54 protein-coding genes and 1 tRNA gene (1 of these 55 running past the window's edge) are annotated in these 56219 nt (G+C 63.3%); 25 read left to right on the top strand and 30 right to left on the bottom strand.

Annotated features, from left to right (window positions below; all coding sequences use genetic code 11):
• Window positions 1–338 carry the beginning of a GGDEF domain-containing protein gene (locus BMY84_RS17315; RefSeq protein WP_093085034.1) on the bottom strand. The gene continues 613 nt to the left of window position 1, outside the view, so the window shows 338 of its 951 coding nt (coding positions 1–338); it begins with the start codon at window positions 336–338; its stop codon lies off the left edge, out of view.
• 217 nt (window positions 339–555) lie between these two features.
• Window positions 556–1857 carry a dicarboxylate/amino acid:cation symporter gene (locus BMY84_RS17310; protein WP_093085033.1) on the bottom strand — a complete coding sequence of 434 codons (1302 nt, stop codon included), beginning with the start codon at window positions 1855–1857 and terminating at the stop codon, window positions 556–558.
• A 290-nt stretch (window positions 1858–2147) separates the two neighbouring features.
• On the opposite strand from BMY84_RS17310, the gene BMY84_RS17305 reads away from it, so the two are divergent.
• Window positions 2148–3515, top strand: coding sequence for a M20/M25/M40 family metallo-hydrolase (locus tag BMY84_RS17305; protein WP_093085031.1), 1368 nt, complete (start codon window positions 2148–2150; stop codon window positions 3513–3515).
• A 129-nt stretch (window positions 3516–3644) separates the two neighbouring features.
• On the opposite strand, the gene leuA is transcribed toward BMY84_RS17305, so the two are convergent.
• The 3 genes from leuA to BMY84_RS17290 all read right to left on the bottom strand — a co-directional run bounded on the left by leuA (window position 3645) and on the right by BMY84_RS17290 (window position 6821).
• Window positions 3645–5318 (bottom strand): 2-isopropylmalate synthase, encoded by a 1674-nt coding sequence (leuA, locus tag BMY84_RS17300; RefSeq protein ID WP_093085029.1) that lies wholly within the window; start codon window positions 5316–5318, stop codon window positions 3645–3647.
• 232 nt (window positions 5319–5550) lie between these two features.
• Entirely contained in the window at window positions 5551–6198 is a 648-nt protein-coding gene (locus tag BMY84_RS17295) for a YceI family protein (protein WP_256215268.1), read from the bottom strand.
• A 5-nt stretch (window positions 6199–6203) separates the two neighbouring features.
• A complete protein-coding gene (locus tag BMY84_RS17290; protein ID WP_093085026.1) occupies window positions 6204–6821 on the bottom strand; it encodes a YceI family protein in 618 nt (205 codons plus the stop codon).
• A 211-nt stretch (window positions 6822–7032) separates the two neighbouring features.
• On the opposite strand from BMY84_RS17290, the gene BMY84_RS17285 reads away from it, so the two are divergent.
• Window positions 7033–7746 carry a CDP-alcohol phosphatidyltransferase family protein gene (locus BMY84_RS17285; RefSeq protein WP_093085025.1) on the top strand — a complete coding sequence of 238 codons (714 nt, stop codon included), beginning with the start codon at window positions 7033–7035 and terminating at the stop codon, window positions 7744–7746.
• Window positions 7747–7968: 222 nt separating this feature from the next.
• Here the strand turns inward: BMY84_RS17285 and ilvC are convergent, their stop codons facing one another.
• The 5 genes from ilvC to miaA form a co-directional block, all read right to left on the bottom strand.
• A complete protein-coding gene (gene ilvC, locus BMY84_RS17280) occupies window positions 7969–8988 on the bottom strand; it encodes a ketol-acid reductoisomerase (protein ID WP_093085023.1) in 1020 nt (339 codons plus the stop codon).
• A 186-nt stretch (window positions 8989–9174) separates the two neighbouring features.
• The gene (ilvN, locus tag BMY84_RS17275) at window positions 9175–9690 is read right to left on the bottom strand and encodes an acetolactate synthase small subunit (protein ID WP_093085022.1); all 516 of its coding nucleotides are present in this window, start codon (window positions 9688–9690) and stop codon (window positions 9175–9177) included.
• Complete coding sequence (locus BMY84_RS17270) at window positions 9690–10043, bottom strand: hypothetical protein (protein ID WP_093085020.1); 354 nt, start codon at window positions 10041–10043, stop codon at window positions 9690–9692. Before BMY84_RS17270 ends, ilvN begins: the two co-directional genes overlap by 1 nt.
• The gene (locus tag BMY84_RS17265; protein ID WP_093085019.1) at window positions 10040–11791 is read right to left on the bottom strand and encodes an acetolactate synthase 3 large subunit; all 1752 of its coding nucleotides are present in this window, start codon (window positions 11789–11791) and stop codon (window positions 10040–10042) included. Before BMY84_RS17265 ends, BMY84_RS17270 begins: the two co-directional genes overlap by 4 nt.
• A gap of 112 nt (window positions 11792–11903) precedes the next feature.
• The gene (gene miaA, locus BMY84_RS17260) at window positions 11904–12848 is read right to left on the bottom strand and encodes a tRNA (adenosine(37)-N6)-dimethylallyltransferase MiaA (protein ID WP_093085017.1); all 945 of its coding nucleotides are present in this window, start codon (window positions 12846–12848) and stop codon (window positions 11904–11906) included.
• Here miaA and serB point away from each other — a divergent pair.
• The 3 genes from serB (at window position 12847) to BMY84_RS17245 (ending at window position 15678) form a co-directional block, all read left to right on the top strand.
• On the top strand, window positions 12847–13725 hold the full coding sequence (serB, locus tag BMY84_RS17255; protein WP_093085016.1) for a phosphoserine phosphatase SerB: 879 nt from the start codon (window positions 12847–12849) through the stop codon (window positions 13723–13725). The two genes, miaA and serB, sit on opposite strands and share 2 nt — an antisense overlap.
• A 154-nt stretch (window positions 13726–13879) precedes the next feature.
• Window positions 13880–14134 (top strand): hypothetical protein, encoded by a 255-nt coding sequence (locus tag BMY84_RS17250; RefSeq protein WP_093085014.1) that lies wholly within the window; start codon window positions 13880–13882, stop codon window positions 14132–14134.
• A gap of 107 nt (window positions 14135–14241) precedes the next feature.
• On the top strand, window positions 14242–15678 hold the full coding sequence (locus BMY84_RS17245; protein ID WP_093085013.1) for a L,D-transpeptidase family protein: 1437 nt from the start codon (window positions 14242–14244) through the stop codon (window positions 15676–15678).
• A 65-nt stretch (window positions 15679–15743) separates the two neighbouring features.
• Here the strand turns inward: BMY84_RS17245 and BMY84_RS17240 are convergent, their stop codons facing one another.
• Entirely contained in the window at window positions 15744–16493 is a 750-nt protein-coding gene (locus tag BMY84_RS17240) for a MauE/DoxX family redox-associated membrane protein (RefSeq protein ID WP_093085011.1), read from the bottom strand.
• Between the two features lie 67 nt (window positions 16494–16560).
• Between BMY84_RS17240 and BMY84_RS17235 the strand changes: the two genes are divergently transcribed.
• Both BMY84_RS17235 and BMY84_RS17230 read left to right on the top strand, forming a co-directional pair.
• Window positions 16561–16944, top strand: coding sequence for a MerR family transcriptional regulator (locus tag BMY84_RS17235; protein WP_093085010.1), 384 nt, complete (start codon window positions 16561–16563; stop codon window positions 16942–16944).
• Between the two features lie 228 nt (window positions 16945–17172).
• On the top strand, window positions 17173–17676 hold the full coding sequence (locus BMY84_RS17230) for a hypothetical protein (RefSeq protein WP_143075056.1): 504 nt from the start codon (window positions 17173–17175) through the stop codon (window positions 17674–17676).
• A 105-nt stretch (window positions 17677–17781) separates the two neighbouring features.
• Here BMY84_RS17230 and BMY84_RS17225 read toward each other — a convergent pair whose 3' ends face one another.
• The 3 genes from BMY84_RS17225 to BMY84_RS17215 all read right to left on the bottom strand — a co-directional run bounded on the left by BMY84_RS17225 (window position 17782) and on the right by BMY84_RS17215 (window position 19924).
• Entirely contained in the window at window positions 17782–18186 is a 405-nt protein-coding gene (locus BMY84_RS17225; RefSeq protein ID WP_093085007.1) for a Rap1a/Tai family immunity protein, read from the bottom strand.
• 101 nt (window positions 18187–18287) lie between these two features.
• Complete coding sequence (ruvX, locus tag BMY84_RS17220) at window positions 18288–18761, bottom strand: Holliday junction resolvase RuvX (protein ID WP_093085207.1); 474 nt, start codon at window positions 18759–18761, stop codon at window positions 18288–18290.
• A gap of 44 nt (window positions 18762–18805) precedes the next feature.
• Window positions 18806–19924, bottom strand: a complete 1119-nt coding sequence (locus BMY84_RS17215; protein WP_093085005.1) for a DUF3089 domain-containing protein — start codon at window positions 19922–19924, stop codon at window positions 18806–18808.
• Window positions 19925–20043: 119 nt separating this feature from the next.
• Here BMY84_RS17215 and gatC point away from each other — a divergent pair, with 119 nt between their 5' ends.
• From gatC to BMY84_RS17185, 6 genes are all read left to right on the top strand, one after another.
• Window positions 20044–20331, top strand: a complete 288-nt coding sequence (gene gatC, locus BMY84_RS17210; protein ID WP_093085004.1) for an Asp-tRNA(Asn)/Glu-tRNA(Gln) amidotransferase subunit GatC — start codon at window positions 20044–20046, stop codon at window positions 20329–20331.
• A complete protein-coding gene (gatA, locus tag BMY84_RS17205) occupies window positions 20331–21815 on the top strand; it encodes an Asp-tRNA(Asn)/Glu-tRNA(Gln) amidotransferase subunit GatA (protein ID WP_093085002.1) in 1485 nt (494 codons plus the stop codon). Before gatC ends, gatA begins: the two co-directional genes overlap by 1 nt.
• Before the next feature lie 216 nt (window positions 21816–22031).
• Window positions 22032–22343, top strand: coding sequence for an AbrB/MazE/SpoVT family DNA-binding domain-containing protein (locus BMY84_RS17200; RefSeq protein ID WP_256213330.1), 312 nt, complete (start codon window positions 22032–22034; stop codon window positions 22341–22343).
• Entirely contained in the window at window positions 22340–22759 is a 420-nt protein-coding gene (locus BMY84_RS17195) for a type II toxin-antitoxin system VapC family toxin (RefSeq protein ID WP_093085001.1), read from the top strand. The genes BMY84_RS17200 and BMY84_RS17195 overlap by 4 nt, the downstream gene beginning before the upstream one ends.
• Entirely contained in the window at window positions 22756–24261 is a 1506-nt protein-coding gene (gatB, locus tag BMY84_RS17190) for an Asp-tRNA(Asn)/Glu-tRNA(Gln) amidotransferase subunit GatB (RefSeq protein ID WP_093084999.1), read from the top strand. Before BMY84_RS17195 ends, gatB begins: the two co-directional genes overlap by 4 nt.
• A gap of 102 nt (window positions 24262–24363) precedes the next feature.
• Window positions 24364–24927 (top strand): hypothetical protein, encoded by a 564-nt coding sequence (locus BMY84_RS17185; RefSeq protein ID WP_143075055.1) that lies wholly within the window; start codon window positions 24364–24366, stop codon window positions 24925–24927.
• Window positions 24928–25069: 142 nt separating this feature from the next.
• On the opposite strand, the gene BMY84_RS17180 is transcribed toward BMY84_RS17185, so the two are convergent.
• The 4 genes from BMY84_RS17180 to BMY84_RS17165 all read right to left on the bottom strand — a co-directional run bounded on the left by BMY84_RS17180 (window position 25070) and on the right by BMY84_RS17165 (window position 32291).
• Window positions 25070–28270, bottom strand: coding sequence for an autotransporter outer membrane beta-barrel domain-containing protein (locus BMY84_RS17180; RefSeq protein WP_093084996.1), 3201 nt, complete (start codon window positions 28268–28270; stop codon window positions 25070–25072).
• A gap of 99 nt (window positions 28271–28369) precedes the next feature.
• Window positions 28370–30802, bottom strand: a complete 2433-nt coding sequence (locus BMY84_RS17175) for a TonB-dependent receptor domain-containing protein (RefSeq protein ID WP_093084995.1) — start codon at window positions 30800–30802, stop codon at window positions 28370–28372.
• Window positions 30786–31724, bottom strand: a complete 939-nt coding sequence (locus BMY84_RS17170) for a FecR family protein (RefSeq protein ID WP_093084993.1) — start codon at window positions 31722–31724, stop codon at window positions 30786–30788. Before BMY84_RS17170 ends, BMY84_RS17175 begins: the two co-directional genes overlap by 17 nt.
• 54 nt (window positions 31725–31778) lie before the next feature.
• On the bottom strand, window positions 31779–32291 hold the full coding sequence (locus tag BMY84_RS17165; RefSeq protein ID WP_093084992.1) for a sigma-70 family RNA polymerase sigma factor: 513 nt from the start codon (window positions 32289–32291) through the stop codon (window positions 31779–31781).
• 141 nt (window positions 32292–32432) lie between these two features.
• On the opposite strand from BMY84_RS17165, the gene BMY84_RS17160 reads away from it, so the two are divergent.
• The 6 genes from BMY84_RS17160 (at window position 32433) to glgX (ending at window position 43068) form a co-directional block, all read left to right on the top strand.
• Window positions 32433–33641, top strand: coding sequence for a serine hydrolase domain-containing protein (locus BMY84_RS17160; protein WP_093084990.1), 1209 nt, complete (start codon window positions 32433–32435; stop codon window positions 33639–33641).
• 123 nt (window positions 33642–33764) lie between these two features.
• On the top strand, window positions 33765–36233 hold the full coding sequence (locus BMY84_RS17155) for a glycogen/starch/alpha-glucan phosphorylase (protein WP_093084989.1): 2469 nt from the start codon (window positions 33765–33767) through the stop codon (window positions 36231–36233).
• Window positions 36234–36262: 29 nt separating this feature from the next.
• Window positions 36263–38425: a 1,4-alpha-glucan branching protein GlgB gene (gene glgB / locus BMY84_RS17150; protein WP_093084987.1), complete on the top strand. Its 2163-nt coding sequence runs from the start codon at window positions 36263–36265 to the stop codon at window positions 38423–38425.
• A 55-nt stretch (window positions 38426–38480) separates the two neighbouring features.
• A complete protein-coding gene (gene glgC, locus BMY84_RS17145) occupies window positions 38481–39740 on the top strand; it encodes a glucose-1-phosphate adenylyltransferase (protein ID WP_093084986.1) in 1260 nt (419 codons plus the stop codon).
• An 8-nt stretch (window positions 39741–39748) separates the two neighbouring features.
• Window positions 39749–41197 carry a glycogen synthase GlgA gene (glgA, locus tag BMY84_RS17140; RefSeq protein WP_093084984.1) on the top strand — a complete coding sequence of 483 codons (1449 nt, stop codon included), beginning with the start codon at window positions 39749–39751 and terminating at the stop codon, window positions 41195–41197.
• Complete coding sequence (gene glgX, locus BMY84_RS17135) at window positions 41194–43068, top strand: glycogen debranching protein GlgX (protein WP_093084983.1); 1875 nt, start codon at window positions 41194–41196, stop codon at window positions 43066–43068. The genes glgA and glgX overlap by 4 nt, the downstream gene beginning before the upstream one ends.
• Here glgX and BMY84_RS17130 read toward each other — a convergent pair.
• The 8 genes from BMY84_RS17130 to BMY84_RS17095 form a co-directional block, all read right to left on the bottom strand.
• The gene (locus tag BMY84_RS17130; protein WP_093084981.1) at window positions 43049–43618 is read right to left on the bottom strand and encodes an NUDIX domain-containing protein; all 570 of its coding nucleotides are present in this window, start codon (window positions 43616–43618) and stop codon (window positions 43049–43051) included. The two genes, glgX and BMY84_RS17130, sit on opposite strands and share 20 nt — an antisense overlap.
• Window positions 43619–43679: 61 nt before the next feature.
• Window positions 43680–43755 (bottom strand) — tRNA-Lys (locus tag BMY84_RS17125).
• A gap of 43 nt (window positions 43756–43798) precedes the next feature.
• Window positions 43799–44302: a 2-amino-4-hydroxy-6-hydroxymethyldihydropteridine diphosphokinase gene (gene folK, locus BMY84_RS17120; RefSeq protein WP_256215267.1), complete on the bottom strand. Its 504-nt coding sequence runs from the start codon at window positions 44300–44302 to the stop codon at window positions 43799–43801.
• A gap of 108 nt (window positions 44303–44410) precedes the next feature.
• Window positions 44411–44686 (bottom strand): hypothetical protein, encoded by a 276-nt coding sequence (locus BMY84_RS17115; protein WP_093084978.1) that lies wholly within the window; start codon window positions 44684–44686, stop codon window positions 44411–44413.
• Window positions 44683–45069 (bottom strand): DUF1801 domain-containing protein, encoded by a 387-nt coding sequence (locus BMY84_RS17110; RefSeq protein ID WP_093084976.1) that lies wholly within the window; start codon window positions 45067–45069, stop codon window positions 44683–44685. Before BMY84_RS17110 ends, BMY84_RS17115 begins: the two co-directional genes overlap by 4 nt.
• Window positions 45070–45071: 2 nt before the next feature.
• The gene (gene aguB / locus BMY84_RS17105) at window positions 45072–45920 is read right to left on the bottom strand and encodes an N-carbamoylputrescine amidase (protein ID WP_093084975.1); all 849 of its coding nucleotides are present in this window, start codon (window positions 45918–45920) and stop codon (window positions 45072–45074) included.
• 97 nt (window positions 45921–46017) lie between these two features.
• Complete coding sequence (locus BMY84_RS17100; protein WP_256215266.1) at window positions 46018–46503, bottom strand: DUF2501 domain-containing protein; 486 nt, start codon at window positions 46501–46503, stop codon at window positions 46018–46020.
• Window positions 46470–47459, bottom strand: coding sequence for an agmatine deiminase family protein (locus BMY84_RS17095; RefSeq protein WP_093084973.1), 990 nt, complete (start codon window positions 47457–47459; stop codon window positions 46470–46472). Before BMY84_RS17095 ends, BMY84_RS17100 begins: the two co-directional genes overlap by 34 nt.
• A 185-nt stretch (window positions 47460–47644) precedes the next feature.
• Here BMY84_RS17095 and BMY84_RS17090 point away from each other — a divergent pair, with 185 nt between their 5' ends.
• Entirely contained in the window at window positions 47645–48106 is a 462-nt protein-coding gene (locus BMY84_RS17090; RefSeq protein WP_093084972.1) for a DUF6265 family protein, read from the top strand.
• Between the two features lie 4 nt (window positions 48107–48110).
• Here the strand turns inward: BMY84_RS17090 and BMY84_RS17085 are convergent, their stop codons facing one another.
• A complete protein-coding gene (locus tag BMY84_RS17085; RefSeq protein WP_093084970.1) occupies window positions 48111–48482 on the bottom strand; it encodes a hypothetical protein in 372 nt (123 codons plus the stop codon).
• Between the two features lie 92 nt (window positions 48483–48574).
• Window positions 48575–50242, bottom strand: coding sequence for a M28 family metallopeptidase (locus BMY84_RS17080; protein WP_093084969.1), 1668 nt, complete (start codon window positions 50240–50242; stop codon window positions 48575–48577).
• Between BMY84_RS17080 and BMY84_RS29815 the strand changes: the two genes are divergently transcribed.
• Window positions 50220–50381, top strand: coding sequence for a hypothetical protein (locus BMY84_RS29815; protein ID WP_177204036.1), 162 nt, complete (start codon window positions 50220–50222; stop codon window positions 50379–50381). The two genes, BMY84_RS17080 and BMY84_RS29815, sit on opposite strands and share 23 nt — an antisense overlap.
• Window positions 50382–50413: 32 nt before the next feature.
• The gene (locus BMY84_RS17075) at window positions 50414–52354 is read left to right on the top strand and encodes a S9 family peptidase (RefSeq protein ID WP_256215264.1); all 1941 of its coding nucleotides are present in this window, start codon (window positions 50414–50416) and stop codon (window positions 52352–52354) included.
• Between the two features lie 63 nt (window positions 52355–52417).
• On the opposite strand, the gene rpsD is transcribed toward BMY84_RS17075, so the two are convergent.
• Window positions 52418–53032: a 30S ribosomal protein S4 gene (gene rpsD / locus BMY84_RS17070; RefSeq protein WP_093084966.1), complete on the bottom strand. Its 615-nt coding sequence runs from the start codon at window positions 53030–53032 to the stop codon at window positions 52418–52420.
• Between the two features lie 244 nt (window positions 53033–53276).
• Between rpsD and BMY84_RS17065 the strand changes: the two genes are divergently transcribed.
• On the top strand, window positions 53277–53573 hold the full coding sequence (locus BMY84_RS17065) for a chorismate mutase (protein WP_093084964.1): 297 nt from the start codon (window positions 53277–53279) through the stop codon (window positions 53571–53573).
• 190 nt (window positions 53574–53763) lie between these two features.
• On the opposite strand, the gene BMY84_RS29810 is transcribed toward BMY84_RS17065, so the two are convergent.
• Entirely contained in the window at window positions 53764–53997 is a 234-nt protein-coding gene (locus BMY84_RS29810; protein WP_256215278.1) for an IS110 family transposase, read from the bottom strand.
• 220 nt (window positions 53998–54217) lie between these two features.
• Between BMY84_RS29810 and BMY84_RS17055 the strand changes: the two genes are divergently transcribed.
• Entirely contained in the window at window positions 54218–54844 is a 627-nt protein-coding gene (locus BMY84_RS17055) for a glutathione S-transferase family protein (protein WP_093084962.1), read from the top strand.
• On the top strand, window positions 54831–56090 hold the full coding sequence (locus BMY84_RS17050) for a M24 family metallopeptidase (protein ID WP_093084961.1): 1260 nt from the start codon (window positions 54831–54833) through the stop codon (window positions 56088–56090). The genes BMY84_RS17055 and BMY84_RS17050 overlap by 14 nt, the downstream gene beginning before the upstream one ends.
• Window positions 56091–56219: the final 129 nt, after the last annotated feature.

The raw sequence follows: 56219 nt of genomic DNA, 5'->3' as shown, positions 1-56219 counted from the left end.
TTCACGATCTCGCCGACATCGCGACCAAGCGCTTCGGTAAGATCATGCGCGTCGGACGTCAATGTCCCCAGTTCCTGGGCCTGGCGTGCGACGGTGCGTTCCCGATGGTCGATCGCAAAGCTGGCATCTTCCGTGCCATGACGCTGCATCAGCATCATCATGGCATTCACCGTCAATCGCAGCCCACCGGATGTCAGGTCATCAATGTCGCGCGCCAATTTGGATGCGGGGGCCATCACATAGCGAAGCGCAACATCGTAATTTTTGACGGATGGATCGAGCCGATGATGTTCCAGAAAATCCAGAGCGCTTCGCGCTTCTTGGTAATAAGACGTCATAATGCCCTTTGCCGATCCCTCTTCTCGTCAAACATGCACATAACGCAGTAGAAAGTAACGGCGTTCCGGGTCAACGTCGTTAGGCATGAATGTGGATCGGGCGACGGTCGGAACCTTATGGTTTCGATCGCCGCCCGAAAGTGGCAGGGTATTTCAAGGGCTTGTGGACGCTGCGCCTATTTTCGGCGGGGATAGGTTCCGGGGGAGCGAAGCGCTTCTAAGCCGTCGCCAACGTCCCCTCGCCATAATAAGCGCTCTCGTCCAATATCCCTTCGCGCTTGGCGACGATCACGCCGACCAGCACTTGTCCCGCGACGTTGACCGCCGTGCGGCCCATGTCGAGGATGGGGTCTATGGCGAGCAGCAGTCCGGCGCCTTCCAGTGGCAGGCCGAGGGTCGAGAGGGTCAGCGTCAGCATCACGATCGCGCCGGTCAGGCCGGCGGTGGCGGCCGATCCGATGACCGAGACGAAGACGATCAGCGCATAGTCGATGAAATGGAGCGGGATGCCGTAGAAGCCCGCGACGAAGATCGCCGCCAGCGCGGGATAGATGGAGGCGCAGCCGTCCATCTTGGTGGTGGAGGCCAGCGGGATGGCGAAGGCGGCATAACCCTTGTCGACGCCAAGGCGCTCGGTCACGGCTTCGGTGACCGGCAGGGTGCCGACCGACGAGCGCGAGACGAAGGCGAGCTGGATGGCAGGCCACGCCTTGGCGAAGAAGGGGCCGGGCTTGAGGCCATTGGCGATCAGCAATGTCGGGTAGACGACCAGCAGCACCAGCGCGAGGCCGAGATAGATGGCGGCGGTGAAGGTGCCGAGTTGCGCCAGCGCGCTCCAGCCATAGGTGGCGACGGCGGTGCCGATCAGCGCGGCCGAACCGATAGGCGTCAGGCGGATGACCCAGCCTAAAATGGCGCGCACGACCGCGAGCAGCGAGCGGACGAAGGCGAGAAAGGCATCAGCCTTTTCCCCGACCTTGAGTGTGGCGAGGCCGACGGCGATCGAAATGACCAGCAATTGCAGTATGTTGAAGGACAGGGTGGTGGTGGCCGATCCGTCCGTGATCTTCGTGCCGGCCGACAGAGCCAGGCTGTTGCCGGGGACCAGGCCTTTGAGGAAATCAAGCCAGCCGCCGACCGAATCCGGCTGGGTGGGGGCCAGTGCCGCGCTACTGAGGCCGATGCCCGGCTGGACGATGACGCCGATGGAGATGCCGATGGCGACCGCGATCAGGGCGGTGATGGCGAACCAGAGGAGGGTTTGCCCGGCGAGGCGCGCGGCATTGTCCAGCGCGCGCAGATTGGCGATCGACGCGACGATGGCGGCGAAGACGAGCGGCGGCACGATCGCCTTCAGCAGGGAGACGAAGATCGACCCCGTGGTCTTGAGCGCGGTCGCCAGCCAGTTGAGATCGCCATCCGGACCCGTGCCGATCTGACGTGCGACGAGGCCGAGCACCAGCCCCACGGCCATGCCGACCAGAACCTGAAATCCGAAACTGCGATAATGGAGGGCCATCTGTCTTTCCTCTGGGCGAATGGCTGCCATATCGGATGTCTGCGGTCCGATTGCGCGCAAGCAATTCTTTAATGGACGAAGGGATCGCCTTTGATCGTCATTGCGAGCGCAGCGAAGCAATCCAGTGATGCGCCGTGGATTGCTTCGCTGCGCTCGCAATGACGAATGACGGGTCACGCTTTTCGCGCGGATAAGGTGGCCCTCTTTCCGCGGGACAGGGCCAAACGCATTGGCCCGGTCGATCCGCTATGCCACAGATACGGTATCGGTCCATCAAGGAGTGCAAATATATGGTGATGCGGGGCGTGTTTCTGGGGGCTGTTTTGCTGGCCGTGCCGCAGGGGGCTTTTGCGGCGGCCGATGCGGGCGCGGCCAAGGATATATTGATGCGCTCCATCGCGGTGAAGACGGTGCAGGGTGAAGGCAATGTGCCCAAATTGGCGGCCTATTATGCGTCGGTGCTGAAGGCGGCCGGCTTTGCCGACGCGGATATCGTGATCACGCCGATGGGCGAGACGGCGACGCTGGCGGCGACAATCCGGGGGAGCGACCCGAAGCTCAAGCCCATGGCGCTGATCGGCCATATGGATGTGGTGGCGGCAAACCGGGCGGACTGGACCCGCGATCCCTTCGTGCCGGTGGAAGAAAATGGCTATATTTTCGGGCGCGGGTCGGAGGATAATAAATATGACGTCGCGATGATGGTCGCGACCATGGCGCAGTTGAAGAAGGAAGGGTGGAAGCCGCGCCGCACCACCATATTGCTGCTGTCGGGCGATGAGGAAACCGACATGGTGACGACCAAGGCGCTGTCGCAGCAATATAAGGATCTGGAATTGCTTCTGAATGGCGATGGCGGCGGCGGGTTGCTGAATGATGAGGGCAAGCCGGTGCTGTATCAGTTGCAGGCGGGCGAGAAGAGCTATGCCGATTATGAATTCGCCTTCACCGATGCGGGTGGCCATTCGAGCGCACCGACGCCGGGCAATCCGATCTATCGCATGGCGAAGGCGATCGACGCGATTGCGGCGTATCAGTTTCCGCCGATGCGCAATGAACTGACGAAGGCGTCGCTGGCGCTGTCGGCCGACCGGATCGGCGGCGAGGTGGGGCAGGCGATGCGGCGCTATGCGGAGACAGGCGATGCGGATGCGGCGGAACTGCTGTCGAGCCGGCCGGAATTTATCGGGCAGGTGCGCACCACCTGCGTCGCGACGATGGTGCAGGCGGGGCATGCGCTGAATGCTTTGCCGCAAAGTGCTAAGGTGGACGTCAATTGCCGCATCTTCCCTGGCGTGACGATCGATCAGGTGAAGGCGCAACTGGTGAAGGTGGTGAATGATCCCAGCGCCACGGTGAAGACGCTGGGCGATCCGCTGGCCAGCGATGCATCGCCGTTGCGGGCAGACGTGATGAAGGCGGTGAAGGACGCCGTCACCGCGCGCGCGCCGGGGGTGACGGTGATGCCGGGCATGTCGGCCGGCGCGACCGACAGCCTCTATTTCCGGGCTTTGGGCGTGCCGAGCTATGGCGTGTCCAGCCTGTTCATGAAGGCGGAGGACGGCTTTGCCCATGGCTTGAACGAGCGGGTGCCGGTGGCGGGCATCGCGGAATCGCTGGAGCAGTGGGACCGGGTGGTCCGGGCGCTGGCGAAGTAGATCTTATCTTCAAAATCTCGTCATCCCCGCGAAAGCGGGGACCCATCTCCCGAAAGTCGATCTTGACGGGAAGGTCAGGAGATGGGTTCCCGCTTTCGCGGGAATGACGGTAGTTTTTGGGGCCGGGATTTAACCCCGCACCGCGATCCCGTTGGCGGCCGACAGCACGGCCTTGACCGATGCGGTCGCGACGTCGCTGTCGGTGCCGACGCCGAAGACAGTGCGGCCGTCGGGCGTGCGGCATTCGACATAGGCGGCGGCATTCACGTCGCTGCCTGCGCCGATCGCATGTTCGCTATAGTCGGCGATTTCCAGCGCCACGCCCAGTTCGTCGCGCAGGGCGGCCAGCACCGAGGAGAGCAGGCCGTTGCCGCGCCCGGAAATGCTCCGTTCGCCGCCTTCATAGCCGATCTTGCCAGTGAAGATGCGGTCGCCCGCCGCGCCGCTTTCATGATAGTCGATCAGCGCATAGGGCTGCTCACCGGTCTGGTGATAATGGTCGTCGAAGGCGGCCGAAATGTCGGCGGCGTTGAGTTCGCGGCTGGAGCCGTCGGCCAGTGCCTGCACCACCTTCGAGAAGTCGGCCTGCATCTTCTTGGGCAGCTTATAGCCCTTGTCCTGTTGCAGCACCCAGGCGACGCCGCCCTTGCCCGATTGCGAATTGACGCGGATCACCGCTTCATAGTCGCGGCCCAGATCCTTGGGATCGATCGGCAGATAGGGGACGTTCCAGATCAGGTCGTTGCGCGCTTCCTGCGCGGCAAAGCCCTTCTTGATCGCGTCCTGATGACTGCCGGAGAAGGCGGTGAACACCAGTTCGCCGGCATAGGGATGGCGCGGATGGACCGGCAACTGGTTGCAATATTCGACCGTCTGGATGACTTCGTCGATATCGCTGAAGTCCAGGCCGGGATTGATGCCCTGCGTGTACATATTCAGCGCGACCGTCACCAGATCGCAATTGCCGGTGCGTTCGCCATTGCCGAACAGGCAGCCTTCGACGCGGTCGGCGCCGGCCATGATGCCCAGTTCGGCAGCGGCGACGCCGGTGCCACGGTCATTATGGGTGTGCAGCGAGATCACCACGCTGTCGCGCTTGCTGATATTGCGGCAAATCCATTCGATCTGGTCGGCATAGATATTGGCCGTCGCGCACTCGACGGTGGCGGGCAGGTTCAGGATCAGCGGACGTTCGGGCGTCGGCTGGAGAATGTCGATCACTGCCTCACAGCATTCCAGACTGAAATCCAGCTCGGCGGTCGAGAAGGTTTCGGGCGAATATTCGAAATGCCAGTCGGTGTCGGGCTGGGCCGCAGCATGATCGCGTAGCAGCTTGGCGGCGTTGACGGCGATCTGCTTGATCTCCGGCCGTTCCATCTGGAACACGATATTGCGCCATGCGGGCGAAATGGCGTTGTAGACATGGACGATCGCCTGTTTCGCGCCGCGCAGGCTTTCGAAGGTGGTGGCGATCAGGTCGGCGCGGGCCTGCGTCAGCACCTGCGGCATGACGTCGTCTGGGATCGCGCCGGTCTTGACCAGACCGGAGATGAAGTCGAATTCGGTCGCGCCGGCGCTGGGGAAGCCGACTTCGATTTCCTTGACGCCGACCTTGAGCAGCAGGTCGAAGAAGCGGCGCTTCTTTTCCGCGTTCATCGGGTCGATCAGCGACTGGTTGCCGTCGCGCATGTCGGTCGACAGCCAGCGAGGGGCCTTCGTGATGACGTTGGAGGGCCATTGGCGATTGGGCAGATCGATCTGCGGGAAAGCGCGATATTTCTGCGAGGGATCGGTCAGCATCATGGGATCAAACTACTTCCTGCAACGGGGCGCTATTGCGCGCTCCCGGTGTACGACTTGACTGTTCTGGATGCCCTTAGGCGGATCAACGCTGCCCTTAGCCGGAAGGCAGCACAAAAGCCACGCCTAAGGGCGTGTAAGTCGTAGCAGGGTAAGAAGGCTGACGCGCTGCATGATGTTGCCCCCATAAACGCGCGGAGGGGTGGCCGTAAAGCCGTTTCTTTCGTAGCGTCGATCAGGAGCGATGGAAAATTGCGTCGATGCTGAGGTCGACCTTGTCGGAAACGAAGGGACGGCCAAAGCCCATGCCGAACTGGCTGCGCTCGATCGACAGCGTGCCGGTGAAATGCAGGACCGACAGGCCGGGTGCTTCGTCCGGGGTAACGCCGGCCAGACGGACGGACAGGGTGACGGGGCGGGTCTGCCCATGCATGGTGAGTTCGCCGGCAATGGCTGTGGGCGTATCGGGCGTCGCCAGTGGCGCGTCCTGCGCGGAAAAGCGGATGGTCGGGAATTTCGTGCCGTCGAAGAAGCTGTCGCCTTTCAGCATGGCGTCGGTCGAAGCGTCGCCGGTGGTCAGTTTGTCGACCGGGAACTGAATGTCGATGCTGGCGCGGTCAGGATGTTCTGGGGTGATCACCACCGCACCTTCCGGCGCGACGAAATCGCCGTCATAGCTGCCGACCAGCGCCTTCACATGAAAATGGACCCGCGTCGCGGCACTATCGACCAGATAATGGCCGGGGGCATAGAGCGACGCAGGCGCCTGCGCAGGCCGCTGTTCAGGCCCCGATACCGGCCTGTGTTCAGGCCCTTGGGCCGATGCCGCCGGCACAAGCATCCCCACGCTCAAAAGCAGGAGAAGCCGTGCCGGACGGCGCATGATGCTTACTTCTGGAAGCCGGCGATGATCTTCAGTTCGACGGTGTCGCCCACGACGGGGACATAGCCGCCCATGCCGAATTCGCTGCGCTTGATCGAACCGGTCGCGACGAAGCCGACATTTTCCTTCTTGTTCATCGGATTGGCGCCAGCGCCGTAAAATTCGGCGTCCAGCGTTACCGGCTTGGTCACGCCCTTGATCGTCAGATTGCCGGTGATGGTGGCGCTGGTGCCTTCAGCCTTGACGGCGGTCGACACGAAGGTTGCGGTCGGGAATTTGGCGCCATCGAAGAAGTCGGGCTTCAACAGATGTTCGTCGAGCGCGGGGATGCCGGTCTTGAGGCCCGCGATCGGCAGTTCGATGCTGACCTTCGACGCGGAAAGATTGGCCTTGTCCAGCGTCAGCGTGCCGGTCGGCTGGGCGAAGATGCCCATATTGTTGGTGAAGCCCATATGGTCATAGGCGAACAACACCTGCGTATGGCCGCCGTCGACGGTGTAGGTGCCGCCCGTGACCTTGGCGACATCCTTGGTGCCCGGCGCAGAGGCGGGGGCCTGTGCGATGACGACGGTGCCGCCGGCGATAGCGATCAGGGCGGCGGCGGGGATCAGAAACTTACGCATGAAAAAAGGACTCCACAAACGCTCAAGGGATGCGGTGAGAATAAGCCGCGCGCTCGACAAGCGCCATAGCCGTAACCGGAAACGGATCGTTCCCCGTAACGAACCGGTTTTATGGGATTTCCGTCTGGAAATCGATGCGTCCGGACGGTCTGGCGGGCGTGCTGCCACTGGTATCGCTTGCCCGATGGCGCACATTTCTCCATGGGACATTATGACAATTCAAAGACCCTCCCCAAATCAGGCGGCCACGAACCAGCCAGCGACGGGCAAGCTGGACCGCATCCAGCAGAACTGGCTGGCGGCCAGCGAACGACGCCTGCTCAACTGGCTGTGCGCCCGCATGCCGGCCTGGGTCACGCCCGATGTGCTGACCAGCACCGGCATGGTCGGCGCGCTGATGATCTTTGTGGGCTATGTCGCCAGCAATATCGGGCCGGCCTGGCTGCTGCTGTCGATCATGGGCTATGTGGTGCAGTGGTTCGGGGACTCGATGGACGGCAGTCTGGCGCGCTTCCGCCATGTCGAGCGGCCATCCTATGGCTATTTCATCGATCATAGCTGCGATGGGCTGGCCACTCTGCTGATTTTGGCAGGCATCGGCCTCAGCCCGTTCGTGACGATGGACGTCGCGCTGATCACGCTGGCGGGCTATCTGCTGCTGTCGATCCACGCCTATCTGTCGGCGCGGGTCATCGGCGAGTTCAAGCTGTCTTATCTGTCAGCGGGGCCGACCGAATTGCGGCTGGTGCTGATCGCGCTGACGGTGATGATGATGGTGCTGGGTACGGGGCCGGGGTTGTTCGGCCTATGGTCAGGCTTCGACATTTTTGTGGGCGGCGTGGGCGCGATCCTGATCGTGCTGTTCGTGTTGCAGACGCTGGTGACGGGGCAGCGGCTGGCGCGGAAGGATAGCGGGCGGTCCTGACTAACGCCCCCCCGTTCGTCCTGAGTAGCTATTGAGTGAAGTCGAAATGGCGTATCGAAGGACAGGCGCTTCGATGCGGGTCTTCGACAAGCTCAGCCCCTACTCAGCACGAACGGATATTTTCAAGGACGCTATGCCCAAATAAAAAGGGGCGCCCCGCGGTTGCGGGCGCCCCTTTTTTCTGTCCTGTCCCCTTCCCTTTGCAGGGAAGGGGAGGCCGGATCAGTTCTTGTCCTTGTCCACCAGCGCGTTGGCGCTGATCCAGGGCATCATGGCGCGCAGCTTGGAACCGGTCTCCTCGATCGGGTGACGCTGAGCGGCGATGCGGCTGGCCTTCAGCTCCGGCTGGCCGGCGCGGTTGTCGAGCACGAAGTCCTTGACGAAGCGGCCCGACTGGATGTCGGCCAGAACGCGCTTCATTTCCTTCTTGGTTTCTTCGGTGATGATGCGCGGGCCGGTCTTGATATCGCCATATTCGGCGGTGTTCGAGATCGAGTAGCGCATGTTGGCGATGCCGCCTTCATACATCAGGTCGACGATCAGCTTCAGTTCGTGGAGGCATTCGAAATAGGCCATTTCCGGCGCGTAGCCGGCTTCGACCAGGGTTTCGAAACCGGCCTGCACCAGCGCGGTGGCGCCGCCGCACAGAACGGCCTGCTCACCGAACAGGTCGGTTTCGCATTCTTCACGGAAGTTGGTTTCGATAATGCCGCTGCGGCCGCCGCCAACGCCCGAAGCATAGGACAGGGCGATGTCGTGGGCGTTGCCGGTGGCGTCCTGATGGATCGCGATCAGGCAGGGCACGCCGCCGCCGCGCTGATATTCGCCGCGCACGGTGTGACCGGGGCCCTTGGGCGCGATCATGATGACGTCCACGTCCTTGCGCGGTTCGATCAGGCCGAAATGGACGTTCAGGCCATGGGCGAAGGCGAGCGCGGCGCCGGGGCGCAGATTTTCGTGCACGTCGGAAGCGTAGATGGCAGCCTGATGCTCATCGGGTGCCAGGATCATGAACACGTCGGCCCAGGCGGCGGCTTCGGCGTTGGGCAGAACCTTGAAGCCAGCGCCTTCGGCCTTCTTGGCGGAGGGCGAACCGGCGCGCAGGGCGATGCACACTTCGGCGACGCCGGAATCACGCAGGTTCTGCGCATGGGCATGACCCTGCGAGCCATAGCCCAATATGGCGACCTTCTTGCCCTTGATCAGGCCGATGTCCGCGTCGCGATCGTAATAAACCTTCATTGTCTGTCTTCCCTTTTCATATCCTGACCCTCTCCCTTGAGGGAGAGGATACGAAGACTTGGGCCGACAGGCCCTCGTCGAAGTTGGTGAGGGGGAACCACCGGGCGTTGGCGCTTGCGTCGCCCTCACCCTCCCACCGCTGCGCGGCGGGCCCCTCCCTCTCCCGGTGGGAGAGGGGTCAAATCCTCAGTTCGCTTCCTTGCCCCGGATCAGGCCGACGACGCCGGTGCGGCCGACTTCGACCAGGCCGATCTGACGCATCAGGCCGACGAAATTGTCGACCTTTTCCGTCGTGCCGGTGATTTCGAAGATGAAGCTTTCGATCGTGGTGTCGACCACCTTGGCACGGAACACGTCGGCCAGACGCAGCGCCTCGATCCGGTCTTCACCCACGCCCGCAACCTTGACCAGCGCCAGTTCGCGCTCGACGAAGGGGCCGTTTTCGGTGAGGTCCGTCACCTTGTGCACGGGCACCAGCCGGTCGAGCTGGGCGATGATCTGGTCGATCACCTTGGGCGGGCCGTTGGTGACGATGGTGATGCGGCTGACGCCATGATCGGCCGTGATGTCCGCCACGGTCAGGCTGTCGATATTATAGCCGCGCGCGGTGAACAGGCCCGCGATGCGCGCCAATATGCCCGCTTCGTTGGAAACGGTCAGCGACAGGACGTGTCGCTGGCTCAATTCTTCCTGGATATGCATCAGATTGCCCCATTATCCTGGTCTTCGTGTCCCTCATCCGAAGGACGCTGCGAAATCATTGCGGCGAAGGCATATTGCCAGCCATCATCCTGTCGGTGGGCGAGGCGGACCGGAAAGCCCGCCACGGCATCGAACATGCGGGTCAGATGTTCGCCCACATAACGGGGGCCGACCAGCATGGTGCCGATATGCCGATCGTTAAAGTCGAACCCCTCGTCCAGATGCACTTCCCATTCCTCATTGTCCGGGTCGGCATGATCGGTGGTCCAGCCGGTAAGTTCGGCCGTGCCCGCGATCCTTTCGAAATCCCAGGGCTCCGTCACATGGATGCGGAGCATCAGATGCTGCGTCACACCAGCGCCTTCGCCTCGTCGGTCATGCTGCCCTTTACCTGGCTGGGATCGAGCAGCATTTCGGTGTGCGCCGCGCCCGACGGGATCATCGGGAAGCAGTTGGACAGCTTCGCCACGCGGCAGTCCACGATCACCGGGCCGTCGGTTTCCAGCATCTGGCGGATGCCAGCCTCCAGTTCCTGCGGCCCTTCGATGCGGATGCCGGTCCAGCCATAAGCTTCGCCCAGCTTCACGAAGTCGGGCAGGCTGTCCGAATAGCTGTTGGAGTAACGGCTTTCATAGGTCAGTTCCTGCCACTGGCGGACCATGCCCATATATTCATTGTTCAGGATGAAGATCTTGACCGGCAGGCGATATTGGCTGGCGGTGCCCAGTTCCTGAATGTTCATCTGGATCGAGGCGTCGCCCGCGATGCAGATGGTGATGCTGTCGGGATTGCCCATCTGCGCGCCGATGGCGGCCGGAAAGCCATAGCCCATCGTGCCAAGGCCGCCGGAGGTCAGCCATTTGTTGGGCGCATCGAAACCGAAATGCTGGGCCGCCCACATCTGATGCTGGCCGACTTCGGTGGTGATGATGACATCCTTGCCGGTCGCCTTGGTCGCGGCATAGAGGTCCGCGATCGCGCGCTGGGGCATGATCTCCGTGCCACCTTCGGCATAGTCGAGCGACTTTTTCGCGCGCCAGCCGGCGATGCGCGCCCACCATTCGGTCAGGTCGACCTTTTGATGGTTACGCTGTTTCCACAGGGCGATCATGTCGTCCAGCGCGCTGGCGATGTCGGCGACCACGGGAACGTCGACATCGACGATCTTGTTGATCGAGCTGCGGTCGATGTCGATATGGATCTTCTTGCTGTTAGGCGCGAAGGCATCGAGGCGACCGGTGACGCGATCGTCGAAACGGGCGCCGATGCACAGGATCAGGTCCGCCTGATTCATCGCCCAATTGGCTTCATAGGTGCCATGCATGCCCAGCATGCCGACCCACTGGTCGGACGATGCCGGGAAAGCGCCCAGACCCATCAGGGTCGAGGTGACGGGCGCGCCGGTCAGCGCGGCCAGTTCACGCAACAGTGCCGACGCCTGCGGGCCGGAGTTGATGACGCCGCCGCCAGTGTAGAGGATCGGGCGTTCGGCCGCGGCCAGCATCTCGACCGCCGCGTCGATCGCCGACGCATCGGCCTTCGTCTGCGGGTGATAGCTGGCGTGAACCTTCAGTTCCGGCTTCGCATAGGGCGCGGTTGCGATCTGGACATTTTTGGGAATGTCGACGACGACCGGGCCGGGGCGGCCGGTGGTGGCGATATGGAAAGCCTCATGCACGACCTCGGCCAGCTTGCCGGGCGTCTTCACCAGATAATTATGCTTGGTGCAGTGGCGCGTGATGCCGACCGTGTCCGCTTCCTGGAAGGCGTCGGTGCCGATCAGTTGGGTGGGAACCTGACCGGTGATGACGACCATGGGGATCGAATCGAGCAGCGCGTCGGTGATGCCGGTGACGGCATTGGTCGCGCCGGGGCCGGACGTGACCAGAACGACGCCGGGCTTGCCGGTCGAACGGGCATAGCCCTCCGCCATGTGGGTCGCGCCCTGTTCGTGGCGGACTAGCACATGCTTGATCGTGGGATGGTTATAGAGGGCGTCATAAATGGGTAGCACCGCGCCACCCGGATAACCGAACACGACTTCGACGCCCAGATCGACCAGGCATTGAACCAAAATGTCCGCGCCGCTCTTTTCGGCCACGATATGCTCCTTCGTTGATGCAAGTCCGCTGATGTGGGGGCGTGCTTTGCGCCCAACCGCTATCATTGGCAAGGCGACTGCCTCTAGTGGACAGAAAATGACCGGTCAACCCCTAGTGTTGTAATTTAATTACCAATTCAGAGATAATTTTATCATCTATTTCGCGATCTTCGCGCGGCCAGCCCGGTGGGGGCTGGTTGGTGAACCAGGTATATTGCCTTTTGGCATATTGGCGGGTGGCGAGACTCCCTTTCGCGATGCAACTGTCCATGTCGCTGTCACCTTTCAGATAGGCCGCGATTTCGGGCACGCCGATCGCCCGCATCACCGGCAGGTCGGGATTGAGATGGCGGGGGAGGAGGGCGGCGACTTCCTCAATCGCGCCGCCTTCCATCATCTGGACGAAGCGCCGGTCGCACCGCTCGATCAGCCAGTCGCGCGGCGGGCGCAGGATCATCGGGGCAAGGCTGATCTGACCGCCGATGCCGCCTTTCTTATGGGCCTGCCATGCCTTGAGTGGTTTGCCGGTCGAGCGAACTACCTCCAGCGCGCGGGCGACGCGGGTGGTGTCGGCCGGGGCGAGGCGGGCGGCGGCTTCCGGGTCTTCGCGGGACAGGGCTTCATGCGCTTCCGACACGGGCATGGCGCGCACGGTTGCGCGGATATTGGCGTCGATTTCCGGCACCGGGGCGATGCCGTCCAGCAGGGTGCGGATATAGAGGCCGGTACCGCCGACCAGAACGGGCAGCTTTCCCGACGCATGGGCGGCGGCGATTTCCGCTTTTGCCTCTGCCGCCCAGCGGGGGGCGGTGCAGGCTTCCGCGCCGTCGATATGGCCGAACAGGCGGTGGGGGACGTCGCCCATTTCCTCCGCCGAAGGGCGGGCGGACAGGATCGCCAAGTCGGCATAGACCTGGCTGGCGTCGGCATTGATGACGATGCCGTCGGTGGCTTTGGCGAGGGCAATGGCCAGCGCGCTCTTGCCGCTGGCGGTCGGCCCGGCAATAAGCGCGACCCGTGGGCGGGATTCGCCTGTTTCTGGTTCGGAGTTTGACATGTTCGTCGCGACCTTAGTGGCAAGTGGCTCGATCGGGCAGGGGGATATTGTGCAGGGAGTCGATCGGCTGCGCGATGCCGGATGCCAGCCGGGCGATGTCCTATGGCTGGACGAGGGCAAGGCGGCGGATATTTTCTTCGCGGTCGATCCTGTCGCTGCCCGCGCGGCGCTGACTGGCATCGGTGACAAGGTGGACGTGATCGTCCAGTCGGTCGCGGGGCGCGAGAAGAAGCTGCTGATCGCGGACATGGATTCGACCATGATCACCGTCGAGTGCATCGATGAACTGGCCGACTATGCCGGGATCAAGCCGCAGATCGCCGAGATTACCGAGCGGGCGATGCGCGGGGAACTGGATTTCGAGGGTGCGCTGCATGGGCGTGTGGCTTTGCTGAAGGGCTTGCCCGACAGCGCGATCGACCAGTGCCGGCAGGAGCGGGTTGTCATCATGGGCGGGGCCAAGGCGCTGGTGCAAACGATGAAGGCGCGGGGCGCGACGACATTGCTGGTGTCGGGTGGCTTCACCCGCTTCACCGGGCCGGTGGCCGAAGAAATCGGCTTCGACGCCAATGTCGCCAATGTGCTGGAGATTGCCGACGGCGCGCTGCTGGGTACCGTCACCACGCCGATCGTGGATGCGGCGCGCAAGCGGACCGAACTGGAAGCGGCGATCGCGGGCGGCATCGACCGGGCGCTGACCATGGCGGTGGGCGATGGCGCCAATGATATTCCGATGATCCAGGGCGCGGGGCTGGGCGTCGCCTATCATGCCAAGCCCAAGACCCGTGAGGCCGCCGCCGCCGAGATCGTGCATGGCGATCTGTCGGTGCTGCTCTATGCGCAGGGTATTCCATCGGCGCAGTGGGTGAGCGAATAACGGGCTGGCGCTGATCGGCAACGCTTCATCGTCATTTCGATCGGGTAATGGATTTTATTGCGCCCCTGAACGTTAGCGTCGAGCCGCAAGGGTCGCGGTGAAAGGTCTAACGGCGCAGGGCGGCTTCGGCTGCCCCAGCGTACAGGGAGTATTTATGCACTTCAAATATCTGGCTTTGGCCGCTGGCGGGCTATTGGCGCTGAGCGCCTGCTCCAAGAATGAAGCCCCGGTCACGACCGCGCCGCCGGTCGGCCCCGGCGCCATCGCCGGCACCGTCGCCGCCGACCGGGATGGCGATGGCTATGTCGACGGCTATTATACCGCCGATGGCATTTATCATGCGGTTCAGGGTCCGCCCTGCCCGCCGCCTCCGCCGCCGGCCGCGCCGCGCCGGGGAGAACGCGGCTGATCCACACAGCATTTCGGGCGCGGTACTATCGCCGCGCCCTTTCGCTTCTGCCCTGCCTGCTGATCGCTTCGGCGCTACCTTCCCCTGTGCTGGCGCAGCCCGCTGCCATGCAGGCCGCGAAATCCAGTGTGGCCGGGGAAATCCGGTCGCAGGTGGGGGGCAAATATAAGGATTTCTATGCCCCGCGCGGCTATTGGCCGCTGTGGGTTGATAAGGACCGGATCGGTCCGCAGGCCGATGCGCTGCTGGCGATCATCGAGGATAGCGATGCTGATGGGCTGAACCCGCGCAGCTATAATGCGCGCGACTTGCGGCAGATGATCGAGGCGGCGGATGCCAGCGGCGATCCCAAGCTGCTGGCACGGGCCGATCTGGCGCTGTCGCGCAGTTTCGCCACGCTGGTTTCGGACATGCGCCGCCCTGCGAAGGGCCTGAAGATGCGCTTCCTCGACAAGGAGGTGGAGCCGGGGGATGCCAGTCCGTCCGAGATATTGCGGGCGGCGGCGATCACGCCATCGCTGACGGACTATATCCAGACGGCAGGGTGGATGAGCCCGCTCTATATGCGGCTGCGCAGCGCGCGGGCGACCTATTTCAGGACATGGGGCGATCTGCCCGCCGTGCCGGTGCCCGAAGGCGTGAAGATGCGGCCGGGTGGCAAGAGCGATGCCATCGGCGCGCTGCGCCACCGGTTGGGGCTGTCGGCCGGGGCGAGCTATGACAAGGCGCTGGTCGCCAAGGTGAAGGCATTCCAGACCGACCATGGGCTGAAGCCCGATGGCGTGGCGGGCGCGATGACGATCGCGGCGATCAATGAAGGGCCACGGCGCTATGACCGGCTGCTGTCGCTCAATCTGGAGCGGGCGCGGTTGCTGCCCGGTCCGTGGACCCGGCATGTGGTGGTGGATGCGGCGTCGGCGCGGCTCTTCTACTATAGCAAGGGTGCGATGGACGGCACGATGAAGGTCGTGGCCGGGACGAAGGAGACGCAGACGCCGCTGATGGCGGGCATGATCCGCTATGCGACGCTGAACCCCTATTGGAATATTCCGCCCGATCTGGTCGAGAATAAGGTGGCGCCGAAAATCCTGAACGGCGGGACGCTGAAGGGGCTGCGCTATGAGGCGCTGGCCGACTGGAGCGCGAACCCCGCGCCGCTGGCGCAAAGCGCGGTCGACTGGAATGCGGTCGCGGCGGGCCGGCAGGAGGTGCGGGTGCGCCAGTTGCCGGGCGGCAATAATGCGATGGGGAAGGTGAAGTTCATGTTCCCCAACGATCTTGGCATCTATCTGCACGATACGCCGCAGCGGGATCTGTTCGCCAAGGCGGACCGGCATTTCAGCAATGGCTGCGTACGGCTGGAGGACGCGCAGCGGCTGGGGCGCTGGTTCTTTGGCGAAGCGATCGGCGCGGACGGGGACAAGCCTGAGCAGCACAGGCCCTTGCCGCAGCCGGTGCCAGTATATCTGACCTATCTGACCGCGGTCCCGACCGCGCAGGGGGTGCAGTTTTTGCCGGATGTTTATGGGCGGGATGGGGAGTGAATGGCCCAATTCCTCATACGTCATGCTAAACAAGTTCAGGGTGACGTTGCTTGTTCTTCGGGAGCTCAGTGGACCCCCGCCAGCATCCACAGGGCCATCGCCACCATCATCAGATTTTCGGTGAGGGACACGAAGCCCAGCGGGACATTGCTGTTGCCGCCGACGCAGGCGCATTTGAGGTCGCGTTTTTCCAGATAGACCGCTTTGAACACCGACACCGCGCCGATGCCGCCGATGAACAGCGCGACCGGGATCGACAGCCAGTCGAGCGCTCGCGTTAGCATCAGCAGGCCCGCGCCCAGTTCCAGAAAGGGATAGGCCTGACCATAAGGCGGCAGGCGGCGGGCGAGCAGGTCGTAATTGAGGAACATCGTCGCGAACCGGTCGACATCCTGCAATTTCAGCATGGCGAGCAGCATCATGGCGATCGCGACGAAGCGCTCCAGCGTGACGAAGCTGATGAGCGGCAGGAAGGTCAGCCAGTTGACCGCCAGCGCCAGCAGCGCCGCCACCGCGAACACCGCCAGCACCGGGACATAGCTGGTTGCCTTCGGGTCTTTCACCTTCAGGCCCAGATAGCGGCGCAGATCGTCATGGCCGCCGATCCGCTGGTCATTGATGAAGATTTGCGGCGTGGTCTTCACATCATGCTGCGCCTTGAAAGCGTCGGTTTCCGCGCGGGTGGTGAGCCAGTGATCGTCGATGCTATAGCCGCGGCGCTTGAGCAGCCAGCGGGCCTTGACCCCATAAGGACAAATGTGGCCGGGCATTACCATGCGGTAGAGGCTGGCGCTTTTATGGGCGGGGCTGGTCATCGCTTGTCCTTGGTCATCGGTCGGATGACGACTATATAGGGTCCGTACCATGGTACGGAGTCAAGGCATGAGCATGACGATTTCCGCGCTGGCCCGCACGGCTGGCGTGAATGTGGAGACGGTGCGCTATTATCAGCGGCGCGGATTGCTGGACATGCCGGAGCGCGGCGAGGGGATACGCCGCTATGCCGATGGGGATGTGCGGCGGCTGGGCTTCATCCGATCGGCGCAGGGTGCTGGCTTCACGCTGGAGCAGATTGGCGAGCTGTTGCAACTGGACGCCGGGCAGGACCGGGCGCGGGCGCGCGAACTGGCAGCGGAGCGGATCGCGGCGCTGGACCTGAAGATCGCGGAATTGCAGGCGGCGCGCGGGGCGCTGGAACGGCTGGCGCGGCAATGTCATGCGCGCGAGGAAGGGCCATGCCCGATCATCGCGGCGTTCGAGAGATAGGATTTGCGGCGCTTAACTTCGCATATTTCCCGTGGATTTCGACATTTTGTTGCGCAGGGGCGATCCTATCGGAAAGTCGAGGTATCGGACGGTGGAAAGAGCCGGGCGGGATTTTAGCGGGGGGATGGGGGTGTAGGATAGGGCGGAGGATGACCTGCGACCCATCAGAAATCAGGTTCGACATGGCCTTGCGCAGCAATATAGTGTTGCCGCCTTAGGGAGGATGGGATGCGCAGGATTATAGGAAAATCTGTCGTTCTGGCTGTTCTTCTTTCTGCTGCGACAGCCAGCGCCAATCCCCCACCTGGGGTCATGGCCTTTGTGCGAGACAAGAAATTGACGCGCTATCGCATAGCGCTGCCAGACCTTAATCGGGATGGTCATCCAGAGGCTTTGGTCTATGCCGTCGCAAGTGCGGATGGTGGCGGGCAGGCGAATTTCTGCGGCAGTGGAGGCTGCCTTTTGTACGTGCTCTCCCTGACTGCGAACGGCTATCGCAAGGTGACGGCTATCACGATCACCCGTCCGCCCATTCGCGTGCTGCCGTCCATGTCGCATGGCTGGCAGGATATTTCCGTGCGGGTTGCCGGCGGGGGGATTAATCCCGGATATGAGGCGCGCCTGCGTTTCAACGGCCGTAGCTATCCGTCCAATCCGAGCATGCCGCCGGCAACGCGGAAAGGCGAGTCGGGCGGTGAGGAGGTTATCAGTGTTGGGCAGGGAGATTGGTGACAATCGGGCAGGAGGCTATCGTTGCTCCGGCCCACCCCGCTGCGACTAACGCACTTCGCGCGTAAGTCTCGCTACCCCTCCCGTTTACGGGAGGGGATTGGTACTTTACCGCTTCTTCTTGGTCGCCTTCTTTTTTGTTGCGGGCTTGGCTGTGGGGCAGGGCCATGCTTTTCGGGTGGCGGCGAAAACCTGGGAGGAGGCGGATTTGGCGCGGTCCCTGGGGTTCTTGCTCATATAGGTGACGGTAGTGCCGCGTAGCTGGCTGATGGTCACGTCGCCGGGGATGCAGCTTTTGAGGCCGACGGCTTCACGCGTCGTGTTGAACGCATCCACCGCGCCGCTGATATAGCCCAGGCACTCATAGGATTTTTCGAAAAATTCCTTGTCGTCCTTCTCCGTGGTGCAGACGGCGTAGAGATCATTGCCGCTGTAGAAGCCGGCATGGGCCGCGGCGGGGAGGAGCAGGGCGGCGGCGAGTGACGCTGCGCGCAGGATGGGGCGGGAGGGCATTTTTGAAGTCTCCATCTTTGTGCGGCCTGCTGCGGCGGGGCTTGGCTCGCCTTCGCGTGAGACCCCAGCGTTCGCTGGGGTGACGGGTGAGTTAAGGGCGCTTATTCCATGCCTGCGACCAACCCGTCGATCGCGCCCTGCAATATGTAGCTGGCGGCGAGTTTGTCGACCAGTTCGTCGCGGCGGGCGCGGCTGGCGTCCGCTTCCAGCAGGGTGCGGGTGACAGCCTGGGTCGACCAGCGTTCGTCCCAGAGCAGCACGGGGCATCCCAGATCGGCGACATTATGGGCGAAGGCGCGGCTCGACTGGCTGCGCGGGCTGTTGGTGCCGTCGAGGTTCAAGGGCAGGCCGATGACGATGCCTTTCACCTGCTGCTGCTCGATGAAGGCGGCGAGGCCGATCTTGTCCTTGCTGAACTTGCCGCGGGTGACGGTGTAGGCAGGGCTGGCGATCGTCCAGTGGGCGTCGCACAGGGCGAGGCCGATCGTCTTGGTGCCGACATCCATGCCGATCAGGCGACCGCCCTGCGGCAAAGCTTCCCGAAAGGCGACGCGATCCGTTGTTACCAATTTCATGGTGTCGCCCTGCCACGTCCCGGCGGGGAAGTCACTTCCCAGCTTCACTTCCTCCTGAAGGCGGCCAGTCGTTTCTGCGCGTCTTCCCGCACATTGCCCCAGAAGAGGCTGTAGTCGTAGACATGGTAGTTGTTGCCCGGCAGCGTGTAGGGGCCCATGTCGACCGGTTCCCCGATCATCAACACGCCGCTGGTGTCACAGCGGGCCGGGACGACGCCGGTGACGAGCTTGGGCGGCTGGCCCTGTTCGCGCGCATCGAGCGTGCCCTTGTTGGCGCTGGCCGCAGCCTTGCCATTGAAGGCGCCGGTGATCGGGTTGGTGCAGAGCATATGCGTGCCCTTGCGCGGCTGGCCGGTATAGCCGGTCTTGCGGCCGAAGCTTTCGATGACGGCAGACGGGTCGGCCGGTTCGGCATAGCTTTGCCAGCTGACGATGCAGTGGGCCTGATCCTGCCCTGCGCAGGCGGGGAGGCCGAGGGCAGGCAGGTCCGCCTCCACCGATACCGGCCAGCCCACGACATAGGCGGCGACGACGCGGTCGGCGACGGGCTTGCCCGCGACCTGTTCGCGCAGCAATTGCAGCAGGTGGCGCGAGCCCTGACTATGGCCGGCGAGGATCAGCGGACCGGTGGGATTGGCTTTCAGGAAGGCGGCAAAGGCCTGCGCCACGTCGCGATAGGCGGCGTCCAGCGCCTGATCCCCGGCGGGCTTGTCGGTCAGGAAGGCGCCATAATTGGCCTGGCGATAGCGCGGCGCCCAGACGGTGCCGGCAGCGTTGAAGGCGCTGGCCTGTCCCATGACGAAGCGGCGGGCGGTGGCGTCCGCATCCTTGTCATCCAGTCGGGCGTTCCAGTGGGAATCGCCGAAGGTGGTGATGTAGCTGGTCGGGTGGATGAAGAAGATGGCAGCCTTGCCGGGCGTTTTTGTTGCGGGGACGCCGGCGGGGGTCCAGAGTGCGACATTATCCTTTTCGATGTCGGGCCGGGCGATCCACATCTTCGCGTCGATATAGGCATCGGCGGGGAGTGGCTGAAGCTGGGTAAAGGGTTCGCGCGGCACCATCACCATGCGGATGAGCTGCATGCCCCAGACGCGATAGACCAGCAGTGCGGCGATCACCAGCACGACAAGGGTCGCGATGACATAGAGGAATTTGCGTGCCACCCACACTCTCCGAGATTGTCGCCCCTGTCTGGCCGATGGAACGCAAGCGCGCAAGGGGAAGCGGGCAGGGCGCGAAACCCGCTTGAAGCGGGCAGGTGCGGGTGCTAGCGGCTTGGCCCATGTCGATAGACCTTCAGACCGTGAAAAAGATCGCCAGCCTTTCGCGCATTTCGGTGACGGATGCAGAAGCGGAGGCCATGGTGCCCGAACTCAACAACATCCTTGGCTGGGTGGAGCAACTGGGCGAGGTGGACGTGACCGGCGTAGAGCCGATGACGGCCGTCATCCCCAACCATCAACGCCTGCGCGACGACGTCATCAATGATGGCGATGTCCGCGACAAGGTGCTGGCCAATGCGCCGCAGGCCGAACATGGCTTCTTCGCGGTGCCCAAGGTGATCGAATAATGACCAATCTGACTGATCTGACGGTCGCGGAAATCCGCGACGGCTTTCGTGCGGGCGATTTTTCGGCGCGTGAAGTGGCGGAAGGCTTCAACGCCAATGTTGCTGCCGCCAAGGCGCTGAATGCCTTCATCGTGGAAACGCCGGAAAAGGCGCTGGAAGCGGCTGACGCGGCCGACAAGGCGAAGGCGGACGGCGAAACGCTGGGTGCGCTGGCTGGTGTGCCGATCGGCATGAAGGATCTCTTCTGTACGCAGGGCGTGCAGACGACCGCGGCAAGCCACATGCTGGAAGGCTTCGTGCCGACCTATGAATCGACCGTGTCGGGCAAGCTGTGGGCGGCTGGCGCGGGGATGCTGGGCAAGCTGAACCTAGACCAGTTCGCCATGGGATCATCCAACGAGACGAGCTATTATGGCAATGTGATCTCGCCCTGGCGGCGGAATGACGGCGGTAATGCTGCCTTGGCGCCGGGTGGGTCTTCGGGTGGTTCGTCCTCGGCGATTTCCGCGCGGCTGTGCCCGGCGGCGACCGGCACCGATACGGGCGGGTCGATCCGCCAGCCGGCCGCCTTCACCGGCATCAGCGGCATCAAGCCGACCTATGGCCGCTGCTCGCGCTGGGGCATCGTGGCGTTCGCTTCGTCGCTGGATCAGGCCGGGCCGATGGCGCGCACGGTGCGCGACAATGCGATCCTGCTGGAGGTGATGTCAGGCTTCGATCCCAAGGATTCGACCAGCCTCGATCTGGCGGTTCCCCAGTGGGAAGCCAGTTTGTCGAGCGATCTCAAGGGCAAGAAGGTCGGTATTCCCAAGGAATATCGCCCCGATGGCCTGAACGCAGAAATCTCTGCCATGTGGGATCGCGGCATTGCCTGGCTGAAGGATGCTGGCGCCGAGGTGGTCGATGTGTCGCTGCCGCATACGAAGTACGCGCTGCCGACCTACTATATCATCGCCCCGGCTGAGGCGTCTTCGAACCTCGCCCGCTATGACGGCGTGCGCTATGGCCAGCGCGACCTGCCCGATGGGGCGGGTTTGCAGGACATGTATGCCGCGACCCGCGCTGCCGGTTTCGGGCCGGAAGTGAAGCGCCGCATCATGATCGGCACCTATGTGCTGTCGGCGGGCTTCTATGATGCTTATTATACGCAGGCGCAGAAGGTCCGGGCGCTGATCGCGCGCGATTTCGAGCAGGCTTTCGAGACGTGCGACCTGCTGCTGACGCCGACCGCGCCGAGCGCTTCCTTCGCGCTGGGCGAGAAGCAGGCCGATCCGCTGGCCATGTATCTGAACGACGTCTTCACCGTGCCGGCCTCGCTGGCGGGGCTGCCAGCGATGGCGGTGCCGGGCGGGCTGGATTCGGCAGGTCTGCCGATCGGTTTGCAGATCATCGGCAAGGCGCTGGACGAGCAGACCGTGCTGAACGCGGCCCTCGCGATCGAGGAGCGTTCGGGCTTCACGGCACGGCCGGACAAGTGGTGGTGAACTGGATCGGCGAGATCCTTTTCCAATTCCTTGGAGAAGGCCTCGTCGAAGGTTTCAAGCGGCTGAAATTCGGACGGACCTGTGTCGCAGTTCAAACGCCCGCTCGGCGGAAAGTTCTGAAACGGCGTGCGCGTAATCGTGTGAACCGACGGAACGGTAGCTGACCATATTGCATTCGACCGGCGAAGTGTTACCTGTGGTAACACTGGAGTTTCCATGATGAACATGCACAGCAGGATCGACGAAGAGACGGTGGTCAACATGACCAGCAAGGGGCAAGTGCTCATGCCCAAGGCTATCCGCGATCGTATCGGTCTGGTGCCGGGTCAACCCGTGCGGATCGGGATCAACGATCGCGGTGAGGCTGTTGTTTTGCCCGCCGCCCCGGCCGTCGAGGAAACGGCGGAGGAACGGCGTGCCAGAATCAAGGCGGCGATCCTTTCTGTCGCAGGTTCCATCGATACGGGTTTCGCTACGACGGATGAGTATATGGACTATATCCGTCCGCACAGATTGGAGCCCGAATGACATTTGTTGATACGAACATCGTTATCGACATCTTGTCGGGTGATGATGTGTGGGGTGATTGGTCAATCGACAGGTTGAGCGACGCACGGCGTGATGGCCCCGTCCTGTTCAACGCCATCATTCTGGCCGAGCTGAGCCGCAATTATGCTTCTCTCGCAGATTTGCACGGTGCATTGTCTTTTCTGGGACTGGTATCAGAGCCGATCGACGACCGGACCGCCTTTATTGCGGGGCAGCGTTTTGCCACCTATCGGGGCATGCGCGACAGGGACAAGGCCTATCGCGTCCTGCCTGACTTTTTCATCGGTGCGCATGCGATCGTTTGTAACATGGCCTTGCTGACTCGCGACCCAGTTCACTACCGGCGTTATTTTCCAGAGCTTATCCTCATCACTCCCGAAACGGACCGAACATGACTGAATCAACCTATCGCATCCAGGGCGCAACCGGCGAGTGGGAGGTCGTGATCGGCCTGGAGGTCCATGCGCAGGTGACGTCGAACGCCAAGCTGTTTTCGGGCGCGGCGACCGCTTTCGGTGCGGAGCCGAATACGCAGGTCAGCCTTGTCGACGCGGCGATGCCCGGCATGCTGCCCGTGCCCAACCGCGAGTGCATCCGTCAGGCGGTGCGCACCGGCATGGCGATCGACGCGCAGATCAACAAATGGTCGCGGTTCGACCGCAAGAATTATTTCTATGCGGATCTGCCGCAGGGCTATCAGATCAGCCAGCTTTATCACCCGATCGTGGGTGAGGGGCAGATCGAGATCGTGCTGGACGAGAAGAACCCCGACGCCAGCAAGAAGGTGATCGGTGTCGAACGCATCCATGTCGAGCAGGATGCCGGCAAGCTGATGCACGACCAGCATCCGACCAGTAGCTATGTCGACCTGAATCGCTCCGGCGTGGCGCTCATGGAAATCGTGTCGAAGCCGGACATGCGTTCTCCTGCCGAAGCAGGGGCTTATCTGTCGAAGCTGCGAACCATTCTGCGCTATGTCGGGTCGTGCGACGGCAATATGGATCAGGGCTCGATGCGCGCCGACGTGAACGTCTCCGTACGTCGTCCGGGCGAGGAATTCGGCACGCGCACCGAGACGAAGAATGTCAATTCGGTCCGCTTCGTCATGGCCGTGGTCGAGCATGAGGCGAACCGCCAGGTCGACGTGCTGGAAGCCGGCGGCAAGATCGTGCAGGAAACGCGCCTTTACGACCCGGATCGCAACGAGACGCGATCGATGCGGTCGAAGGAAGATGCGCATGACTATCGCTACTTCCCCGATCCCGACCTGCTGCCGCTGGAACTGGACGACGCCTTTCTGGAGGCATGCCGCCAGTCTTTGCCGGAACTGCCGGATGCGAAGCGCGCGCGCTATGAAGGCGACCTCGGCCTGTCCGCCTATAATGCCGCGACTTTGACCGCCGACGCCGACACGGCGCGCTGGTTCGAAGCGCTGCTGGCCGAAGGCGCGCGTATCCAGAAGAAGAGCGAAGGTGAAGTCGCCAAGGCTTCGGCCAACTGGCTGCTCTCGGAACTTTATGGCGCGCTTAACCGCATTGGTAAGTCGCTTGAGGAAAGCCCTGTAAGTCCTGAAGAAGGCGCGGAATTGCTGGCGCTGGTGGCCGACGGCACGATCAGCGGCACGATCGCCAAGCAGGTGTTCGAGATCATGCTGGAAACGGGCGACAAGCCGGGCAATATCGTCGAGGAAAAGGGCCTGAAGCAGACGTCCGACACCGGCGCGATCGAAGCGGCGGTGGCCAAGGTGCTGGCCGACAATGGCGACAAGGTCGAACAATATCGCGGCGGCAAGGAAGCCTTGTTCGGCTTCTTCGTCGGCCAGACGATGAAGGCGATGCAGGGCAAGGCCAATCCGCAGGTCGTCAACGAACTGGTGAAGAAGGCACTGGCGGGCTGATCGATAGAGGCACTGCTGCCGTTACGGCTTGAGTGATAATAGCGGATATGGTTCCATAGCCTTTGTAAAGAGGGGGCTATGGAACCATATTTCGCGGTTACGATGGAAACGGCGAAGGAATTGCTTCGCCGCTGCATTTCATTGTTGGTGACGCCAGCCCTGAAAGCCTTTGCCGTTGCAATGGTCGTGGCAGGAGCGTCTTTTCCTGCGTTGGCAGCATTGCCTGCCGTCACAGCTTCGGTCGGCTTTCCGCTATCTTCTGTTGTTGGTCCGGTTCGTGCCGGATTATTGTGCATGCCCAACGGCAAATTGCGCGGCAGCGATTTCCTGCGATCACAGGATGATCTTGGGCTGCTGGTACAGCGGGCTTTGTCCAAGCGGGAAGCAGACGCAACTATCCGGCCTGCTGACAAGATAGATGTTCGTTTCCAAAAGCTGCGTGTCAAAATGTGCGCGCGGTCCTGGGGCGTGCTTGGGGTGGGAGACCGCAAGGCGCTGTCTGGCAGCGCCGAATTCACATTTGGCTGGTCCACGGCGTCGGGCATGGAACCGAGAATGTCCACTGTGACCGTCGATTTGGAAAAGGCGGATGCGATGCCAGCGGACGACATCATGGTGGAAGCGCTGAACCGCCTGCTGGATCAGATCGACCAGCTTTCCCCCTGAAACGAGAGAAGGGGCGCCGCCGGGGGGACCAGCGACGCCCCTCTTTTATGCCCGGCGCCCTTGGGGAGGGTTTTGTGCCGGAGCGGAACAGACGGACCGGGAGGGTCTGTGGGGTGTGGCCCGCCTGTTCAACCCTTAGACGTCACAGGACGAAGTTAACCGTCGCCCGAACGGACAATGCGACATTATTTTGTTGTTGCTCCGCGCCGACCTCGCCGCCGATGCGGAAAGTGTCGGTGCCGCCATAGAGACGCGCGCGGCCGGTCCAGCCATTGGTACGGTCTTCGGCGACCAGCGTGAACTGTTCCCCGTCCTTGAAATTGGCCGTGGTGTTGCCGAGCGATCCGCCGACGATCTGGCGACGGCCGCCCTCCAGTTCCAGACGGAGCCAGCCATCCTCTTTGTTCAGGCTGCCAAATTCATAGCCTGCCGTCAGCGTGCCAGTGGCTGCCGTTTCGTCGCTGGTGCGGCCGAGCACGGTGAGGTTGAAGGCATCGCCGCCGCCGGTTTCGCTATAGCCATCTTCCTTCAGGCGGTAATAGTCGACGCTGAGCGCGGGGCGCAGGCTGAACCGGTCGAACTGCATCTGATAGGATGCGCCGGCGGTGGCCGAAACCAGCGTGCCGTTCCACTTGCCATAGGCGGTGCGGGTGACGTCGCCGTTTTCATAATAGCGCGATCCGGCGAAATTGACCCGTGCCGCCGAGACGCGGGCATAGGTCTGCAACGCGCCCCACTGGCCACGCCAGTGCGCCGCCAGTTCATATTGATCCGACGCGACATTGTTGTTGGCGCCGCTGGTATTGTTGGCGTGGACATAGGAGAGCGAACCGCCGAACGCGCCATAATCGGTCAGATATTCCGCGCCGCCGCCAGCGCCCCAGCCGTCAATGTCATAGTCGGCCGTCGTGCCCACATCCTTGGAGCTGTTGAACGCGACCTGTTGCAGCCAGAAGCCGAGCCTGCCATCCTTCGTGCGGTAGATGCCGTTGGGATCGGACAGAATGCGGGCCATGGCGCGCGATCCCTGGGTTGCTGCTTCGAACGTGCCGCCGGCATGATCGGGCAGCATCTGTTGCAGATTGCCCTTAAGCGTGGCGCCGTTGGTGATGCCCAGAAAGGCGTTGGCGATGTCGCTGTCATTATCCAGCGCGTTGAAGATCGCCGAATAGGCTCGTGCCTGCGAACCGACCAGGCCGAGTTCGGACACGGTCTTTGCCGCGACCGTCAGGGTGACGGTGCCCGCGGTGGTGTCGCTGGCCAGGCTGCCCTTGAACATATAGGGGAGCAGCGTTTCGTCATCGAGCGCGAGCGAACCGCTGAGCGATCCGGCGGTGACGATGACATAGTCGCCTTCCGATCCGCTGACCTGGGTCAGGTTGACCTTGACCTGCGATCCGGTGGCGAAGCTGGCGGCGCCGGCCACGTCATAGACGGTGTTGGTGCCGGCTTCCCCATCGATAGTGACGCCGAGCGTCGAGGTCGCGCTGGCGGAGAGCGAGGCGAGCGACACGGTGCCGGTGTTGGTGGCGTTGAGCGTGCCGCCGTTCAGCACGACGCTGGTGCCGCTGCTGTTGCTGATGGCGCCGGAGATGGACGAGGTGCCGTTCAGCGTCAGCGAATCGGTGCCGCCGCCGAAATCGACATCGCCCACGATGCTGGCGGTGTCACCCAGCGTCAGGCTGTCATTGCCCGAACCGAAGGTGACATTGCCGGTGATGCTGGACGAACCCGACAGGGTCAGGCTGTTATTGCCATTGCCCAGATCGATGTCGCCGGTGATCGTGCCGGCCGATACCTTGACGATATCGCTGCCCGAACCGAGCAGGATATCGCCGGCGATCGACGGATCGCTGGCATCTTCGTCCTCCAGAGCCTGCGTCAGGGTGACGCCGCTGGTGTTGGCGCTGAGGTCGATCGCGATGTTGCTGACGCCGCCCGATGCGCTGATCGCGCCGGTGTTGGTGAGCGAGGTCACGGTGCCGGAAGCGTCGCGAATGCCGACGGCCGTGCCATCTTCATCGCTGCCTGCGATCGCGACGATACGGCCGCTGACCGTGATCGCATTCACCGATGCGCCAGCGTCGATCTGGATGCCGGTGGCGGTGGTGCCTTCGAGCGTGGCGCCGCTGGCGCCGATGCTGCCGCTGACGTCGATCGTGCCGGTGGTGGCGCCCGATCCGATGCGCAGTGCGGTGGCATTGCTGTCATAGGAGACGGCCGAGACGGTGCCGGCGATCGAAATGCCGTTGGCGATGGACACGTCACCGCCCAGCCCGCCGACGACCAGCGCATTGGCGTCGACGCCGTCATAGATGCCGTAGCCATAGATGGAGCCATTGACGACGAGGCCATAGCCCGACGTTTCGGTCGCGACCGATCCGATGGTCGTGTCGATATCGGCAGAGCCGATCTGCACGGCCGCGGCCGAGCCATAGGTCACGACGACGGCGCTGCCTTCGCTGGCGTCGGTCAAGCCGTCATTGTCGACATCGTCATCATCATCGTCGAGGGTGGGGGGGGTGTCGAAGATTACGCCGCCGCTGACATTGCCGGCGATGACGACGGCAGAGCCGCTCTGAAGCAGATCGTCCGCGTCCAGATCGGACGTGTCGGTCGGCCGGGTGGTGGTGCGATAGCCGGTGCTGGTGATGGTGCCCTGAATTTTCACCGCGCCATCCACGTCGCCGAGCAGCGCCACGCCGACGCTGTTTTCGCCCTTGGCGGCGATCGATCCCTGAAGGGTGACGTCGCCGGTGATATCGTTGGCCACGATACCATAGCTGTTGTCGCCCAGGACCGAGATGGTGCCGCTGGTGGTAAGGTTGCCGGTCAGGGGACCGTTCAGGCGAATGCCTGCGGACTCATTGCCTTCGATACTGATGGTGCCACTAAGGTCGATATCACCCACATGGGCGGCGCCGGACTGAACGAGGATGCCGTTCTTGCCCGATCCTTCGGCGAAGGGGCCGTCGACGTCATCGTCGTCATCCTCATCTTCGCCGGTATAGTCTTCGGTCAGGGTGATGGTGCCAGCGACGCTGATGTCGCCAGTCGTGCCGGCCGCCGCCAGGATGCCGGTCACATTATCGGCATCATTGATGGTGATGGTGCCGGCGTTGGACACGGTGTTGTTGCTGTCGATGGTGACGGCGGTGCCGCTGGTCAGGGTGATCGATCCGCCCGACGCGATGGTCAGGTTATCCGCCGCGCCGCTGGCCACGGTGGAGGTCTTCAGGGCTGTCGTCGTCGCACTGCTGATCGTGGTTTCTGCCGCCGCGTCGGCCACGGTAAGGGCCGCCAGAACGGGGGCGATGGCCGTGCAGGCCAATAGATGTCGCATGATGTCTCCTCTGCGTGCCGCGCTCGATATTCTGGGGGCGCGTCCGCATGGGACGGTGCCGAAGCGTGGCTTCCGTCAGGCAATGCGATGAATATTTATTCAGAAAGCGAAGTCGACGCCGATCCGTACGGTTCGGGGGCGCAGGGGCGTATAATAATCGGTCTGAAGATCGAACGGGGTACCCAGCGAGAAGCGATTGCCGTTGCTGTCGAACAGGTTGGTGAGCGACAGCGAATATTGCACCGGCCCGCGCGTGACGCTGGCGGAGAGGCTGGTGTCGACATAGTCGCCCTGCGTCTGGCCCAGGATCGGGCCGACGCCGAGGCGCGATTTGCCGACATAACGGGCGGACCCCATCAGGTGCAGGTCCGTCTCCGTGGACAAGGGCGCACGATAGTCGAGGGCGAGCCGTCCGCCCAGATTGGCGACATTGGGCAGGCTGAGCGAGCGGCCCTGGTAGGACAGGGCCCGCACGAAGTCAGTCGGCTGGGTCAGGCGGCTGTCATTATAGATAGCGCTGGCATCCAGCGTGAGCGAGCGGATGGGGCGCAGGACGATGCGCCCCTCGACCGTGTAGATCCGTCCGTCACCGATATTGGCGGTGGTGGGCAGGCCGATCCGGTCGGTGACGTCGGCCTGAATATTGCGCCAGTCGGTATAGGCGACATTGGCGCTGGCGGCGAAGACATCGCGGCCCGGCACGCCCTTTCGCGCACCGATCTCCACGGTGGAGGCCCGGTCATTCTGGAAACGGCGGACGCGCTGGTCGTCGACGGCAAGGCCGCCGGGCCGGAAGCCCTGCTGGAAGCGGGCATAGAGGGTGACGTTGGGAATAGCGTCGGTCAGCAATGAGGCCGACGGCAGGAAGAAGGTTTCGCTGCGATTGGCCTGCGCTTCGGCGCGGGCGAGATCGCTGGAGGACAGCAAGGCGCCGGGATCGAGCGCTTCGCCCGACAGGCGGCTGTTGGTCAGGCGGCCGCCGAAGGTGGCGATGAGGCCCTTGACCGGTTCGAAAGAGGCTTCGCCGAACAGCGTGGCTTCCTTCACGCTGTTGCGCACGCCGGTCGCGGCGGCGGCGCGGCCCATGCCATAGAGGGGGACGCCCGGAATGATCGGCGGTTCGCTCGTCTGCGCGCCGAAGGAGGTGAGCGACCGGTCGAGGTCCGACGTGCTCTGGAGGTAGGAGGCACCCAATATCCAGCCCAGCCCATTGTCCAAATCGCGCACCAGCCGGTTTTCGGTGGAGAAGATGCTGACCTGATTACGCTGGCGGAACAGGGCCGGGGCGCTGCCGGGCTGGGTGGCATCGTAGCTTTCGGCCAGTGTGTGGCGGACATAGCCGGTCGAGGAAACGAAGTGGAGCGAATCCCACTGCCGTTCGATGCGGACATTGCCGAGCAGATAGTCGGCATAATAGGGCTGGGCGACCGAGGAGGCGCGCTTCAGGCGGCCGACGCTGCGGGTGGCATATTGGGCGTCTTCCCCGTCGATATGCTGGTAGACGCCGTTCAGGTCTATGGTCCAGTCCTCGTTCGGGGTGAAGCGCAGCGCGGTGCGTCCGCCATAGGTGCGCACCTGATTGACGTCGTCCTTGTCGCGGCTGACATCATCGATATAGCCGCCATCCTGCACGCCATAGCCGACCACGCGCAGCGCCAGCTTATCCGAGACGATCGGGATGTTGAGCGTGGCGGACAGGTCGCCGCCCGGATCGCCATGCTGGGTGGCGGAGGCGCCAGCGGACATCTGCCCGCCCCATTCGGTCATGTTGGGCGCATTGGGCATGATGCGGATGATGCCGCCCAGCGATCCGGCGCCGTAGAGCGTACCCTGTGGCCCCTCCAGCACTTCGACCCGGCCGATATCGTAAAGTTTCAGGTCCGGGTCCGGCGCGGCATAGTTGAGGCGCATGTCGCCCAGATATTGCCCGGTGGTCGCCTGTGTCGGACCGGCCAGCGCGGAGTCCGCGATCGCGCGGATGAACAGTTTGTTGCGGCCGGCGCCTGCATGGGTGGAACTGAGGCTGGCGACCCGTGCCAGCAAGGTGGCGCTGCCGCCTGCTGCCTCTGCGGCGGTGAAGATGCCGTCGCCCAAAGTCTCCACAACGCCGGCATAGCGGAGCAGGGGCACCTCCCGCTTGGAGGCGGTGACGATGATCGCGGCCTGCGGTTCTTCTTCAGGGGCGGCTGCGGGCAGAGCAACCGGCGTGGGAGCGGGAAGCGGTGCAGGGCGAGCGCGCACGATGCGCCAGCCATTGCCGCCGACCGGCTGTGCCTTTGTGTTAGTGCCCTTGAGCAGGCGCCGCAGCGCCGCGTCCGCCGACATGCGCCCCTTGACCTGCGGGGTGCGGATGCCAGCCAGCGACTGGTCCGACATGCCGATGCTGATGCCTGTCTGACGGCCAAGCGCTATCGCCGCCTCACCGAGCCTGCCGGGGGCGATATCGATATCCTGTCTGTCCGCCGCCAGAGCGGGTATGGGTGCCGCTGCGGCGAGGACGGTGACGATCAGGAGGTCAGATCTGCGGACCATCCCCTTCCTTAGCGGGCCCTTCCTTCAACAGCCAGCCATCGCCCTGACGGACGGCGGTCAGGCCCATGAGCGGCGCGGCCTGGGCAAAGAAGCGCGCCGGATCGCGATCCAGCCGGATAGTGCCGGTGAAGCGCATCGCCTGCGCGCCCGGCGCCGCGGTCAGCGTCACGCCCAGCGAGCGGCCGATATCCTGACTGATGTCGGCGATGGAGGCATTGGCATAGACCAGCCGCCCCTGTCGCCAACTGGCAACGGCGCCCGGTGCCACGTCCATCAGGCGCAGGCCCTGCGCATCGTCGGACAGGGCGCGACCAGCGGGCAGGGCGATCGCCTCCGTATCCGGATTATAGACGACCTTGCCTTCCGACACGCCGATATGGGTCGCGTCCCTGGTATGGACGATGTTGAAGACCGTACCAGCGTCCTCGAACACGGCATCGCCCACGGTCACGCGGAACGGATTGGCGACGTCATGCCGCACGGTGAAGGCGGCTTCGCCTGCGTCGAGCGCGGCGAAACGAGCATCCTTGCGATCGAAGCGCATGGTCGTGCCGCCGTTCAGTTCGACGCGCGTGCCATCATCCAGCGCAATGGTGCGGGTTTCGCCGGGACGGGTGGTGACGCTGTAAATGTCGCTGCGGTTGAGCAGGCCGACCGATATGACGCCGACCAATGCCGCCGCCACCGCGCCGCCTGCGATCCAGCGCAACGGGCGGCGAGGACCGCGATCATTGGCGGCCACCGGCATGATGACGGGTTCTTCCGGCACGATGCTGTCCAGATCGCTGTCTGCCGCCATCAGAGCGTCATAAGCGGGCGCATGTGCGGGATGCGCCTCCAGCCACAAGGTGAAGGCCTCCCAATCCTGAAATTCCGGGTCGCGGGTACGGATGACCCAACCCAGCGCCTCCTCGTTAATCATGGCTCCAGCCCTGTTCCTTTTTGCCCCTTGCTGACCCTGACGCCGCCAGCCCGCTCATTCCGTATCGATTTTCTGCTTGAGGAGCAGCATGGCACGATAGGCCTTTTGCAGATCCTTCTCCACCGTGGTCAGGCTGACGCCCAGTTCCTCCGCAATGACGCGCTGGCCCACCCCTTCGATCCGGAAGCGGCGGAACACCAGTTCCACCCGCGGCCCCAGATCGCGCAGCACGGCGCGCGCTTCGGTCAGCCGCTGGTTGAGGATCATGCGTTCGTCGACGGCGATATCCTCATTGGGATCGGCCATGACACCGCCAGCCCCCTCCGCCCAATCCTGTTCGCGCCGTTCGCGCCGACTGGACGACCGGTAGCGGTCGAGCATCAGGTTGTTCGCCATGCGATACAGATAGGGCAGGGGATCGATGACGGGGCCAAGATCCTTGGCCTCCAGCTTCATCCACATGTCCTGCAACAGATCTTCGGCGTCTTCCCCCGCGCCGCGTGCGCGCAGGAAGCGAAGCAGCGCCGCGCGGTTGGTCATGAAAATTGCGGAGAGGCCAGTGGCCATATGCCTGTGCGGGTCCGTTATGCTGTTCTGGGCGCTGCCATAGAGGGCCGGGCAGGGTCTTGGCAACGGCCAAGCTGTTTACCTGTGCGCGTGGCTGCTCTAGCGCTGGAGGAGAGGAACGACGAGGATGGCGATCGGCGCATGGTGGGAATGACGGACAGGGCAGCAGCGCAGGCGGCGGGAATGGACCCGGATCGACTGGATGCGCTGGTGGAATCCCTCGATCGCCGCTATCTGGCCAGCGGCAAGCTGCCCCATATGCAATTGCTGCTGTCGCGGGACGAGACGGTGTTGCTGTCCGGCGTGCGGGGGCAGGCGCGGGCCAATGGCGAACCGCTGCGCGAGGATGCGCTCTATCGCATCGCGTCGATGACCAAGCCGGTGACGTCGGTCGCTTTCATGATGCTGGTCGAAGCGGGGCTGGTCGCGCTGGATACGCCAGTGACGGATATCATTCCCGAATTTGCCGATCTGCGGGTCGGGCGGGCCAATCGGGCGCGGCTCAAGCGGCCCATGCTGATGATCGACCTGCTGCGCCACACATCAGGCCTGACCTATGGATTGCAGCGGCAGACGGCGATCGATGCGCGCTATCGCAAGTTGGGGCTGGACGAATTCCAGCAGCCGCGCACATCCAACCAGTTCGTTGCCGACCTTGCCACTCTGCCGCTGGAATTTTCGCCGGGCGAGCGCTGGAATTATTCGGTGTCGACCGATGTGCTGGGCGTGGTGGTGGAGCGGTTGACAGGGCTTGATCTGGAGACTGTGTTCCAGACCCGCATCTTCGGGCCGCTGCGAATGGTCGATACGACCTTCATGTTGCCGGACGAGAAGGCGGACCGGATGACCGACGCCTGGCGGCTGGACGAACGGCCGGGCAAGCCCACGGGGCTGAGCGTGGCCGATCTGGGCGCGCGCAGCGGGTGGCGGCGCAAGGGGCGGTTCCAGTCGGGCGGCGGCGGGCTGGTTTCCTGCGTGGCGGACTATCATCGGTTCGCCCGGATGCTGCTGCACGGTGGCGAACTGGATGGCGTGCGGCTGTTGCAGGCTGATACCGTGGCGCAGATGCGCATCAACCATTTGCCGGGCGGTGGCGATCTGGCCAGCATGTCCGGTGCGATGTTCAGCGAGGCCGATTATCAGGGTGTGGGCTTTGGTCTGGGCTTCGCCATGGATATGGCTTTGCAGGAATATTATTGGGGTGGCGTCTTTTCGACCTATTTCTGGATCGATCCGGTCGAGCGGCTGATCGGCATCTTCATGACCCAGCATCTGCCATCCAGCACCTATCCGGTGCGGGCCGAATTGCGGGCGGGGGTGCGCGGGGCGCTGCTACGCCGAAATGGATGAATAATGGTTTAGGAAACTGGCTGAAATCAGCCGATATTTCTTGCTGCGGTGCAAAAATGCCGATGGCGCGGGGCAAGGGGCTGTGTCATCATCCTGTTCGACTCAGCAGGGGGACCAGCGCCGATGAACCTCAAGGGCCAGACCGAACTTCCCAAACCCGCACCGCGGCAATTCACCCCGGAAGTCCTAGCTCATGAGATTGTCGAGCGGCTGACCTATCGCATCGGCAAGAATGCGGCGGCGGCCAAGCCGCATGACTGGCTGCATGCCGTGATCCTTTCCATCCGCGACCGGGTGATCGACGCATGGATCACCTCCACCCAGAAAACCTATGAGGAAGAAGGGCGGCGGGTCTATTATCTGAGCCTTGAATTCCTGATTGGCCGGCTGATGCGCGATGCCGCGTCCAACATGGAAATGCTGGACGATGTGCAGGCGGCGCTCGATTCGCTGGGCGTTGATATCGACATCATTGCCGCGCTGGAGCCGGATGCGGCGCTGGGCAATGGCGGCCTCGGGCGCCTCGCCGCCTGCTTCATGGAAAGCATGGCGACGGTCGACGTGCCCGCCTATGGCTATGGCATCCGTTATGTGAACGGCATGTTCCGGCAGGAGATCAGCGACGGCTGGCAGGTGGAACTGCCGGAAAACTGGCTGGCGCATGGCAATCCCTGGGAATTCGAGCGGCGCGAGGCGAGTTACGAAGTCGGGTTCGGCGGACGGGTCGACCCGGCCGAGGGCGAGGATGCCGGGCCGCACCAGATGCGCTGGCGCGCGGCGGAGCGGGTGATCGCCACCCCCTATGACACGCCGATCGCGGGCTGGCGCGGCAAGCGGGTCAATACGCTGCGCCTGTGGGAAGCGCAGCCGATCGACCCGATCCTGCTCGACAAGTTCAATGCCGGCGACCATCTGGGCGCGCTGTCCGAAAGCAACCGGGCCGAAGCGCTGACGCGGGTGCTCTATCCCGCCGACTCCTCGCCCGCCGGGCAGGAATTGCGGTTGCGGCAGGAATATTTCTTCTCCTCAGCCTCGTTGCAGGACATTGTCCGTCGCCACATCCAATATTTCGGCGATATCCGCACTTTGGCGGAAAAGGCGGCGATCCAGCTCAATGACACGCATCCGGCAGTGTCGGTGGCGGAATTGCTGCGCATCCTGGTCGATGATCATGGCGTGGATTTCAGCGAAGCCTGGGACATTACCCGCAAGACGTTCAGCTATACCAACCACACGCTGTTGCCCGAGGCATTGGAAAGCTGGCCGGTGCCTTTGTTCGAGCGGTTGCTGCCCCGGCATATGCAGATCGTCTATGCGATCAACAGCCGCCTGCTGGGCGAGGCGCGCAAGTCCGGCCAGTTCACCGACGAGGCGATCGGCACGATATCGCTGATCGACGAGGGCGGCGAACGGCGGGTGCGGATGGGCAATCTGGCCTTTGCCGGATCGCACAGCGTCAATGGCGTGTCAGCGCTGCACACCGACCTGATGAAGGTCACGGTCTTTGCCGACCTGCACAAGCTGTATCCGGCGCGGATCAACAACAAGACCAACGGCGTCACCTTCCGCCGCTGGCTGATGCAGTGCAATCCGGGGCTGACCGGGCTGATCCGTGAGGCGATCGGCGACCGGTTCATGGACGATCCCGAGGCGCTACGCGAACTGGACGGTTTTGCCGACGACAGCGCGTTTCAGGAGAAATTTCTGGCGGTGAAGCGCGCCAACAAGGGTGCTCTGTCCGATCTGCTGCGGTCGCGCGTCAATGCGCGGATCGATCCGGCGGCGCTGTTCGATATCCAGATCAAGCGCATCCATGAATATAAGCGGCAATTGCTGAACATTGTCGAGGCGGTGTCGCTCTATGACCAGATCCGGTCGCATCCCGAAAAGGACTGGGTGCCGCGCGTCAAGCTGTTCGGCGGGAAGGCGGCGCCGAGCTATCATAATGCCAAACTGATCATCAAGCTGGCGGGTGACGTTGCCCGTGCGGTCAATCATGACCCAGCGGTGCAGGGGCTGCTGAAACTGCAATTCGTGCCCAATTATAATGTGTCGATGGCGGAGATGATGATCCCGGCCGCTGATCTGTCCGAACAGATTTCGACCGCGGGCATGGAAGCGTCCGGCACCGGCAACATGAAGTTCGCCGTCAACGGCGCGCTGACGATCGGCACGCTGGACGGCGCCAATGTCGAAATGCGCGACCATGTGGGCGAAGAGAATATCGTGATCTTCGGGCTGACCGCGCAGGAGGTGAATGACGAGCGGGCTGGCGGCTATAATCCGCGTGACGTGATCGGCCGCAGCCGCGAACTGGGGCAGGCGCTCGACGCGATTGCCAGCGGTGTCTTTTCGCCGGACGATCCGGATCGCTACAAGGGGCTGGTGCAGGGCATTTACGACCATGACTGGTTCATGGTCGCGGCCGATTTCGACAGCTATTCGGCTGCCCAGCGCAAGGTCGATGCACTGTGGCTGGACCAGAGCGTCTGGGCGAAGAAGGCGATCCACAATGTCGCGCGCATGGGATGGTTCTCGTCCGATCGCACGATCCGCGAATATGCGACCGATATCTGGAAGATGCCGACATGATCGCCAGCATTGCCGGAGTGGATGGATAGGTGCTGACGCGCGAGCAGATCGATCTGCTGGTGCAGGGGCAGGATGATGATCCTTTCGGCACGCTTGGCGTTCATCCGGCCGCGGAGGGCGGATTTACCGCCTGCGTTCTGTTGCCAGAAGCGATCGCTGTCGAGGCGCAGACGCTGGCGGGCAAGGCCGTCGGTACGCTGGAGCGGGTGCATCCCGATGGGCTGTTTCATGGCAAGGTCACGATCCGCAAGCGCCAGCCGCTGCGCTATGTCGCCACCTATGGTGATGGCGGCGGCTATGATCTGATCGATCCCTATGGCTTTGGTCCCGTCCTGGGGCCGATGGACGATCATTATTTTTCCGAAGGATCGCATGGCCGGCTGTTCGACAAGCTGGGCGCCCATATTATCGATCATGAAGGGGCGACCGGCACGCATTTCGCGGTCTGGGCGCCCAATGCCCGGCGGGTGTCGGTGGTCGGCGATTTCAATCGCTGGGACGGGCGGCGCGGGATGATGCGCCATCGCGCCGATGCGGGCGTATGGGAGATTTTCCTGCCCGACGTGGGACCGGGCAGCGCCTATAAATATGAGATTGTCGGTGCGGACGGGGTGACATTGCCACTGAAGGCCGATCCCTTTGCCTTCCAGAGTGAATTGCGGCCGTCCACAGCGTCGATCGTGGCGACGCCGCAGGACCATATATGGGGGGATGCGCGGCACCGCGAACATTGGCGGACCAGCGATGCGCGGCGCCAGCCTGTGTCCATCTATGAAGTGCATGCCGGTTCCTGGCAGCGCAACGACGACGGCGATTTCCTGACCTGGGATGAACTGGCCAACCGGCTGATCCCCTATGTGGTCGGCATGGGCTTTACCCATATCGAATTCCTGCCGATCAGCGAATATCCCTATGACCCGAGCTGGGGTTATCAGACGCTGGGCCTCTATGCGCCGACGGCGCGGTTCGGCGATCCGGCGGGCTTTGCGCGCTTCGTGGACGGGGCGCACCGGGCCGGGGTGGGGGTGATACTGGATTGGGTGCCGGCGCATTTCCCGACCGACGAACATGGGCTGGCCCATTTCGACGGCACGGCGCTGTACGAACATGCCGATCCGCGCAAGGGGTTCCACCCCGACTGGAACACCGCCATCTATAATTTCGGGCGGCGCGAGGTGGCGCAATATCTGGTCAATAATGCGCTGTTCTGGGCCGAGCGCTATCATGTCGACGGGCTGCGCGTGGATGCGGTGGCGTCGATGCTCTATCTCGATTATTCGCGAAAGCCCGGCGAATGGGTGCCCAACGATCATGGCGGGCGGGAGAATGTGGAGGCGGTCGCCTTCCTCCAGCAGATGAACAAGGCGCTGTACGGCAATCATCCCGGCGTCATGACCATTGCCGAGGAATCGACGAGCTGGCCCGGCGTGTCGCAGCCGGTGCATAGCGGCGGGCTGGGCTTCGGCTTCAAATGGAATATGGGCTTCATGCACGACACGCTGCGCTATCTGGCGCGCGATCCGGTGCACCGCGCGCATCATCATGACGACATCACCTTTGGCCTGATGTACGCCTTTAGCGAGAATTTCGTGCTGGCGCTGAGCCATGACGAGGTGGTGCATGGCAAGGCATCGCTGCTGCACAAGATGGCCGGGGACGACTGGCAGAAATTCGCGACTCTTCGGGCCTATTATGGGCTCATGTGGGGTTATCCGGGCAAGAAGCTGTTGTTCATGGGGCAGGAATTTGCCCAGCGGGACGAGTGGAACGAGGATCGCGCGCTCGACTGGCAATTGCTGGACCATGGACCGCATCTGGGGGTGCAGCAGCTGGTTGGCGACCTCAACCATCTCTATCGCAGCCGGGCGGCGCTGCATGCGCGCGATTGCGAGGGCGAAGGGTTCGAATGGGTGCTGGTCGACGGCGCGGCGGATTCCGTCTTCGCCTGGCAGCGTCGTGCACCCGGTGCCCGGCCGATCGTCATCATCAGCCATTTTACGCCGGTTCTGCGTCATGGATACCGGATGCGGCTGCCTTCGGGCGGGCGCTGGCGCGAGATATTGAACAGCGATGCCAGCGTCTATGGCGGCAGCGGCGCGGGCAATATGGGCATGGTGGAAGCCGATGAGGAAGGGTGGGCGAATATTACCATCCCGCCCTTCGCAACCTTGATGCTGGAACTGGATTATTGATTACCGACGGGGCGCGTGCAGGCGAAACGCGGGCAAAGTGAGGAGAGGCCCAGTAGTGCAGACCAAATATCAGCCGATCGCGCGCGATGCCATGGCCTATGTCCTGGCGGGAGGGCGCGGCAGCCGCCTGTCGGAACTGACGGACAAGCGCGCCAAGCCCGCCGTGCATTTTGGCGGCAAGGCGCGGATCATCGATTTTGCCCTGTCCAATGCGCTGAACAGCGGCATCCGCCGCATCGGCGTGGCGACGCAATATAAGGCGCATTCGCTGATCCGCCATTTGCAGCGCGGCTGGAATTTCCTGCGGCCCGAACGCAACGAGAGTTTCGATATCCTGCCCGCGAGCCAGCGTATTTCCGAAAGCCAGTGGTATGAAGGCACGGCCGACGCCGTGTTCCAGAATATCGACATCATCGAAAGCTATGCGCCGGAATATATGGTCATTCTGGCGGGCGACCATGTGTACAAGATGGATTATGAACTGATGCTCCAGCAGCATGTGGACAGCGGCGCGGACGTGACCGTGGGCTGTCTGGAAGTGCCGCGTAAGGAAGCGGTGGGCTTTGGCGTGATGCATGTCGATGAAGCGGACGTCATCACCGCCTTCGTCGAAAAGCCCAAGAACCCGCCGGCCATACCGGGTCAGCCCGACATGGCGCTGGCGTCGATGGGCATTTATGTGTTCCGCACCCGCTTCCTGATCGAGCAATTGCTGCGCGATGCGGATGATCCGACCAGCAAGCGCGATTTTGGCGGGGATATCATCCCCTATATCGTCAAGCATGGCAAAGCGGTGGCGCATCGCTTTTCGAGCAGCTGCGTGCGGGCCGAAAGCGAGCTGGTGCCCTATTGGCGCGATGTCGGCACGATCGATGCCTATTGGCAGGCGAATATCGACCTGACCGATGTGGTGCCGAGCCTTGACCTGTATGACCGTAGCTGGCCGCTCTGGACCTATTCGGAGGTCACGCCGCCGGCCAAGTTCGTGCATAATGAGGATGGCCGGCGCGGATCGGCGACATCCTCTCTGGTGGCGGGCGGCTGTATCGTGTCGGGGTCTTCGCTGCATCGCAGCCTGCTCTTTTCGGGTGTGCGCACGCACAGCTTTTCGTCCGTTACGGAAAGCGTGATCATGCCCAATTGCGAGATCGGGCGCGGCGCACGGCTGCATAAATGCGTGGTGGATTCGGGCATCATCATCCCGTCGGGCCTGATCATCGGCGAAAATCCAGACCATGATGCACAGCGTTTCCGTCGCACCGAAAGTGGCATCTGTCTGGTGACGCAGGCGATGATCGATCGGCTGGCGGCCTGACCCGACCCATGACGATCAAGCTGCTGTCGGTCGCGTCCGAAATCTATCCGCTGATCAAGACCGGGGGGCTGGCCGATGTGGCCGGGGCGCTGCCGGGTGCGCTGGCCGGGCAGGGCGTGGCGGCAAGGACATTGGTGCCGGGCTATCCCGCCGTCATGGCAAAGCTGGGCAAGACGAAGGTCGTGCGCCGCTATGACGATCTGTTCGGGGCGTCGGCCACGGTGCTGGCGGGGGAGGTCGACGGGCTGGACTTGCTGGTGCTGGATGCGCCGGAATATTTTACGCGCGAGGGTGGCCCCTATGGCGATCATGGCGGCAATGACTGGGCCGATAACTGGCGCCGTTTCGCCGCGCTGTCACGGGTGGGCGCGGACATAGCCGAAGGCGCGTTGAAGGGATGGCGCCCCGATATCGTCCATGTGCATGACTGGCAGGCGGCGATGACCGCCGCCTATATGCGCTTTGGCCCGGCGGCGTCGGTGCCCAAGGTGGTGACGATCCATAATCTGGCCTTTCAGGGGCGGTTTTCGGCGGACATCTTCCCCCGGCTGGGGCTGCCGCCCGAAGCCTGGGGCGTGGATGGTGTCGAATATTATGGGGGCATCGGCTATCTGAAGGCGGGTCTGGTGTCGGCCGAGGCGATCACCACGGTCAGCCCGACCTATGCGCAGGAAATCCGGTCTTCGGTGCATGGCATGGGACTGGATGGGCTGATCAACGGGCGGGTCGACCGGCTGCACGGAATATTGAACGGCGTCGATACCGATATCTGGAACCCGGCGGCCGATCCATTGATCGCCAGGCCCTATAGCGCGCGGGCGCTGGCGGCACGGGCGGTGAACCGGCGGGCGCTGGAGCGGCGGTTCGATCTGGATGCCGATGATGCGCCGATCTTCATCATCGTGAGCCGCCTGACCTGGCAGAAGGGCATGGACCTGATGGTCGAGGCGCTGGATCATCTGGTTGCCGCTGGTGCGAAATTGGCGGTGCTGGGATCGGGCGACCATCCGCTGGAAGGCGCGTTGCTGGGCGCGGCGGACCGGCATCGCGGACGGATCGGCGTGCAGATCGGCTATGACGAGCCGCTGTCGCATCTGTTGCAGGCGGGCGGGGACGCGATCCTGATCCCGTCCCGTTTCGAACCGTGCGGCCTGACTCAGCTTTATGGTCTGCGCTATGGCTGTGTGCCGGTGGTGGCACGGGTTGGCGGGCTGGCCGATACGGTGATCGACGCCAATGAGGCGGCGGTGGCGGCCGGGGCGGCGACCGGGCTGGTCTTCACCCCGTCCGATCCGCTGGCGCTGCACGGGGCGATCAACCGGGCGGTGGACCTGTATCGCGACAAGGCGGCCTGGCAGGCGATGCAGCGCGCGGGGATGCGCGCGGATGTGAGCTGGACGCACAGCGCGGCCCGCTACGCCGCGCTTTATCGATCGCTGATCGCGGAGGCGGCGTGACATTGGGGCCGGTGGTCAGTGAGGGCGGGACGCGCTTTTCGGTCTGGTCGCCCGATGCGACGCAGCTATGGCTTTGTCTGTTCGACGCGGCGGGGCGCGAAAACCGCCTGCCGATGCTGCGGGACAGTGATGGGTGCTGGCATCTGGAAGTGGCGGGGGCGGGCGTGGGGACGCGCTATGGGCTGCGCGCCGATGGCCCCTATGATCCTGCGTCGGGCCTATGGTTCGATCCCGACAAGTTGCTGATCGATCCCTATGCGCAGGCGATCGACCGGCCGTTCCGCTATGATCCTGCGCTGGCCGCGCCGCGCGGGCAAGGGTGCGATACCGCCGCGCTGATGCCCAGAGGCATAGTGACGGCGACTTTGCCGCCGGTGGAGGCCGCGCCGCCGTGCTTCTATCCGGGGGGGCTGATCTATGAAGTGCAGGTGCGTGGCTTCACCATGCTGCACCCGGATGTGCCGGAGGCGCAGCGCGGGACGATCGCTGCGCTGGCCCATCCATCGGTGATCGCGCATTTGAAGCGGCTGCATGTCTCGGCGATCGAACTGATGCCGATCAATGCCTGGATCGATGAACGGCATCTGGGGCCGCTGGGGCTGAGCAACGCCTGGGGCTATAATCCGGTCAATTATTTCGCGCTGGACCCGCGTCTGGCGCCCGGCGGGCTGGCGGAGTTGCGGACGACGGTCGCGGCGCTGCACGATGCCGGGATCGGCGTGATACTGGACATGGTCTATAATCATGACGGGGAAAGCGACGCGCTGGGGCCGACGCTGTCGCTGCGCGGGCTGGATGCGCGCAGCTATTTTCGGCACGAGCCGGACGGACGGCTGATCAATGATACGGGGACAGGCAATAGCATCGCCTGCAATCATGTGGTGGTGCGTCGCCTGATCCTGGATTCGCTACGGCATTTCGTGACGCAGGCCGGGGTGGATGGCTTCCGCTTCGATCTGGGGCCGGCGCTGGGGCGGATGGCGGACGGTTTCGATCCGGCCGCGCCGCTGTTGCAGGAGATGCGGGCCGATCCCGTGCTGGCGGACCGGATCATGATCGCCGAGCCATGGGATATCGGGCCGGGCGGCTATCAGCTCGGGCGGTTCGGCGACGGCTGGCTGGAATGGAATGACCGCTATCGGGACGATATGCGGCGCTTCTGGCGCGGGGGCGCGGGGACGATCGGCGCGCTGGCCACGCGATTGACCGGATCGTCGGACATATTCGGCGCCGGGGTGAGCCGCAGCGTCAATTTTCTGGCGGCGCATGATGGCTTTACGCTGGCCGACCTGACGGCCTTTGAGCAGCGGCATAATCATGCCAATGGCGAAGATAATCGCGATGGCCATGGCGAGAATTTTAGCTGGAATGGAGGTGTCGAGGGGGCGAGCGACGATGTGGCGGTGCTGGCGGGGCGGCAGCGCGATGTTATGGCGTTGCTCTCCACGCTCTTCTGTTCGCGCGGGGCGATCATGCTGACGGCGGGGGACGAGTTTGGGCGGAGCCAACAGGGCAATAATAATGCCTATGCGCAGGATAATGCGATTAGCTGGATCGATTGGGAAGGGCGCGACCGGGCGTTGGAGGCGCATAGCTTCGCCCTTGCTGCGTTGCGGGCGGAGGCGCCGGAATTGCGCGATATTGCCATGTTGAAGGACGGTGATGTCGACTGGCTGGATGAAGCGGGGCAGCCGATGCGCATCGGGCAGTGGGAAGAGCCGGGGCGGCGTCGGCTGTCGTTGCGCTATCGGGAGAGCGGGCTGACGCTATGCGTGAATGGCGATGGCGCGCCTTGTCTCTTTCACCTGCCCGACGGCGATGTTCTGGAAGTGGCAGCGCGATCGATCGGGATCAGGCGACCGGAACGCTGAACAGCTCTGGCCGTCGCAGCCGCAGTGCCATCAGCAGGATGGCGAGTTTCCCATCATTGATCTGTTTCTGGGCGAACATCGTCCATAGCTGGTCCAGTGGCAGTTCATGGACGGTGATATTTTCCTGCTCTTCGTCCAGCCCGCCGCCTGCGGCGATGCGGTCGCCGGCGCTATATTCCGCGAGGAAATAGTCGATCTTTTCGGTGACGACGCTGGGGATGCTCCAGATCTGGCCGAGATGGATCATGTCGCCCAGTTGCACGCCCGCTTCCTCCAGCGCTTCGCGCCGGGCGCAGTCGGCCGGTTCATCCTCCAATATGCCGGCGATCGCCTCCATCATGTCGGGCAGGCCCGCGAGCATGACGGGCGTGCGCGGCATCGATACGGTGAGGGCCATGCGGCGCTCCGCATCATAGGGCAGCACCGCGACCGCGCGGTTCATTTCTACCACATGGCGTTCGAACAGATCGCCATTGGCGGCGCACATGTCGACCATCAACAGGTTGAGCCAGCCCTGATAAAGGGGCCGGGTGGTGAGGATGACGGTCATGAGGAACCTCCGCTGTTCCTACTTGCCTAGCGGGATGGCGATGCCGCGCCAATGGTGGAAGTGGTGAGTCCAGCTGGGTTCGAACCAGCGACCTACTGATTAAAAGTCAGTTGCTCTACCGACTGAGCTATGGACCCTTCCGTGCGGTGGAGGTCGCCCTAATGGCGGCGGGGCGGATGGTCAACCTTGGCGTTTGCCTTTTTGTAAGCGCGCGTGAAGATGGCGGACGGTAAGGCCGGTCCGGGGATCGCGCCAGTCGGGCGCCACTGCCAGCAAAGGGGCCAGCACGAAGGCGCGTGAGCGGCAGGCTGCGTGGGGAATGGAGAGGGTGCGACTGCGCCAGATGCCGCCCGACCAGAGGATGATGTCGATATCGATGCTGCGCGCGCCCCAGCGGCGATGACGGCGACGACCGAGTCTGTTTTCGACCGACTGGAGGAAGGCGAGCATGGCGGGCGGCGGCAGCGCGCTTTCCACCAGCAGCGCGCCATTGGCGAAGATGCGGGTCGAGGGGCCGAGCGGGGGCGTCGGGATTGTGGGCGATACGGCCAGCACCCGCGCCTGCCCCCCGATCAGCGCGACCGCTTCGGCCAGCAGGCGCGGTGGCGTGCGGCGTGCGGACAGCGGGCGGTTTGACCCCAGCGCCAGCGCGTAGAGATGGGAGGGCGGCGTCTGTCCGGGCACCAAGTCGATCCGTTTCGTCATTGCGAGCGCAGCGAAGCAATCCACGGGCGCGCTGTTGGATTACTTCGCTGCGCTCGCAATGACGCTGTAGAAAATGTCATGCCAGCTCTATCGGGCCTTGTCTTTGACATGCGCCTTCATGACGGCATAGGCGGCCTCGCGCGGCTCGGCGGGCAGCGACAGGAGATAGCGCGCGGCATCGCGATAGGTCAGGAAAGCGCGATCATCGACCAGGATCGGGACGGTGCGGGCGTTGTAGAGGCGCTTGAGCATCCGCTTTTGCGGGCGGCTGAGGTCTGGATGGGCTTCAACAGCGGCCTCTTCCACGGTCGCATCTTCAACGATGGCTTCTTCGGCGATGATCGGGTCTTCTTCGGTGGTCAATTGCGGGTCTTTCGGGGTTTGGCGGCATTCAGGGCTGCCGCGGCCTGGATCAGGATGATGAAGGCGGCTTCGTCGATTATGTCGCCTTCGTGCAAGTCGATGGCGCGGCGGACATTGCCGTCGAGGCTGGCGTTGAACAGGCCAGCCGGGTCATCGAGAGCTGCGCCCTTGGCGAAGGTCAGTTTTACCACGCTCTTGTAGCTTTCGCCGGTGCACAGGATGCCGCCCTTCTCCCAGACGGGTACGCCGCGCCATTTCCATGTTTCGACCACATCGGAGATCGCACGGTGGATAAGGGCGCGGACCTGCGCCAGCATCTCCCCCCGCCAGTCGCCGAGCGCGGCGATGCGCGCGTCGATGAGGGCGGAGGGGCTGTCCGTCATGGTCAGATATCCTGCGCGATGCGGCCGTAGAGGTCCGGACGGCGGTCGCGGAAGAAGCCCATGCCGGCGCGGTGGATCTTTGCCTTGGCAAGGTCGAGCGTGGCGACGAGGGCGCCATTGTCCTTCGCGTCGGCATCGGCCAGATAATCGCCCCATTCGTCGCTGATGAAGCTGTGGCCATAAAATTTCTGGCCGTCTTCGTCCCCGATACGGTTGGCGGCGATCACCGGCATGCAGTTGCTGACGGCATGGCCGATCATCGCGCGGCGCCACATGCGGCTGGTGTCGAGGTCCGCATCATAGGGTTCGGAGCCGATGGCGGTCGGGTAAAGCAGCATTTCTGCGCCCATCAGCGCCATGCAGCGGGCGGTTTCAGGATACCATTGGTCCCAGCAGATGCCGACGCCGATGGTGCCATATTTGGTCTTCCACACCTTGAACCCGCTATTGCCGGGGCGGAAATAATATTTTTCCTCATAGCCCGGACCGTCGGGAATGTGGCTCTTGCGATAGACGCCCATAATCTCGCCTTCGTCATCGATCATGGCGAGCGAGTTGTAATAATGATGGCCGTCGCGTTCGAAGAAGCTGGTCGGGATATAGACGCCCAGTTCCTTCGCCAGCTTGCGCATCTCCAGCACGGCGGGATGCTCGTCGGTCGGCAGGGCGCCTTCGAACAGCGCTTCATCCTCGACCCGGCAGAAATAGGGGCCTTCGAACAGTTCGGGCGGCAGGATGATCTTCGCCCCGCGCATGGCGGCCTTGCGCACATGATCCGCAACCTTGGCGATATTATCGGCCCTGTCGTCGGAAAAGGCGAGTTGCAGGGCGGCGACGGTCACGCGAGTCATTCTTCACTCCATGGCGGGGAATAGGGGCGGGGGGACTGGGCGCCCTATAGGGAATGTCGGCCGGGCATGCCACCGGCCTTGATATCATCGGTTCGGATCACAGCAGCGATGTGGTGTGGTTGAGGACCATGTCGCAGGCCTTGGTCTTGGCCTTGGCTTTCAGGCCGCCCAGCGAAAAGGCGCTGCCGTCGGTCTTGATCGTGCCTTGCTGACCCAGCTTGAAGCCGCTTGATTCCTTGACGCCGGGCTTGCCGGTCAGCTTGCCCAATATCGAACTGGCGCTGGTGGCGTTCACCAGCTTGTTCTTCATGCAATAGCTGAGCACGCCCGCCGCATTGCCCGCGCCGACCGAGGCGATATTGGGCAGTCCGCCGCCCAGCATGCCGCCCAGGCCGGACAATTGGGCTGAGGACGCGGACGCGCCGGTCAGGATGGCCAGGGTCAGGGCGGCGCGAAGGGACATGCGGATCATCGGTTCTTCTCCCTGCCCGGCGAGTCCCGCCGGGTCGATATGCAGACTGATCCCATCCGCGCCGGTGCGCAACAGGCTCAGACCAGCGAGGGCATCTGCTGGCTGCAACAATGGAAGCTGCCGCCGCCCGACAATATGGCGTCGCTGCGCAATCCTACAATCTCCCGGTCGGGGAAGAAGGGGCGGAAGGCGTCGAGCGCAGCCTGATCATTGGGCTGGCCATAGATGGGTACGATGACGGCGGCATTGCCGACATAGAAATTCATGTAGCTGGCCGGGATCGCTTCACCGTCCACCACGACAAGGCCGGGCGATGGGATATCGATCACCTCGACGCCATGGGCCTTCGCGCGGGCGCGGGCGTCGGCATAGATGGCGGCGTTGGGATCGTCATCCGTGGTCGCGATCGGCAGGCCCAGCTTGCCGGGGGCCAGGAAGCGGGCGAGATTGTCGACATGGCCATCGGTATGATCGTTGAGCAGGCCATCGCCCAGCCACAGCATGTCGGACAGGCCAAGACTACCGGCGAGCAGGGTTTCGATCTTGCCGCGATCGAGGTCCGGATTGCGGTTGGGGTTCAGCAGACATTGTTCGGTGCTGACGAACAGGCCGGTGCCGTCGGTGTCGATCGCGCCGCCCTCCAGCACCCAATGCTGGGTCGAGGTGGCAAAGCCGGTCGTCGCGGCGAGGCGCGCGCCGATATCCTCATCGCCGGGCATCTGATATATGCCACCCCAGCCGTTGAAGTCGAAGTCCACCAGCGCGCGTTCCTCTGCGCCATTCAGCACGGCGATCGGCGCGGTGTCGCGCAGCCAGACGTCGCCCAGCTTGTGGACAGCGATGGTGACACCTGCTGCAACCAATGCGCGGGCGGCGACGGCATCCTCCTCATTGGCGACGACGAGGCGGACCTCCTCCCCCTTGCCATCGGCGTGGAGGGCACTGGCGAAATCGGCGATCTGCTGCCGCGCGCCATCGAAGGCGCCGGGCCATTCGGCGGGGTTGGTCGGAAAGCCGATCCAGGTCCAGTCGTGCGGCGCCCATTCGGCGGGCATGCGGAAAGTCATGGCTTTTATCCTTGCTCGCTGGCGCGTGCAGCAGGCGCACGCCCCAAATATCTGTTATCGCATCGCTAAAAGCGGAAAACCGGTTCCCACTTTTCCGCGCGATGCTTTAAGGCCGATCCGCAAAGTGCGGAGATGTCGCGCGCTCCATAGCGTGCCGGATCGCATGTGGACAGAGGGCGAAAGCCATGAAGATGAGAGTTTCCGCCATCGCCGCCGCCTGCATGCTGGCGCTGTCATCGGGCGTATGGGCGGGCGAACTGCCGGACTGGCTGACCGGCGAATGGCAGCAGCAAAATGGCGACCGGTGGAGCGAGGAAGTCTGGACCCTGCCGCGCGGCGGCACGATGATCGGCGTCGGGCGGACCGGGCGGGGCGAAAGCCTGCGGTCCTGGGAAGTGATGCGGATCGTGCGGGCGGCGGATGGATCGCTGACCTTCCATGGTGCGCCCGAAGGCGGTGCTGCGACGGTCTTTCCTGCTGTGGAGCAGGGCGTTCGCGATATCACTTTCGCCAATCCGGACCATGATTATCCGCAGCGCATTCGTTATTGGCGGGAAGGGCGGCTGCTGATGGCCGAGACGTCGAAAATGGATGGTAGCGGGGCGCAGAACTGGACTTATTCGCCGGCAACTCCTACCGGGCAGTGAGCGGTCAAGGTTGCTTGGCGCCGCTCTGTGCGCGTTGCCCTTGCGCCAGGCTCTGGAGTGCAAGCCCCTGCATGTCCAGTTCGCGCTGTTCGCTATAGCTGAGGCCATCGCGGCCGCTACGATCCGCCAGCGCCTGCGCGCGATCGGCTTCGCGGCGCAACTGGCGGGCTTCCTTCCGGTCGAGCGCGCCGTTCTTGCGCGCCTTGCGAATATCCTTGCGGGCCTGCTCCAGTTCATAGGTGCCGCTGACGCTGGGCTCCAGCCGGACCGTGACGGGACCGGGCGTATCGCGTGGCGGTGATCCCGGCGCGATCTGGGCCATGGCGCTGCCGCTGATCATCATGGGTATGAGCAGAAGGGCAGGATTGCGCATCATCAGGCTCCCATCAAGGCGAGGCAGCATGAAATGCGCGGACTGAACCAGCAGTGAACCGACCGGCGGCGGATGCCCCGCCGCCGGCCAATGGCTTATTGTCCGGCCCGATCCTTGTCGCGGATGGCGCGGAATTCATCGCCATCTACCCAGTTGGGCCAGTCGGTTGTCGTCGCCAGCGCGCGGCCTACATCATAATAAAGTTTCAGGTCGGCGGAGATGCCGGTCCAGTCCCAATTGGGATCATATTCGTCCTTGGGACCATGATAGCGATGTTCGGTATAATCCTCCGCGGCGGCCATGCCAGCGGCGGTGCCGCCCTTCACCAGATCCTCGCCGCCCTCGAAATAGAGCATCGGCAGGCCGTGCTTGGCGAAGCTGAAATGGTCGGAGCGGTAATAATAGCCCTTTTCCGGGGTCGGTTCGAGCGTGGCGACGCGGCCCTGTGCGGCGAGCGCGCGGTCGAGATAGGCGTCCAACTGCGACTTGCCCTTGCCGATGACCACGACATTCTTGGCAAGGCCAGCGACGGACAGGGCATCCATGTTCACGCCGCCCACGGTCTTGCTGAACGGGAAGATCGGGTTCTTGCCATAATAGTCGGAGCCCAGCAGGCCCGATTCCTCGCCGGTGACGGCCAGGAACACCTGGCTGCGATCGGTCGGGCCGGCCTTCACATTGGCCTGAGCGAGGGCGACCAGTGCGGCGGTGCCGGTGGCGTTGTCGACCGCGCCATTGCAGATATCATCGCCGTCGGGCGCGGCTTCGCAATGGCCCAGATGATCCCAATGCGCGCTGTAGAGGACATATTCGTCAGGCCGCGTCTTGCCGGGCAGCAGGGCGACGACATTCTTCGAGCTGTGCTTGCGCAGGTCATTGTCGAAGGAAATGTTGGCGGTCACGCCGGTCAGCGGCACGGCCTTGAAGCCGGGCTGCTTGGCAGCGGTCATCTGGGCGTCGAGGTCCAGTCCGGCGCTGGCGAAGAGGGCGGCGGCCTTGTCCTTCTGCATCCAGCCGATGGCCTGGCTCTGTCCGGCATTGCCGTCGGCGCTGTCGGCGACATGCTGCGCCCCGGTCCAGCTCGACTGCACGACGTTCCAGCCATAGGCGGCGGGCACGGTGTCGTGAATGATGATCGCGGCGGTTGCGCCCTGCCGCGCGGCTTCCTCATATTTGTAAGTCCAGCGGCCATAATAGGTCATGGCGCGGCCGTTGAACGGGCCGGTCAGCCCCTGCGTTTCATAATCGGGATCGTTGACCAGAATGACGACCGTCTTGCCCTTCACGTCCAGCCCGGCATAGTCGTTCCAGCCCTTTTCCGGGGCGTTGATGCCATAGCCGACGAAGACGACCGGGCTGTCCTTCACCTCGATATGTTTTTCCGTGGTGCGATAGGTGCCGATCACCATTTCCGGGCCATAGGCGGCGGAGACGGGCGCCTTGCCGCCGGTGAAGCTGAGCGCCGAGACATTCTTCGCGGTGATTTCGACCAGCGGCACATCCTGGAACCAACTGCCCTTGTTGCCCGGCTTGAGGCCCAGTTTCGCAAATTCGGCGGACAGCAGGGCGAGCGTCTTTTCTTCACCCGCCGTACCGGGCGCGCGGCCCTCATAGGCGTCGGAGGACAGTTCCTGCACCAGCCGCTTCATCGTGTCGACCGATGGCGTGGCGCCCCTCGCGGTGGATTTGGCGGGCGCTGCGCCCGCGACCGCTGGCGCGGACAGGACAAGGATGGCGGCGATGGCCGCGATGGAACTGCGCATGGAAGGATTCCCTTATTTTACGAATGCGCAGGTGATGCCACCGTGCGAAGAGGGGGGCAAGAATCTTGCGCTTTTCTTCCTCTTCGGCATGAATGCACCGGTCACTATTTACGGGGGTGGATGTTGCGATACGGGATAAGTCCTTGGCTTGGCGGAGTTACGGCTCTGGCTATGACTGCGGGTGTGGCGAGAGCGGCTGACGACATGGCGGCGCGGTTCGGCGCGCGCGAAGAGATTGAGCAGGCCAGCCTGTCTCCCGATGGTAATTGGGTCGCTTTCGTGCAACCGCTGACCGGTCAGGGCGCGGGCCTTTATGTCGCAGACCTGCGGGGGAGCGGCGAATTACAGACAAAACGGATATTGGCGGTTGATGGCAAGCCGGATCGGCTGGCGGGATGTCAGTGGGCCAGCGATACGCGCCTGTTATGCACGGTTTATGGCATGAGCACCCTGGGCGGGACTGAACTGGTCCGGGTCAGCCGCATCGTCGCGGTGAATGCCGATGGCGGCAATGTGAAATTGCTCAATACGCCTGGCGGGGACAGCCTGCGGTCGCGGGGGGTCAGCCTGTCTGGCGGCGCCGTGATCGGTTTGGCGCCGGGCAATGAGGGGCATGTGCTGATGATGCGCAACTATATCCCCGAAACGACCATCGGGACACGCAATGCTCAGACAAAGGAGGGGTTGGGCGTCGATGATGTGGACAGCTTGACCCTGCGCGCTCGGCCGGTCGAACCGCCAAAGGTCAATGCCCGCGAATATATCGCCGATGGTCTGGGCAATGTCCGTGTCATGGGGACACGAACTATCGACGCCACCGGATATGACAAGGATGAGCGACGCTATTATTATCGGCCTGTCGATGGAGGTGGTTGGAAGCCGTTAAGCATCGTGATGAAGGGCGATGAAGGCTTCGATCCAAGTCTTGTCGATGCCGGTCAAAATCTCGCTTATGGCTTCAAGCGCAAGGACGGGCGCCTGGCCGCCTATTCCAGAGCTTTGGACGAGGGCGCTGTAGAAACGCTGCTCTTTGCCCATGATCAGGTCGATGTGGACGGCTTCATAACCATTGGGCGAAACAAGCGGCCGATCGGGGTCAGCTATGTGACCGATCGGCGTGGCGCCTCCTACTTCGACCCGGCAATCGCAAAGCTGGCCAAATCGCTGTCATCTGCCTTGTCGGGGCAACCCAATGTGCGGGTCGTCGATTCCAGTCGTGACGAGAAAAAACTGCTGATCTGGGCTGGCAGCGATGTCGATCCGGGCAGTTATTTCCTGCTTGACCGCGCGACCAGCCAGATGGCGCCTGTGGCATCCAGTCGCCCGCCGCTGGATGGTGTCGCCCTGGCGCCCATGCAGCATATCACCTATGCGGCAGCAGATGGCACACAGATCCCGGCCTATCTCACCTTGCCGCCAAAGGGGACGGGGAAGGGCCTGCCGGCGATCGTTATGCCGCATGGTGGCCCCGGCGCCCGCGATGAATGGGGGTTCGCCTGGATGGTGCAATATTTTGCATCGCAGGGCTATGCCGTGTTGCAGCCCAATTTCCGTGGGTCGACCGGCTATGGTGAAAGCTGGTTCCAGCAAAACGGGTTCAAGAGCTGGCGTACCGCGATCGGCGATGTCGACGATGGCGGTCGCTGGTTGGTGAAGCAGGGGATCGCCAGCGCCAACAAGTTGGCAATCATCGGCTGGTCCTATGGCGGCTATGCTGCGCTTCAATCGGCAGTGACGGAGCCGGACCTGTTCAAGGCGGTTATTGCGATAGCGCCGGTGACGGATCTGGACCGGGTGCGAGAGGAGCGGCGGGGATGGAGTGACTTCCGCCAGACCAGCGACTTTATTGGCACCGGTCCGCACATTGCCGAGGCGTCCCCCGCACGCCATGCTGACGCGATCAATGCGCCTGTCCTGCTGTTTCACGGAACGCAGGATCTGAATGTCGGCGTTCAGCAGTCGCGCTTGATGCAGGATCGCCTGGCGCAGGCCGGCAAGTCTTCCGAACTGGTGGTTTTCGACGGGTTGGACCATTATCTGGAAGATAGTCAGGCCCGTATCGAAATGTTGACGAAGAGCGCAGCGCTGCTGGAACGGGCGCTCAAGCGATAGCCAAAGAAAAAGGGCGGTCCCTTGCGGGGCCGCCCTCTTCCATATTCTGTCCGGGAGGACCGATTAGCGCGAATAGAATTCGACGACCAGATTCGGTTCCATCTTCACCGGGTAGGGCACTTCGTCCAGCGTCGGAACGCGGACATAAGTGATCTTGGCGGCGCCGTCCGGCGACACATAGTCGGGGATGTCACGCTCGGGCAGGCTCTGCGCTTCGAGAACCAGCGCCATTTCCTGCGCCTTCTTGCCCAGGGTGATTTCATCGCCCGGCTTCACCAGACGCGAGGCGATGTTGCACTTCACGCCGTTCACATAGATGTGGCCGTGCGAAACGATCTGACGCGCCGAGAAGATGGTCGGCGCGAACTTGGCGCGGTACACGACGGCGTCCAGGCGGCGTTCCAGCAGACCGATCAGGTTCTGGCCGGTGTCGCCCTTCATGCGGCTGGCTTCGAAATAGTTCTTCTTGAACTGCTTTTCGGTGATGTCGCCGTAATAGCCCTTCAGCTTCTGCTTGGCGCGCAGCTGGATGCCGTAGTCCGACATCTTGCCCTTGCGGCGCTGGCCGTGCTGACCGGGACCATATTCGCGCTTGTTGACGGGCGACTTGGGGCGACCCCAAATATTCTCGCCCATGCGACGGTCGATCTTATACTTGGCGCTGGAGCGCTTCGACATAGGTAATTCCTTACAACTGCATATTACGTTATCCGCCCTCCTGATCCGATGGACCGGAAGTCCGCAGAGGCGGAGGGCGAAAGCTTCCCGGTCATCGCCTGTTTCCATATTTCAGGGACAGGGCCACCACTTCACCGGGATGTGGGGCCAATCGCGAAGGCGCGCCTATGGCCATGTGACGGGGATATGTCAAGCATGGACTGGGCCTCGACAGGCATGGCGCGGATGCTTAAATCCGGCGGCCATGAACCCAGATACTTATACCAGCATGGCACAGGTGCGCGCAGGCGTCGATGAACTCGACCGGCAGATCGTCGCGCTGCTCGGCCAGCGCTTCGCCCATATGCGCGCCGCCGCCCGGATCAAGCCCGACCGCAGCGCCGTGCGGGACGAAGCGCGCAAGGCGCAGGTGATCGATCAGGCGCGGGCGGAGGCGGAACGGATCGGCGCCCCCGGCGCGGTGATCGCCGACCTGTGGGAGCAACTGGTCGAAGCATCGATCGCCTATGAGATGGCGGAATATGACCGGACGCGGGGATAGAACTGGATCCGTTCAGTTCGAGCCTGTCGAGAACCCTTGCGCAGCGCCCATCGGCTGCGATTGTGTTTGCTTCAACTGGGGGTGATGGAGATTTTGGCGACAGCATTGAGAATGGTGAGGAGTTTTCTGGCGTCTGCGATGAGAGCGGCTTTGGGTGTTTTTACCTTGTCTCTGATGCGCTGGTAGAAGTTTATGAGGCTTGGGTTGATGCGGGCCGCAGAGAGAGCTGCAAGATGACGGCGACTGATGGTTCCCGGTCTGGCACGTGCGTGATGAGTGCAGCGTCGATGGAATCAGTCTTGGCGAGCCTGTCAAGGGCTCCGGCAAAGCGTCGTATCTGTCGCGGATTGACGACGGCGACATCAATGCAAGCCGCTGCCAGCATAGCCACACAGGGGCGCTGATAGCGTCTGCTGGCCGCCATCACGACGGGGTCGATTTGCTTGACTGTCAATCTTCGATCAGCCGCGAGAGTTCGGCTTGGGTATACGCTCAATGGGCAAACCGTTCGCGCCGCGGTGGCACGGCCATCCCAACCTTTACAGCCAGAATAATCTCTAGCTAACGAGGCTGCAGGCGAACGGACATTGTGGTGGTCGCTGTGCTGCGTTACGCCCTCACCGGCGGGCAGCATGGGAGCCATCATGACCATCATCGTCCATCATCTGAACAATAGCCGGTCGCAACGCATTCTCTGGCTGCTGGAGGAACTGGGCGAGCCCTATGAGGTCCGCCGCTATGAGCGCGACCGCAAGACGATGCGCGCGCCGGCATCGCTTCGGGCGATCCATCCGCTCGGCCGCTCCCCGGTGGTGGAGGTGGACGGCCATCGCCTGATCGAGACGGGCGCGATCATGGAACATCTGGTCGCCCGGTCCGGCAATCGCTTCGGTCCGCCCGCCGACGCGCAGGGCGCCATCCTCTATCGTCAATTCCTCCATTATGCCGAAGGATCGATGATGCCGCCGCTGCTGGCGCTGCTCGTCGTCGGCAAGCTGGGCCTGCTTGGCCGCCCCGCGCGCCCGACGGTGCAGCGCATGCTGGACGATCATCTCGACTGGCTGGAAGGCGAACTGGCGACGCGGCGCTATTTTGCTGGCGACGCCTTCACCGCCGCCGACATGATGATGAGCTTTCCACTGGAAGCATCGCGCGCCCGCGGCGGCCTTGACAGCAGCCGTCCGCATCTGATTCGCTGGCTGGAAGAGATGCATGCGCGGCCCGCCTATCAGGCCGCGCTGAAAACCGGGGGACGTTATGCCTACGCCTGATCGCCGCACCCTGCTGCGCTATGCCGCCGCCGGCCTTGCCACGTCGCTGATAAGCCCTCGCCTGTTCGCGCAGGACAAGGCAGGCGAGGCGCTCAAATCCCTGACCGGCGGCGTCACGCCGATCGGCAAGGTCGAGCGCGCCGATCGCGTTGCCCGCGCACAGAAGATGATGCAGGCGCAGGGCATCGACGCGCTGCTGGTCGAGCCGGGCGCCAGCCTCATCTATTATAGCGGCATCCGCTGGTGGCGCTCCGAACGCCTGACCGCGCTGGTCATCCCGGCGAGCGGCACGCCTCTGGTCGTCTGCCCCTTCTTCGAGAAACCCTCGATCGACGAATCGCTCGCCATCCCCGCCGAAGTCCGCGTCTGGCAGGAGCATGAAAGCCCCTATGCGCCGATCGCCGATTATCTGACCGCGAAGGGACTGGCCAAGGGGCGCATCGGCATCGAGGAAACCGTCCGCTATTTCGCGGTCGATGGCCTCAAGGCCACGCTGCCCGCCGCAAGCCTTGTGAAAGACCCCGTCACCCGCGCCATTCGCATGCGCAAGACGGCGGCCGAAATCGCGCTGATGCAGACGGCCGCCGACGTCACCATGGCCGCCTATCGCTGGACCTACCCCCAAGTGAAGGTCGGCATGACCCCGACCGATATCGGCGCGCTGATGAGCGCCGCAACAAAGCAACTGGGCGGGCAGGTGGAGTTCAACCTGATCCTGCTGGGCGAAGCCGCTGCCTATCCGCATGGCTCCGGCAAGCCGCAGGCGGTGCGCGCGGGCGAAGTGGTGCTGATGGACTGCGGCTGCACGGTCGAGGATTATCAATCCGACATCAGCCGCACCTTCGTCTATGGCGCGGCCCCCAGCGCGCAGCAGCGCAAGGTCTGGAACGACGTGTCGCAAGGGCAAAAGATCGCCTTCGCCGCCGCGAAACTCGGCGCGCCTGCCGGTTCGGTCGATGACGCGGTGCGTGGCTATTATGAGAAGCAGGGTTATGGCCCCGGCTATGCGCTGCCCGGCCTGTCACACCGCACCGGCCATGGCATCGGCATGGAAGGACATGAACCGGTCAACTTGGTCCATGGCGAGGCAACGAAGCTGGACGTCGGCATGTGCTTCTCCAACGAGCCGGGCCTGTATCTCCCCGGCACTATGGGCGTGCGGATGGAGGATTGCTTCCACATGACCGCGCAGGGGGCGAAATGGTTCTCCGTGCCGCCGGTGTCGATTGAAGAGCCGATTGGGTAATTCCTCCCCGGACCGGGGAGGGGGACCGCGCCCGCTTAGAGGCTGTGTCGGAACGCTAACGCAACGGTGGACGGCCGAGTTTCGATATGATTCCGAGGGGTTGCGACACCAACCTTGGAAGCCATCATG

This window comes from Sphingobium sp. AP50 (assembly GCF_900109095.1).
Taxonomy (GTDB): Bacteria; Pseudomonadota; Alphaproteobacteria; order Sphingomonadales; family Sphingomonadaceae; genus Sphingobium.
This window is presented reverse-complemented; position numbering and strand designations above follow the sequence as displayed.

Excerpts from the sequence above, each read along its gene's own strand:
- BMY84_RS17310 (WP_093085033.1), bottom strand. The coding sequence starts at position 1,857 with ATGGCCCTCCATTATCGCAGTTTCGGATTTCAGGTTCTGGTCGGCATG.
- BMY84_RS29815 (WP_177204036.1), top strand. The coding sequence starts at position 50,220 with ATGGCCGCGATGGAACTGCGCATGGAAGGATTCCCTTATTTTACGAAT.
- ilvC (WP_093085023.1), bottom strand. The coding sequence starts at position 8,988 with ATGAAGGTTTATTACGATCGCGACGCGGACATCGGCCTGATCAAGGGC.
- gatA (WP_093085002.1), top strand. The coding sequence starts at position 20,331 with ATGACCAATCTGACTGATCTGACGGTCGCGGAAATCCGCGACGGCTTT.
- BMY84_RS17130 (WP_093084981.1), bottom strand. The coding sequence starts at position 43,618 with ATGACCGTCATCCTCACCACCCGGCCCCTTTATCAGGGCTGGCTCAAC.
- ruvX (WP_093085207.1), bottom strand. The coding sequence starts at position 18,761 with ATGAAATTGGTAACAACGGATCGCGTCGCCTTTCGGGAAGCTTTGCCG.
- BMY84_RS17240 (WP_093085011.1), bottom strand. The coding sequence starts at position 16,493 with ATGACCAGCCCCGCCCATAAAAGCGCCAGCCTCTACCGCATGGTAATG.
- rpsD (WP_093084966.1), bottom strand. The coding sequence starts at position 53,032 with ATGTCGAAGCGCTCCAGCGCCAAGTATAAGATCGACCGTCGCATGGGC.
- BMY84_RS17250 (WP_093085014.1), top strand. The coding sequence starts at position 13,880 with ATGCACTTCAAATATCTGGCTTTGGCCGCTGGCGGGCTATTGGCGCTG.
- serB (WP_093085016.1), top strand. The coding sequence starts at position 12,847 with ATGTTCGTCGCGACCTTAGTGGCAAGTGGCTCGATCGGGCAGGGGGAT.
- BMY84_RS17195 (WP_093085001.1), top strand. The coding sequence starts at position 22,340 with ATGACATTTGTTGATACGAACATCGTTATCGACATCTTGTCGGGTGAT.
- BMY84_RS17170 (WP_093084993.1), bottom strand. The coding sequence starts at position 31,724 with ATGATTAACGAGGAGGCGCTGGGTTGGGTCATCCGTACCCGCGACCCG.
- BMY84_RS17180 (WP_093084996.1), bottom strand. The coding sequence starts at position 28,270 with ATGCGACATCTATTGGCCTGCACGGCCATCGCCCCCGTTCTGGCGGCC.
- BMY84_RS17165 (WP_093084992.1), bottom strand. The coding sequence starts at position 32,291 with ATGGCCACTGGCCTCTCCGCAATTTTCATGACCAACCGCGCGGCGCTG.
- BMY84_RS17090 (WP_093084972.1), top strand. The coding sequence starts at position 47,645 with ATGAAGATGAGAGTTTCCGCCATCGCCGCCGCCTGCATGCTGGCGCTG.
- ilvN (WP_093085022.1), bottom strand. The coding sequence starts at position 9,690 with ATGCATATCCAGGAAGAATTGAGCCAGCGACACGTCCTGTCGCTGACC.
- miaA (WP_093085017.1), bottom strand. The coding sequence starts at position 12,848 with ATGTCAAACTCCGAACCAGAAACAGGCGAATCCCGCCCACGGGTCGCG.
- leuA (WP_093085029.1), bottom strand. The coding sequence starts at position 5,318 with ATGATGCTGACCGATCCCTCGCAGAAATATCGCGCTTTCCCGCAGATC.
- BMY84_RS17050 (WP_093084961.1), top strand. The coding sequence starts at position 54,831 with ATGCCTACGCCTGATCGCCGCACCCTGCTGCGCTATGCCGCCGCCGGC.
- BMY84_RS17200 (WP_256213330.1), top strand. The coding sequence starts at position 22,032 with ATGATGAACATGCACAGCAGGATCGACGAAGAGACGGTGGTCAACATG.
- BMY84_RS17080 (WP_093084969.1), bottom strand. The coding sequence starts at position 50,242 with ATGCGCAGTTCCATCGCGGCCATCGCCGCCATCCTTGTCCTGTCCGCG.
- BMY84_RS17185 (WP_143075055.1), top strand. The coding sequence starts at position 24,364 with ATGGAAACGGCGAAGGAATTGCTTCGCCGCTGCATTTCATTGTTGGTG.
- aguB (WP_093084975.1), bottom strand. The coding sequence starts at position 45,920 with ATGACTCGCGTGACCGTCGCCGCCCTGCAACTCGCCTTTTCCGACGAC.
- gatC (WP_093085004.1), top strand. The coding sequence starts at position 20,044 with ATGTCGATAGACCTTCAGACCGTGAAAAAGATCGCCAGCCTTTCGCGC.
- BMY84_RS17160 (WP_093084990.1), top strand. The coding sequence starts at position 32,433 with ATGGTGGGAATGACGGACAGGGCAGCAGCGCAGGCGGCGGGAATGGAC.
- BMY84_RS17075 (WP_256215264.1), top strand. The coding sequence starts at position 50,414 with ATGACTGCGGGTGTGGCGAGAGCGGCTGACGACATGGCGGCGCGGTTC.
- BMY84_RS17245 (WP_093085013.1), top strand. The coding sequence starts at position 14,242 with ATGCAGGCCGCGAAATCCAGTGTGGCCGGGGAAATCCGGTCGCAGGTG.
- BMY84_RS17065 (WP_093084964.1), top strand. The coding sequence starts at position 53,277 with ATGAACCCAGATACTTATACCAGCATGGCACAGGTGCGCGCAGGCGTC.
- BMY84_RS17155 (WP_093084989.1), top strand. The coding sequence starts at position 33,765 with ATGAACCTCAAGGGCCAGACCGAACTTCCCAAACCCGCACCGCGGCAA.
- BMY84_RS17305 (WP_093085031.1), top strand. The coding sequence starts at position 2,148 with ATGGTGATGCGGGGCGTGTTTCTGGGGGCTGTTTTGCTGGCCGTGCCG.
- BMY84_RS17175 (WP_093084995.1), bottom strand. The coding sequence starts at position 30,802 with ATGGTCCGCAGATCTGACCTCCTGATCGTCACCGTCCTCGCCGCAGCG.
- BMY84_RS17230 (WP_143075056.1), top strand. The coding sequence starts at position 17,173 with ATGCGCAGGATTATAGGAAAATCTGTCGTTCTGGCTGTTCTTCTTTCT.
- BMY84_RS17055 (WP_093084962.1), top strand. The coding sequence starts at position 54,218 with ATGACCATCATCGTCCATCATCTGAACAATAGCCGGTCGCAACGCATT.
- BMY84_RS17110 (WP_093084976.1), bottom strand. The coding sequence starts at position 45,069 with ATGACGGACAGCCCCTCCGCCCTCATCGACGCGCGCATCGCCGCGCTC.
- BMY84_RS17235 (WP_093085010.1), top strand. The coding sequence starts at position 16,561 with ATGAGCATGACGATTTCCGCGCTGGCCCGCACGGCTGGCGTGAATGTG.
- glgA (WP_093084984.1), top strand. The coding sequence starts at position 39,749 with ATGACGATCAAGCTGCTGTCGGTCGCGTCCGAAATCTATCCGCTGATC.
- gatB (WP_093084999.1), top strand. The coding sequence starts at position 22,756 with ATGACTGAATCAACCTATCGCATCCAGGGCGCAACCGGCGAGTGGGAG.
- BMY84_RS17085 (WP_093084970.1), bottom strand. The coding sequence starts at position 48,482 with ATGATGCGCAATCCTGCCCTTCTGCTCATACCCATGATGATCAGCGGC.
- BMY84_RS17295 (WP_256215268.1), bottom strand. The coding sequence starts at position 6,198 with ATGCGCCGTCCGGCACGGCTTCTCCTGCTTTTGAGCGTGGGGATGCTT.
- BMY84_RS17095 (WP_093084973.1), bottom strand. The coding sequence starts at position 47,459 with ATGACTTTCCGCATGCCCGCCGAATGGGCGCCGCACGACTGGACCTGG.
- BMY84_RS17225 (WP_093085007.1), bottom strand. The coding sequence starts at position 18,186 with ATGCCCTCCCGCCCCATCCTGCGCGCAGCGTCACTCGCCGCCGCCCTG.
- BMY84_RS29810 (WP_256215278.1), bottom strand. The coding sequence starts at position 53,997 with ATGGCGGCCAGCAGACGCTATCAGCGCCCCTGTGTGGCTATGCTGGCA.
- BMY84_RS17285 (WP_093085025.1), top strand. The coding sequence starts at position 7,033 with ATGACAATTCAAAGACCCTCCCCAAATCAGGCGGCCACGAACCAGCCA.
- BMY84_RS17290 (WP_093085026.1), bottom strand. The coding sequence starts at position 6,821 with ATGCGTAAGTTTCTGATCCCCGCCGCCGCCCTGATCGCTATCGCCGGC.